General features: G+C 54.2%; 47 protein-coding genes and 2 pseudogenes (2 of these 49 running past the window's edge). 32 read left to right on the top strand and 17 right to left on the bottom strand.

Annotated elements, in window-relative coordinates; genetic code table 11:
- On the top strand, positions 1 to 2,658 hold the 3' portion of the coding sequence (gene putA / locus AB1N33_RS09960; RefSeq protein WP_411271394.1) for a bifunctional proline dehydrogenase/L-glutamate gamma-semialdehyde dehydrogenase PutA. The gene continues 1,149 nt to the left of window position 1, outside the view; 2,658 of the gene's 3,807 nt are visible here — the last part of the coding sequence; its start codon lies off the left edge, out of view; the stop codon is at positions 2,656 to 2,658.
- An 83-nt stretch (positions 2,659 to 2,741) separates the two neighbouring features.
- Here putA and AB1N33_RS09955 read toward each other — a convergent pair whose 3' ends face one another.
- Complete coding sequence (locus tag AB1N33_RS09955) at positions 2,742 to 3,332, bottom strand: TIGR04211 family SH3 domain-containing protein (protein ID WP_411271393.1); 591 nt, start codon at positions 3,330 to 3,332, stop codon at positions 2,742 to 2,744.
- 182 nt (positions 3,333 to 3,514) lie between these two features.
- Between AB1N33_RS09955 and AB1N33_RS09950 the strand changes: the two genes are divergently transcribed.
- Both AB1N33_RS09950 and AB1N33_RS09945 read left to right on the top strand, forming a co-directional pair.
- Entirely contained in the window at positions 3,515 to 5,020 is a 1,506-nt protein-coding gene (locus AB1N33_RS09950) for a CYTH domain-containing protein (protein WP_411271392.1), read from the top strand.
- Positions 5,021 to 5,062: 42 nt separating this feature from the next.
- A complete protein-coding gene (locus AB1N33_RS09945; protein WP_411271391.1) occupies positions 5,063 to 6,139 on the top strand; it encodes a DNA mismatch repair protein in 1,077 nt (358 codons plus the stop codon).
- An 87-nt stretch (positions 6,140 to 6,226) separates the two neighbouring features.
- On the opposite strand, the gene AB1N33_RS09940 is transcribed toward AB1N33_RS09945, so the two are convergent.
- Together AB1N33_RS09940 and mutH are read right to left on the bottom strand one after the other, a co-directional pair.
- A complete protein-coding gene (locus AB1N33_RS09940; protein ID WP_505433568.1) occupies positions 6,227 to 6,544 on the bottom strand; it encodes a YfhL family 4Fe-4S dicluster ferredoxin in 318 nt (105 codons plus the stop codon).
- Positions 6,541 to 7,215, bottom strand: coding sequence for a DNA mismatch repair endonuclease MutH (mutH, locus tag AB1N33_RS09935; protein WP_411271389.1), 675 nt, complete (start codon positions 7,213 to 7,215; stop codon positions 6,541 to 6,543). The genes AB1N33_RS09940 and mutH overlap by 4 nt, the downstream gene beginning before the upstream one ends.
- A 104-nt stretch (positions 7,216 to 7,319) precedes the next feature.
- Here mutH and rppH point away from each other — a divergent pair, with 104 nt between their 5' ends.
- The 9 genes and pseudogenes from rppH (at position 7,320) to AB1N33_RS09890 (ending at position 16,071) form a co-directional block, all read left to right on the top strand.
- A complete protein-coding gene (rppH, locus tag AB1N33_RS09930; RefSeq protein WP_411271422.1) occupies positions 7,320 to 7,850 on the top strand; it encodes an RNA pyrophosphohydrolase in 531 nt (176 codons plus the stop codon).
- Between the two features lie 36 nt (positions 7,851 to 7,886).
- Positions 7,887 to 10,175, top strand: coding sequence for a phosphoenolpyruvate--protein phosphotransferase (ptsP, locus tag AB1N33_RS09925; protein ID WP_411271421.1), 2,289 nt, complete (start codon positions 7,887 to 7,889; stop codon positions 10,173 to 10,175).
- Between the two features lie 109 nt (positions 10,176 to 10,284).
- Positions 10,285 to 11,055: pseudogene (locus AB1N33_RS09920) on the top strand (PAS domain-containing protein); the annotation flags it as partial.
- A gap of 54 nt (positions 11,056 to 11,109) precedes the next feature.
- Entirely contained in the window at positions 11,110 to 11,577 is a 468-nt protein-coding gene (locus AB1N33_RS09915) for a methyl-accepting chemotaxis protein (RefSeq protein ID WP_411271420.1), read from the top strand.
- A gap of 64 nt (positions 11,578 to 11,641) precedes the next feature.
- A complete protein-coding gene (locus AB1N33_RS09910) occupies positions 11,642 to 12,448 on the top strand; it encodes a sulfite exporter TauE/SafE family protein (protein WP_411271388.1) in 807 nt (268 codons plus the stop codon).
- Between the two features lie 3 nt (positions 12,449 to 12,451).
- Complete coding sequence (gene lgt, locus AB1N33_RS09905; protein ID WP_411271387.1) at positions 12,452 to 13,270, top strand: prolipoprotein diacylglyceryl transferase; 819 nt, start codon at positions 12,452 to 12,454, stop codon at positions 13,268 to 13,270.
- Positions 13,267 to 14,100 carry a thymidylate synthase gene (locus AB1N33_RS09900; RefSeq protein WP_411271386.1) on the top strand — a complete coding sequence of 278 codons (834 nt, stop codon included), beginning with the start codon at positions 13,267 to 13,269 and terminating at the stop codon, positions 14,098 to 14,100. Before lgt ends, AB1N33_RS09900 begins: the two co-directional genes overlap by 4 nt.
- A 10-nt stretch (positions 14,101 to 14,110) precedes the next feature.
- Positions 14,111 to 15,130, top strand: coding sequence for a response regulator (locus AB1N33_RS09895; protein ID WP_411271385.1), 1,020 nt, complete (start codon positions 14,111 to 14,113; stop codon positions 15,128 to 15,130).
- A complete protein-coding gene (locus tag AB1N33_RS09890; protein ID WP_411271384.1) occupies positions 15,127 to 16,071 on the top strand; it encodes a sensor domain-containing diguanylate cyclase in 945 nt (314 codons plus the stop codon). The genes AB1N33_RS09895 and AB1N33_RS09890 overlap by 4 nt, the downstream gene beginning before the upstream one ends.
- A gap of 5 nt (positions 16,072 to 16,076) precedes the next feature.
- Here the strand turns inward: AB1N33_RS09890 and AB1N33_RS09885 are convergent, their stop codons facing one another.
- The 6 genes from AB1N33_RS09885 to rapA form a co-directional block, all read right to left on the bottom strand.
- A complete protein-coding gene (locus tag AB1N33_RS09885) occupies positions 16,077 to 18,251 on the bottom strand; it encodes a hybrid sensor histidine kinase/response regulator (RefSeq protein WP_411271383.1) in 2,175 nt (724 codons plus the stop codon).
- Between the two features lie 134 nt (positions 18,252 to 18,385).
- Positions 18,386 to 19,744 (bottom strand): AmpG family muropeptide MFS transporter, encoded by a 1,359-nt coding sequence (locus AB1N33_RS09880; protein ID WP_411271419.1) that lies wholly within the window; start codon positions 19,742 to 19,744, stop codon positions 18,386 to 18,388.
- Between the two features lie 120 nt (positions 19,745 to 19,864).
- Positions 19,865 to 20,188 (bottom strand): hypothetical protein, encoded by a 324-nt coding sequence (locus AB1N33_RS09875; RefSeq protein WP_411271382.1) that lies wholly within the window; start codon positions 20,186 to 20,188, stop codon positions 19,865 to 19,867.
- A 110-nt stretch (positions 20,189 to 20,298) separates the two neighbouring features.
- Positions 20,299 to 21,213: a DUF3530 family protein gene (locus AB1N33_RS09870; RefSeq protein WP_411271381.1), complete on the bottom strand. Its 915-nt coding sequence runs from the start codon at positions 21,211 to 21,213 to the stop codon at positions 20,299 to 20,301.
- 70 nt (positions 21,214 to 21,283) lie between these two features.
- Positions 21,284 to 21,985, bottom strand: coding sequence for a bifunctional tRNA pseudouridine(32) synthase/23S rRNA pseudouridine(746) synthase RluA (gene rluA / locus AB1N33_RS09865; protein WP_411271380.1), 702 nt, complete (start codon positions 21,983 to 21,985; stop codon positions 21,284 to 21,286).
- The gene (gene rapA / locus AB1N33_RS09860) at positions 21,985 to 24,810 is read right to left on the bottom strand and encodes an RNA polymerase-associated protein RapA (protein WP_411271379.1); all 2,826 of its coding nucleotides are present in this window, start codon (positions 24,808 to 24,810) and stop codon (positions 21,985 to 21,987) included. The genes rluA and rapA overlap by 1 nt, the downstream gene beginning before the upstream one ends.
- A gap of 389 nt (positions 24,811 to 25,199) precedes the next feature.
- Between rapA and AB1N33_RS09855 the strand changes: the two genes are divergently transcribed.
- Positions 25,200 to 26,597, top strand: coding sequence for a PhoH family protein (locus AB1N33_RS09855; protein ID WP_411271418.1), 1,398 nt, complete (start codon positions 25,200 to 25,202; stop codon positions 26,595 to 26,597).
- On the opposite strand, the gene AB1N33_RS09850 is transcribed toward AB1N33_RS09855, so the two are convergent.
- Positions 26,598 to 27,395 carry a substrate-binding periplasmic protein gene (locus AB1N33_RS09850; protein ID WP_411271378.1) on the bottom strand — a complete coding sequence of 266 codons (798 nt, stop codon included), beginning with the start codon at positions 27,393 to 27,395 and terminating at the stop codon, positions 26,598 to 26,600. It abuts the gene before it with no gap.
- 241 nt (positions 27,396 to 27,636) lie between these two features.
- Here AB1N33_RS09850 and AB1N33_RS09845 point away from each other — a divergent pair, with 241 nt between their 5' ends.
- Positions 27,637 to 28,425: a hypothetical protein gene (locus AB1N33_RS09845; RefSeq protein WP_411271377.1), complete on the top strand. Its 789-nt coding sequence runs from the start codon at positions 27,637 to 27,639 to the stop codon at positions 28,423 to 28,425.
- An 18-nt stretch (positions 28,426 to 28,443) separates the two neighbouring features.
- On the opposite strand, the gene AB1N33_RS09840 is transcribed toward AB1N33_RS09845, so the two are convergent.
- The 3 genes from AB1N33_RS09840 to AB1N33_RS09830 form a co-directional block, all read right to left on the bottom strand.
- A complete protein-coding gene (locus AB1N33_RS09840; protein ID WP_411271376.1) occupies positions 28,444 to 29,373 on the bottom strand; it encodes a hypothetical protein in 930 nt (309 codons plus the stop codon).
- 89 nt (positions 29,374 to 29,462) lie between these two features.
- On the bottom strand, positions 29,463 to 30,863 hold the full coding sequence (gene cysG / locus AB1N33_RS09835) for a siroheme synthase CysG (protein ID WP_411271375.1): 1,401 nt from the start codon (positions 30,861 to 30,863) through the stop codon (positions 29,463 to 29,465).
- 101 nt (positions 30,864 to 30,964) lie between these two features.
- Positions 30,965 to 32,689 carry a DEAD/DEAH box helicase gene (locus AB1N33_RS09830; RefSeq protein ID WP_411271374.1) on the bottom strand — a complete coding sequence of 575 codons (1,725 nt, stop codon included), beginning with the start codon at positions 32,687 to 32,689 and terminating at the stop codon, positions 30,965 to 30,967.
- 209 nt (positions 32,690 to 32,898) lie between these two features.
- On the opposite strand from AB1N33_RS09830, the gene prsT reads away from it, so the two are divergent.
- Entirely contained in the window at positions 32,899 to 35,673 is a 2,775-nt protein-coding gene (prsT, locus tag AB1N33_RS09825; RefSeq protein WP_411271373.1) for an XrtA/PEP-CTERM system TPR-repeat protein PrsT, read from the top strand.
- On the opposite strand, the gene AB1N33_RS09820 is transcribed toward prsT, so the two are convergent.
- On the bottom strand, positions 35,656 to 35,796 hold the full coding sequence (locus tag AB1N33_RS09820) for a hypothetical protein (RefSeq protein WP_411271372.1): 141 nt from the start codon (positions 35,794 to 35,796) through the stop codon (positions 35,656 to 35,658). The genes prsT and AB1N33_RS09820 overlap by 18 nt on opposite strands.
- Between AB1N33_RS09820 and AB1N33_RS09815 the strand changes: the two genes are divergently transcribed.
- Positions 35,795 to 35,974, top strand: coding sequence for a hypothetical protein (locus AB1N33_RS09815; protein ID WP_411271371.1), 180 nt, complete (start codon positions 35,795 to 35,797; stop codon positions 35,972 to 35,974). The genes AB1N33_RS09820 and AB1N33_RS09815 overlap by 2 nt on opposite strands.
- 66 nt (positions 35,975 to 36,040) lie before the next feature.
- Here the strand turns inward: AB1N33_RS09815 and tolC are convergent, their stop codons facing one another.
- Positions 36,041 to 37,408 carry an outer membrane channel protein TolC gene (gene tolC / locus AB1N33_RS09810; RefSeq protein ID WP_411271370.1) on the bottom strand — a complete coding sequence of 456 codons (1,368 nt, stop codon included), beginning with the start codon at positions 37,406 to 37,408 and terminating at the stop codon, positions 36,041 to 36,043.
- 252 nt (positions 37,409 to 37,660) lie between these two features.
- Here tolC and nudF point away from each other — a divergent pair, with 252 nt between their 5' ends.
- The 10 genes and pseudogenes from nudF to AB1N33_RS09760 all read left to right on the top strand — a co-directional run bounded on the left by nudF (position 37,661) and on the right by AB1N33_RS09760 (position 50,513).
- Positions 37,661 to 38,287 (top strand): ADP-ribose diphosphatase, encoded by a 627-nt coding sequence (gene nudF, locus AB1N33_RS09805; protein WP_411271369.1) that lies wholly within the window; start codon positions 37,661 to 37,663, stop codon positions 38,285 to 38,287.
- Positions 38,288 to 38,325: 38 nt separating this feature from the next.
- Positions 38,326 to 38,721, top strand: coding sequence for a DUF1249 domain-containing protein (locus tag AB1N33_RS09800; RefSeq protein ID WP_411271417.1), 396 nt, complete (start codon positions 38,326 to 38,328; stop codon positions 38,719 to 38,721).
- Positions 38,721 to 39,455 (top strand): metallophosphoesterase family protein, encoded by a 735-nt coding sequence (locus AB1N33_RS09795; protein ID WP_411271368.1) that lies wholly within the window; start codon positions 38,721 to 38,723, stop codon positions 39,453 to 39,455. The genes AB1N33_RS09800 and AB1N33_RS09795 overlap by 1 nt, the downstream gene beginning before the upstream one ends.
- The gene (locus AB1N33_RS09790; RefSeq protein WP_411271367.1) at positions 39,452 to 40,036 is read left to right on the top strand and encodes a YqiA/YcfP family alpha/beta fold hydrolase; all 585 of its coding nucleotides are present in this window, start codon (positions 39,452 to 39,454) and stop codon (positions 40,034 to 40,036) included. The genes AB1N33_RS09795 and AB1N33_RS09790 overlap by 4 nt, the downstream gene beginning before the upstream one ends.
- A gap of 101 nt (positions 40,037 to 40,137) precedes the next feature.
- A complete protein-coding gene (parE, locus tag AB1N33_RS09785; protein ID WP_411271366.1) occupies positions 40,138 to 42,030 on the top strand; it encodes a DNA topoisomerase IV subunit B in 1,893 nt (630 codons plus the stop codon).
- Between the two features lie 60 nt (positions 42,031 to 42,090).
- Positions 42,091 to 42,966: a transporter substrate-binding domain-containing protein gene (locus AB1N33_RS09780; RefSeq protein ID WP_411271365.1), complete on the top strand. Its 876-nt coding sequence runs from the start codon at positions 42,091 to 42,093 to the stop codon at positions 42,964 to 42,966.
- A gap of 133 nt (positions 42,967 to 43,099) precedes the next feature.
- Positions 43,100 to 44,473 (top strand): annotated as a pseudogene (locus AB1N33_RS09775) (chemotaxis protein CheB); the annotation flags it as partial.
- Positions 44,474 to 45,460: 987 nt separating this feature from the next.
- A complete protein-coding gene (locus tag AB1N33_RS09770) occupies positions 45,461 to 47,614 on the top strand; it encodes a diguanylate cyclase domain-containing protein (RefSeq protein WP_411271416.1) in 2,154 nt (717 codons plus the stop codon).
- Between the two features lie 2 nt (positions 47,615 to 47,616).
- Positions 47,617 to 49,143: a GAF domain-containing protein gene (locus AB1N33_RS09765; protein ID WP_411271364.1), complete on the top strand. Its 1,527-nt coding sequence runs from the start codon at positions 47,617 to 47,619 to the stop codon at positions 49,141 to 49,143.
- 89 nt (positions 49,144 to 49,232) lie between these two features.
- Positions 49,233 to 50,513: a hypothetical protein gene (locus AB1N33_RS09760; RefSeq protein ID WP_411271363.1), complete on the top strand. Its 1,281-nt coding sequence runs from the start codon at positions 49,233 to 49,235 to the stop codon at positions 50,511 to 50,513.
- A gap of 22 nt (positions 50,514 to 50,535) precedes the next feature.
- Here AB1N33_RS09760 and AB1N33_RS09755 read toward each other — a convergent pair whose 3' ends face one another.
- Entirely contained in the window at positions 50,536 to 50,850 is a 315-nt protein-coding gene (locus AB1N33_RS09755) for a hypothetical protein (RefSeq protein WP_411271362.1), read from the bottom strand.
- A gap of 120 nt (positions 50,851 to 50,970) precedes the next feature.
- Here AB1N33_RS09755 and AB1N33_RS09750 point away from each other — a divergent pair, with 120 nt between their 5' ends.
- Positions 50,971 to 51,162: a putative motility protein gene (locus AB1N33_RS09750; protein ID WP_411271361.1), complete on the top strand. Its 192-nt coding sequence runs from the start codon at positions 50,971 to 50,973 to the stop codon at positions 51,160 to 51,162.
- A gap of 1 nt (position 51,163) precedes the next feature.
- Here the strand turns inward: AB1N33_RS09750 and epmB are convergent, their stop codons facing one another.
- Positions 51,164 to 52,189 carry an EF-P beta-lysylation protein EpmB gene (epmB, locus tag AB1N33_RS09745; RefSeq protein ID WP_411271360.1) on the bottom strand — a complete coding sequence of 342 codons (1,026 nt, stop codon included), beginning with the start codon at positions 52,187 to 52,189 and terminating at the stop codon, positions 51,164 to 51,166.
- 33 nt (positions 52,190 to 52,222) lie between these two features.
- Here epmB and efp point away from each other — a divergent pair, with 33 nt between their 5' ends.
- The 5 genes from efp to AB1N33_RS09720 form a co-directional block, all read left to right on the top strand.
- The gene (efp, locus tag AB1N33_RS09740) at positions 52,223 to 52,792 is read left to right on the top strand and encodes an elongation factor P (protein ID WP_411271359.1); all 570 of its coding nucleotides are present in this window, start codon (positions 52,223 to 52,225) and stop codon (positions 52,790 to 52,792) included.
- A gap of 68 nt (positions 52,793 to 52,860) precedes the next feature.
- Positions 52,861 to 53,835: an elongation factor P--(R)-beta-lysine ligase gene (gene epmA, locus AB1N33_RS09735; protein WP_411271358.1), complete on the top strand. Its 975-nt coding sequence runs from the start codon at positions 52,861 to 52,863 to the stop codon at positions 53,833 to 53,835.
- Between the two features lie 110 nt (positions 53,836 to 53,945).
- On the top strand, positions 53,946 to 56,420 hold the full coding sequence (locus tag AB1N33_RS09730) for a TonB-dependent receptor (RefSeq protein ID WP_411271357.1): 2,475 nt from the start codon (positions 53,946 to 53,948) through the stop codon (positions 56,418 to 56,420).
- A gap of 157 nt (positions 56,421 to 56,577) precedes the next feature.
- Positions 56,578 to 57,216 (top strand): gamma-glutamylcyclotransferase, encoded by a 639-nt coding sequence (locus AB1N33_RS09725; RefSeq protein ID WP_411271356.1) that lies wholly within the window; start codon positions 56,578 to 56,580, stop codon positions 57,214 to 57,216.
- Positions 57,200 to 57,671: the 5' portion of a GNAT family N-acetyltransferase gene (locus tag AB1N33_RS09720; RefSeq protein ID WP_411271355.1), read on the top strand. Its footprint extends 41 nt past the window's final position; the window shows 472 of its 513 coding nt (coding positions 1–472); it begins with the start codon at positions 57,200 to 57,202; its stop codon lies off the right edge, out of view. The genes AB1N33_RS09725 and AB1N33_RS09720 overlap by 17 nt, the downstream gene beginning before the upstream one ends.

Here is a 57,671-nt window from a genome sequence, read left to right as displayed (position 1 = left end):
GACGTGTCGTATCATGCCTGTGCGAACCGCCTGCTCGAGTACCGTGACACCATCTATCCGCAGTTTGCAACACACAACGCCTATACCGCGTCAGTGATCATCGAACTGGCCGGCGATGATAAAGAAGGTTTTGAGTTCCAGTGTCTGCATGGCATGGGCGACACCCTGTATGATCAGGTGGTGTCTGACGACAAAATTCAGTGCCGGGTGTATGCGCCGGTTGGTGAGCACGAGGACCTGCTGGCCTATCTGGTGCGTCGTCTGCTGGAAAACGGCGCTAACTCGTCATTTGTTAATGCCATTGTGGACGACAGCAAGCCGGTAGAGTCACTGCTTGAAGATCCGGTAGAGAAAACCCAGCGCCTTAAAACCCGCTACAACAAGCTGATTAAAAAGCCGCGTGATTTGTACGCGCCGGAGCGTGACAACTCAAAAGGGCTGGACCTGACTGACGTCAATGCGGTCAATGCGCTGCAGCACGAACTGGCACGCTGGACAGAACACTACAGTGTGAGCGAAGCTGATGTGCCCGAAGGCGCCGTGGCGGTGCGCTGTCCGCAGGATCACAACGACGTGGTCGGCTACCATTTTTACGCCACCAAAGACGACATGCTGCACGCACTGGATGTCACCGAGGCCGGTTTCCAGGCCTGGTCAAAACGCCCGGTTGAAGAGCGTGCCGAAATTCTTGAGCGCACTGCCGATGCGCTGGAACGCCATATGTCTGAGCTGATTGCGCTGTGTGTGCGTGAAGCCGGTAAGGTGGCGCAGGACAGCATTGACGAAGTGCGTGAAGCGGTTGACTTCTGCCGCTACTACGCCGTGCGCGCGCGTGAACTGGATGAGGATCAGCGCTTACTGCCACGCGGCGTGGTGCTGTGTATCAGCCCGTGGAACTTCCCGCTGGCAATTTTTATGGGTCAGCTGGCCGCGGCGCTGGTAACCGGCAACACGGTAATTGCCAAGCCCGCCGAGCAGACCAGCATGATTGCCAAACGTGCGATTGAAATTATGCATTCTGTGGGTCTGCCTGAAGACGCGCTGCAAATGCTGATTTGTCCGGGTAAAGGCGTGGGTGAGACCCTGCTGCCGGATGAGCGCATTAAGGCCGTTATGTTTACCGGCTCAACCCAGACCGGCACCCTGATTTCCCAGACGCTGGCGAACCGCGGTGGCGAGCAGGTGCCGCTGATTGCCGAAACCGGCGGTCAGAACTGTATGATTGTGGATTCCACTGCGCTGCCTGAACAGGTGGTCGATGACGTGATCCATTCAGGCTTCCAGAGTGCCGGTCAGCGCTGTTCTGCGCTGCGTGTGCTGTTTGTACAGGAAGAAATTGCCGACAAGCTGATCACCATGCTGACCGGCGCAATGAAAGAGCTGAATGTGGGCGATCCTGCGTTTCTGAATACCGACATTGGTCCGGTCATTGATAAGAAAGCACTGGACAGCCTGACGCAGCACCAGCAGTACATGGAAGAAAACGACCGTGGCAAACTGCTGTATCGTGCTGATCTGCCGGCTGAAGCCGATAACGGCACCTACTTCCCGCCAACGCTGTATCAGATTGAAAGCATTGATGTGCTTAAACGCGAAGTGTTCGGTCCGGTCGTGCACGTGGTCCGCTTCAAGGGTAAAGAGCTGGATAATGTGATTGAGCAAATCAACAGCACCGGATTCGGCCTGACGATGGGCGTGCACTCACGTATTGATGAACGTGCCAATGAACTGGCAGCCAAAAGCCGCTGCGGTAACGTGTACGTTAACCGTAACATGATTGGTGCGATTGTTGGCGTGCAGCCGTTCGGTGGCCGCGGGTTGTCAGGCACGGGGCCAAAAGCCGGTGGACCTAACTACCTGTCACGTCTGATGATGGAAAGAGCAACGCCGAAGCCATCAACGCTGGACGATGTTGACTCGACAGACCAGGCGCTGGTAGGTGACGAACGCGCGGTTGAACAGGCGACGGCGATGATGGACACCGCCACGTCTGTGGAGGCACAGTGGCGTCATACTCCGCTCAACGATCGCATTTCAGCGGTTCGTCAACTGCTGGCGAAAATCGCCAAGGTCGACATTGTTGAAGAGCTCGCTGATGACCTTAACCGTACGCTCGCAACCGCGCGTCAGCAACTGACCAGCATTGAGCGCAAACTGGCGAAACCAACCGAGCTGCCGGGACCAACCGGTGAGTCGAATAAGCTGTATCTGGAGCCGCGTGGCGTACTGGTCTGTTTTGCCGACAAAGGGGTAACCTTCGAGTACTGGACACTGTCTATTGTGACGGCGCTGGCGACCGGTAACGTGGTGGTCTCGGTGGTGTCGGAAGTGTTCTATGAAGAAGCACTGGAGTTTCAGGCGCAGTTCGAGGCGTCGGGTGCACCGAAAGGGGTATTCCAGGTGGCGCGCCTGTCGCATTTCGACACGCTGCTGATGGATAAAAACCTGGCCGGTGTAGTGGTTGACTCAAATACTGAGCGTACCGCCCGTATCGCTGCCATGCTGTCGTCACGTGAAGGTGCAATCCTGCCGGTGGTAACCGCGGAATATACCGACAAGCTGATCCAGCGTCTGATGACCGAAAAGACCATCAGCATTGATACCACCGCGTCAGGCGGGAATACCTCGCTGATGACGATGGTCGAAGACGACGAGTAATACCCGTCAATAAAAAGACCAGCTCAGGGGAGAGCCCCGGGCCGGTCTTTTTTTGTCTGCAATGCTATGCCAGGTGAGGGGACTTACATCCACTCACCGCCACGGCGGCGCTTGCGCGGTAAAAATGAAAGCAGCAGCCCCAGCACGACACCGCCACCGGCAACCATGCCACCGCGTGTAAACCAGGTAAACAACTCGTCCTTATCTTCCCGCTTTACCTGCTGCTGAAGGGTAGCAATGGTTTGTTGCTGCGTTTCGGCCTGGCTGGTCAGCTCGGCAATCTGCTGACGGGCGTCGTTGAGCTGCTGGCGAAGCTGCGCGTTACTGTTACTGGCCTGCTGCAGTGCAACCTCCCGGTCTGCCAGCTGCTGGTTAATTTCAGGCAGTTGTAACGACACCGGCAGCGTTGTGCTGATAAACCGGGTTTCCACCCAGCCTGTGCGCCCATCCGCAACCACTTTGGTGAAGTCACCATCGCGTTCCTGCACGTTAAGCGGGGTGCCGGCATTTACCGAACCCAGAATACGGTATTCACGCGAGGGCCCCGCGTGCATGAAAATAAATAAATCGTCACGAACAAAGTGAGACGGCTCATCGGCAGGGGCCGCGGTGTCCTGCACGGAGAGTGCCGGTAATGGCAAAAGAAGAATAGCGAGGGCTAACCAGGTGCGCATTATTATGAAACCCAATAGTCTGAAAAAAACACTTCGATGGTAGGGCTTGCGCGGGGTAAAGGCAACCCTCTGATAATGAAATGGAATTAAACGCGGCGATGAATCCTGCATTGTGAGATGATTGCCAAACCAGACCGAAAAATTATAAGGTAGCGGCATGTTTTTCGCCGACCTCTTCCAGCATGGCTGAAATTGAACTGAAATTTGTTGCCCGCCATAGCGTCAGACAGCCCTTTAACGATAACGCGTTGCCCGCGTTGAAAGCCCGTGGCGTGACGGTGTCTGCAGCGCGTGAAATGCAGTTGCGGAACGACTATTACGACACTCCACAGCATGACTTTCAGCAGCATAAAATTGGCTTTCGGGTACGCGGAAATAATGGTGCGTTTGAACAAACGCTGAAAACCAACGGGAAAATCCGTGGCGGCCTGCATAGTCGCGAGGAATATAATGTCAGCCTGTCGGCACCCGAGCCGGATCTCACGCTGTTTGATGCCAGCGTCTGGCCGGAGGGGTTGAGTGCCGACAAGCTGAACGGCCAGCTTGAACAGCAGTTCAGTACGCATTTTACCCGTACCGCGTATGATGCCCGGGTCGGTGATTCGGTGGTTGAGATTGTGCTGGATGAAGGCGTCGCCTCAACCACGAAAGCGTCTTCGCCCATCAATGAAATTGAACTGGAACTTAAAGAGGGTGACGTTGGCGCCCTGTATACTCTCGCGGGGATCCTGTGCAGTACGCTGGAAGTCCGGCTAAGTGATGTTTCTAAGGCCGCGCAGGGATACCAGCTGCTGCACGGATTACATGCGAAAAATACGCCGTTGCCGCCGTTTTTACCGCTGACGCAGGGCTGTACCACCGAAGATGCGTTTGCCCAGGCTGTGGCCGTGGCCATCCGTCACTGGCAGCATCATGAACACTTGTACATGCAGACCGGGTCGGTCAAACCGCTGACAGAGGTGGTCGACGCTATCCGCCTGCTGATGCAGAGCGTGTCGCTTTATTTGCCGGTATTACAGTGCCCGCAGATGCTGCAACTGCATAAACAGCTTATCAGTTATGCCCAGGACTGGCTCTGGCATGATGATTTGCGTAGCCTGCGTTATCTGCTGTCGAAAAAGAGCCTGTTTGCCAAAATGCTGGGTCGTTCTCCGGAGCTGGTCAGCTACCTTCAGGGGCGCGTAGCCGGCCTGTTAAAACAGTATGATCCTGAGAGCCTGTTGTATCGTCAGTCTGCCAGCGATATCAAGCTGAATGCCTCGGCATTACTGCAGGATAAACCCTGGCGTGAGCACGCCAAAGGGTTCGATATGCCGGTGATGGAGCATGCCAAAGGCTGGCTGTCCCAGGGCTGGCAAACGGTGCAGCAAAGTATGCCGGCCAGCCGTCATATGGGCGCCGCCAATTACACCGCGGTGGAAATGCTGTTGCGTCAGTCATTGTGGAACGGCTTTTTGCTGGGGGATTTATTTGTTGAAGAGCGCGGCAACTTTCGTGCGCCGTGGCTTGATTTGCTGACCGGGATTGATGAGCTCAAAGCGCTGCTGACGCTTAAACATGCCCTGAATGATGCCGATCTGTCACACGATGATGAGATGGCGCAATGGACAACAGAGAAAATGGCGCGACTGATCAATGTCATGGAAAGAACGCGTCAGGTAGCCATGCAACGTGATGTATACTGGTAATCTTCTTACTCTGCTTTTGAACGACATTCGGCGACTATTGACATGACCTCAAGCGGTTTAATTTATCAGTATGCCCTGTTTGCCATGTCACTGCTGTATGTAGTGATTGTGTTCCGTTTTATTTCTTCCGCAGGACGCCTGCCTGGTCGTCGCTGGATCACGATGGCACTTGCCATGTGGCCTCTGCTGGTGGTTGATGAGTGGCTCAAGCTGTTTGCACTGGAGGGGGTGTCGCCGGTACTCGGTCTGTTTGATGTCATGCCAGCGCTGCTGCTGACATTCAGTTATAAAGCCACCGGCATGCTGGTGCATCAGGCGCCGTCGTCATCCGCACGACAGTGGCTGCCCGCAGGGGTGTGCCTGCTGGCACAGAGCGCAATGATATTTTTGCCGTCAGACACCAAAATTCAGTGGTTCAGCCAGTCGCCGGTTGGTCAGCCTCTGGCGCTGTGGCCGGCCTATCTGGCCCCTCTGGCGACCGGTTTTGCTGTCTTGCTGTTCGGGATCCTGATTGCTGAGTGCGTTCAGCGTTATCACCATTATCTGCCCGAACAGGTGGCTGACACCGCCACCTTTCGCATCAAAAAACTGGGCGGCGTGGCAGGAATGACGGTGGGACTGGCGTTCGCCAGCATCCTGTTGGTCAGCGCCGCTGCGTTTGGGTTTCTGCAGATTACCTTTTGGCAAAGCCTGTATCATTTGTTGATGGCACTGGTCTGTCTGTTTATGCTGGCGGTGCTGATTATGCCGCAGCGTACCTCACCATGCCCGGTGGATTATCAGCGCCTGGAAGCGTGCGCCGAGTCACAGGCCGAGATGCGTAATGCGCTGGCAAAAGCCGAGCAGGCGGTCATCCATACCAAAGCCTACAAACATAAAGGCCAGACCCTCTGTGCTTTTTGCCGTGACAATGAACTTGATCCCACCCTGCTGGCCATTACGCTTAAGCTCAGCAAGTACAAAAGTTTCCGCGGGTTTATCTATCATTACCGTCTGGAATATGCGAAGAAGGTACTGCTGCGCAGCGATGCAAGTATTGCGCGTGTCGCCAGGCGACTTGGACTGGACTCGGAAAAATTCTTAAGCGGCGTACTGCCAAACTACCTGAGTAAGCTGTAAACCGCCGCGCGGCGAAGCGACATCAATACGCCACGTGCAGGACGGACCGGCGGGACGATTCCCGTCCCACCTTTGTCGCGGGGGTGTTCAGGCGTGAAGGGCGGCGTACTTGTCGGCCAGTTCCGCCAGCGACTCGCGGTGTTTTGGATCCTGCACAATGCAGTCAACCGGACATACTGCCACGCAGCTAGGATTATCGTAATGGCCAACACATTCAGTGCAGCTGGCTGGATTAATCACATAAATATCATCGTGTTGTGAGATAGCCTGATTCGGGCATTCATCCTCGCAAAGCTGACAGTTAATGCATTCTTCGGTAATCATCAGTGCCATGCGTTGTCTCCTTCTGATCAACATGATGACACTGTAGCGGTAAACCCGGTCAGGCGGGTTGACGTGAATCAAGCAAAGGCGTGGTTGAGTAGCGAGGCGGTAAACGTTTTACGCAGATAAAAGCCGCGAGGCCGGGTTTTGATGCGTTCCCCTTCTTCATTAAAGGCGTCAGTCAGCACGCTGCCGTTGGCGGCTTTGGGGCGAATGTGCAGGGCGTTGCCCTGGCGAGCGGTAATGTGTTCAACCCGGCCTAATAAAATCTGCTCGGTAAGTTCTTCCCAGTCGGCGCGTAACACCGCATCCTCTGACTGTGTGGGTGTCCACATAAACGCCGTGGCAACCCGGCGTTCTGCCAGGGGAATACGACGGTCACCTTCCAGTGGCAGCCACAGTACCTGCTGCAATTTATTGCGCACATTGCTGGTTTCCCAGACCACGCCAGGCTGACTGATGAGTGGTGCGTAGCAGACGTAAGTGGTTTCCAGTGGCTGGAAATGCGCATCAATCGGTACGGTTTTCAGTTCAACACCGAGCTCCGGAAAGTCCTGTTGTGGTTTAGAGCCAGCCGATGCGCCCAGCCAGTGTTCAATCAGCATGCCGGGCCAGCCCTTGTGGCGGGTCAGATCTTCAGGCATCGCAACGCCGGCCAGCTGCGCGAGCTCACCCAGAGACAGGCCGGCAATAGACTGACAGCGTGAAAGCAGCTCGTCGGTGGTAGCGGGTGGAGTACCTGGTGGTTGCATAGGTTTCTGCCTGGTTATCCTTATGACGCGATTAATGCTTTGAATGGGCTATGGTTTGTGGAAGAATGAAACCATTGAAAAGTTTATCATGCCCGGGAGTCTATGTGATAGATGCCGATGGATTCCGTGCGAATGTGGGCATAGTGATTTGCAACAAAATGGGTCAGGTATTTTGGGCAAGACGTTATGGTCAACATTCATGGCAGTTTCCACAAGGCGGAATTGATGAAGGGGAAACTGCAGAACAAGCGATGTACAGGGAGTTGCACGAAGAAGTCGGGCTGACACCAAAAGATGTTTCTGTATTAGGTGTTACCCGAAACTGGCACCGGTATAAATTGCCAAAACGGCTGATTCGTCAGGGCAGTAATCCGGTGTGTATCGGTCAGAAGCAAAAATGGTTTCTGCTGCAGCTTGAGTGTGCGGAAAAAGACGTGGATGTCCTGAAAACCGGTCATCCCGAATTTGATGACTGGCGTTGGGTAAGCTACTGGTATCCGATCCGCAATGTAGTGTCGTTTAAACGCGATGTATACCGGCGTGTCATGAAGGAATTCAGCCCTATTGTCATGAACCCGCAACCACGCCAGCCGCAACCACAGCACAAGCGAGGCCGTAAACGCCGACGAGGATAGGAGTAACAGGTGAACCAGTCTGGAAAACGGGGCAATATGCTGACAACGCTCAAGGGCATTGTTCAGGAAATGAACCAGACTCCTGAGCTGGGAAAGGCCTTATTCCGTCTGACGTCGCGGGTAAAGCAAACCGTTGATGTTGACTCCTGCTCGGTGTACCTGGCGGACTACGACAACCAGGTCTTTGTGCTCAAAGCCACTGATGGCCTGCACCCTGACGCGGTCGATCAGGTCAGGATTGGTTTCTCTGAGGGGCTGATTGGCCTGGTTGGCCAGCGCGAAGAGCCGCTCAACATCGAAAACGCGCACCAGCACCCGCGCTTCAAACACTACGACGAAGTCAAAGAAGAAAACTACAACGCGTTTCTCGGCACGCCGATTATTCATCAGCGTAAAGTGCTGGGGGTGATTACCCTGCAGCAGGAGAAAATGCGCCGCTTCAGCGAGGATGAAGAAGCCTTTCTGGTCACCCTGGCGACACAACTGGCGCTGGAAATCACCAATGCCGAGATCCGCGGTGCGCTGAGTCTGACCAGCGTCGATCATATTCCCCATCAGAAAAATGTGGTTGGTATTGCAGGCTCGCCCGGTCTTGCGGTGGGCAAAGGCTTTTCACCCGACAGAACCTTCAGCCTGAAAAAATGGGTGATGCGGCGCACGCACGCGCCGCAGAATGAAATTCAGGCATACCGTCAGGGAGTAGAGGTCACCCGCACCGAGGTTGATCGTCTGTCGTCCAGGCTGGACGAGGGAATACCGGATGATGTGAAATCGATTTTCCAGCTTTATCATCACCTGCTGGACGCCAACAGTCTGGGCCGCGAAGTGGAAGAGAAAATCCGTGAAGGCTGGGATGCCGGCTCATCACTGAAACTCGTGGTAGACAACTATGCCGCCCGCTTTCAGGCGATGGATGATCCCTACATGCAGGAGCGGGCGATTGATATTGTCGACCTCTCAAACCGGATCCTGACCAATATCCTGATTGCCTCGCGCGGCAAAAACGTGGTTGAGAAAGTCCCTGAAGATGACAGCATTCTGGTGGCCGATGAAGTGTCGGCGACCATGCTTGCGGAATTCCCCCGTGACAAGCTGAAAGGCATTATTTCTATTCGTGGCTCAGCCAACTCACATGCAGCCATCCTTGCCCGGGCGATGGGCGTACCTGCAGTCATGGGGTGTCAGAGTGTGTCACCAGGCCTGCTTGAAGATAAAGACATTCTGCTTGACGGTTATTCGGGCGAAGTCATCATCTCGCCCGAGCGCAACATCCGCAATGAATTTATTCAGCTGATTGAAGAAGAAGCTGCAATTTCACAGCGCATTGATGAGGAAGCCGGTAAACCCTGTGAAAGTCAGGATGGCTGTCGGATGTCGCTGTTCATCAATGCAGGGCTGTCGGCCGAAATTGAGACCGGTGCGAATCACGCCGGCGCGGGGATCGGGCTGTTCCGGACAGAAATTCCGTTTATGCTGCGCGAGCGATTCCCGTCAGAGTCAGAGCAGGTGGACATTTACCGCAAGGTGCTGGCCGCTACGCCTGAACTGCCTATCACCATGCGTACCCTCGATGTCGGGGGCGATAAACCCTTACCGTATTTCCCGATCAATGAGGAAAACCCGTTTCTCGGCTGGCGCGGCGTGCGACTGACGCTGGACCATCCGGAAATTTTCCTGGTGCAGGTGCGCGCGATGCTGCGCGCCAGTCTGGGTATGCGTAATCTGCAGATCATGCTGCCGATGATCTCTTCGGTCAGCGAGGTGCAGGAAGCCCGCCGCCTGATTGACCAGGCGTTTTTTGAAATCAGTGACGAAATTCGCGGCACCGGGCACGTGCTTCACCGGCCACTGACCGGCATTATGCTGGAGGTGCCTTCGGTTCTTTATCAGCTGCCGCAGCTGGCAAAACATGTCGACTTTTTCTCGGTCGGCAGTAATGACCTGACCCAGTACCTGCTCGCCGTTGACCGCAATAACACGCGGGTGGCCTCACTGTACAACTCCTATCACCCGGCGGTGCTGGCCGCGCTGTACGATATTGTGGTGCAGGCCAATACGTGTCAGGTGCCGGTAACCGTGTGTGGTGAAATTGCCGGTGAACCGGGTGGGGCACTGCTGCTTATGGGGATGGGCTACCGTCGTCTGAGTATGAACGCCTTTAACCTGCGTAAAATAAACTGGCTTATCCGCAACGTCAGTCTGGCTGAGTGCAAAAAATTACTGGCTCAGGCACTGACCTGTTCAACCCACAGCGACGTATTCACTTATCTGAACGACTATCTCGAAACCAAAGGCCTGGGTGGTTTGATCCGCGCCGGCGCATAACCGTTCTGCTGTCACGCTCTACTTTTGTTGAATAGACGAAACCGTCATCGTCAGCCATCGTTGAATCAGGGCAGACCTGTCTGCGTGTTAAGGACATTGAGGGAATACTATGCTTTTCCGAAAAAAGGTGGTTGAAGATCCGCAGGTGACACCGTTGCCGGCAACCGAGGACAGTGCGGCGTGCGATGCCATTAAGCAGCATGTCGGCATGATATCCTTTAAGCCCGACGGCACAATCCTTGACGCCAACAGCCTGTTTCTTGATGTCGTCGGCTATCGCGCCGACGAGCTGGTGGGCAAACACCACCGTATGCTTTGCCCTGACTCGGTTGCACAGTCGGCCGACTATCGCACTTTCTGGCAGGAACTGGCGCGCGGGGAATATAAGAAAGGCAGTTTTCTGCGTCAGGCCAAAGGTGGCCGCTGTATCTGGGTGGAAGCGACCTATTTCCCGGTTAAAAACGAACAGGGGCAGGTAGTACGCATTCTTAAACTGGCCACCGATGTTACCAAAAAACAGCATGAGCTGATGGATAACCTGGCAAAGCTGGCGGCACTGGACAGATCCACTGCTGTTATCGAGTTTACACCTGACGGTACGATTGTCACTGCAAACAAAAACTTTCTGAATACCATGAAAGTGAGCCTGAGCGATATTCAGGGTAAGCATCATCGCATGTTCTGTGAAGAAGCGTTCTACAAAGAGAATCCGCGTTTCTGGCAAACACTCGCCAACGGTGATTTTGAAGCAGGTCGCTTTAAACGCCTCGACAGCAAGGGCAATACGGTATGGCTGGAAGCCACCTATAACCCGGTATTTGATGAGCTGGGTAAGGTGGTCAAGGTACTGAAGTTTGCGACTGACATTACCGAGCGGGTTGAGGCTGCGCGCGATGCGATTGCGCTGGCCAGTGAAACGTCCGAAACAACTGCCGTGCATACTGACGGCGCGGTGAAATCCCTCGCTGAGGCTGAGTTAATTTCTGAAAAAATTCGCGCGCAGGTCAACAGCGCCACACAAAGCAGTGACAGACTGTCAAAACAATCCAGTGATATCCGCAACATTGTCTCGACCATACGCAGTATTGCCGAGCAGACCAATCTGCTGGCCCTGAATGCGGCCATAGAGGCGGCCAGAGCCGGCGAGGCCGGGCGCGGCTTCGCGGTTGTTGCCGATGAGGTGAGAACGCTGGCCGGCCGGGCTGCTGGTGCCACAGAGGAAATTGAAGAGGTTGTCAGCACCAATGCTGTACTGATCGATGACATCAATGCACAGACCCGACAGATTTATGACAATACCGAAAACAGCGAGCAGGCTATCGCGTCTGTCTCTGAAAATGTCAAACAGGCAAGAGACGGCATGGACCGTCTTGTCACCGCAATTCAGGGACTTATCCGCTGATAAATAGCGCTCAATTCTGCAACAATCTGTGGTAGGCTACGTCCTGTAAATAAAAGGACGTAGCATGGATCCCATAATAATAATTTTCATCTCTTGCGCAGTGCTTGGACTGGTTGTTGGCACCCTTGCCGGCATGCTGGGCATTGGCGGGGGACTGATTATTGTGCCTGTGCTCTCCTATCTGCTGGTTCATGTGCTCGACATGTCTGCCGACGCCGTGATGCCGGTCGCCGTAGCCACCTCGTTATCCACCATTATTTTCACCGGCGCCTCGTCGGCCTATGCCCATTATCGTCTGGGGAACCTGACCCGTCACCTGGTACTTTACACGGGGGCTGGTATTGCGCTGGGCGCGATTGTTGGCGCCCAGATTGCGAGTCACATCGACGGTCACCTGCTGCGCATTATTTTTGCAGTGCTGGTAATTCTGATTGCGTTACAAATGATTTTTGGTAAACCACGAACATCAGAGAATGCCGCGACTCCCCGCCTGCTTTCGGTTATTGGCGGCGGAACCGGTATATTCAGTGCCCTGATGGGCATCGGTGGTGGTGCACTGCTGGTTCCGGCGCTGGTCTGGTTTCAGGTCAATATCCGCCATGCCATTGGTTGTGCGGCCGTAGGCGGTATGGTGATAGCGGTGTTTGGCACGCTCAGTTTTATCGTGGCGGGCTGGAATAAGGCCGATCTGCCGGCAGGCGGGATAGGCTTTGTTTACCTTCCGGCGACCCTGGGCATTGTGGCGACGTCTGTGTTTACGGCGAATTTTGGCGCCAAACTGGGCCAGCGTGTGAATACACGATTATTAAAACAGATCCTTGCTGCTCTGCTGGTGGTGGTGAGTATTCGTATGATTGTAGGACTTGAATAAACTATGGTTGAAAGCAGTTATCTGGTGTTCCCCGATATCGATCCCATTATTTTCAGCATTGGCCCGCTGAGCGTGCGCTGGTACGGCATGATGTATCTCGTCGGGTTCGTGGCAGCGTATCTGCTGGCGCAAAAGCGACTGGAGAACACGTCGTGGAGCCGGGAACAACTGAGTGACTTACTGTTCTGGGGCTTTGTCGGGGTGATCCTAGGCGGGCGCATTGGTTATGTGCTGTTTTACCAATTTGGCATGTTCCTCGATAACCCACTGTACCTCTTCAAAATCTGGGCGGGCGGCATGTCCTTCCATGGTGGTTTGCTTGGCGTACTGGTAGCGCTCTACTGGCAATCGAAAAGAATGAAAACCCGTTTTCTTGCGCTCGGCGACTTTGTCGCACCGCTGGTACCGATTGGTCTTGGGGCCGGAAGAATTGGTAACTTCCTGAACGCTGAGTTGTGGGGACGTCCTGCCGACGTGCCCTGGGCGATTATCTTTCCTGACGCGGGCAATGTGCCACGGCATCCTTCACAGCTTTATGAATTTGCGCTCGAAGGGGTTCTGCTGTTTATTATGCTGTGGCTATATTCGGCACGGCCCAGGCCAGCCGGCGCGGTCAGCGGTTTATTCCTGACCGGCTACGGCAGTTTCCGTTTTATTGTTGAGTATTTCCGCGAGCCTGACGCGCACATTGGTCTGTACCAGATGGGCCTGAGTCAGGGGCAATTACTGTGTATACCTATGGTGGTTCTGGGGCTGTGGCTGATGGTGAGCGCGTATACCAGTAAAAACCAGACAGGTAGTAAGGGTGAGACCACAAAATGAAAGAATATCTGGCTCTGATGCGTCACGTACGTGACAACGGATTTAAGAAAGAAGACCGCACCGGCACCGGCACGCTGAGTGTCTTTGGTTATCAGATGCGCTTTGATCTGGCCGACGGATTCCCACTGGTAACGACCAAAAAATGCCATCTTAAATCGATTATTCATGAACTTCTGTGGTTTCTGAAGGGCGATACCAACATTGGCTACCTGAAGGAAAATGGCGTATCTATCTGGGACGAATGGGCAACCGAGACCGGTGAGCTTGGTCCTGTCTATGGTCATCAGTGGCGCTCATGGGACTGTGGCGATGGTACAACGGTTGACCAGATCAGTGACGTGATTGAACAAATTAAAACCAACCCGGATTCGCGCCGGTTGATTGTCAGCGCGTGGAACCCGTCGGTGTTACCTGATACCCAGTATTCGCCAAAAGAAAACGCCGCGCGGGGCAAGCAGGCATTGCCGCCGTGCCACACCATGTTTCAGTTTTATGTGCAGGATGGTCGCCTGAGCTGTCAGCTTTATCAGCGCAGTGCCGATATCTTCTTAGGGGTACCGTTCAACATTGCCAGCTATGCCTTGCTGACCATGATGGTGGCGCAGGTTTGCGATCTTAAACCGGGTGAGTTTATTCATACCCTGGGTGACGCGCACCTTTACAGTAATCATCTGGAACAGGTTGACCTGCAGTTGTCGCGTACGCCTTATCCGCGTCCGACCATGGAAATTAACCCGGACGTGAAAGACATTTTCGGTTTCACTTATGAGGACTTTACCCTGAAAAACTATCAGGCCCATCCTCACATAAAAGCGCCGGTGGCCATCTGAGGTAACTTCCATGACAACGCCCGTGCTGATATGTGACGACTCTGCCTTTGCCCGCAAGCAAATGGCCCGCAGTATCCCGGATGGCTGGGATGTGTCGGTGTCGTATGCAGAAAACGGGAAGCAAGCGATTGAGCTGATTAAGGCCGGTAAGGGCGATGTCCTGTTCCTCGATTTGAATATGCCTGTGATGGACGGGTATGAAACCATGCAGGCCATTCGTGATAATGATTTGCCGAGCCTGGTGATTGTCGTCTCCGGCGATGTGCAGCCTGCGGCCCGTGAGCGCATGGTGGCAATGGGCGCACTGGACTTTATTCGTAAACCCATTGATAACCAGAAGCTGAGCGAGTTGCTGCGGCAGTACGGTATCTATAATGGCGATATGGCATCAACCGGCTCTGCAGCAAAAGCCACGCCGCCAGCCGCTGCCGGTGCCGATATCAGGCTGGATGCCTATCGTGAACTGGTCAACGTCGCGATGGGGCGGGCTGGTGAAAACCTCGCTAAGCTGCTGGGTGAATTTATCGACCTGCCGATACCCAATGTCAACCTGCTGGAAAGCAATGAACTGCTGATGGCGGTGGCAGAAATTAATCACAGTGAGCGCGTATCTGCTGTTTCCAAAGGCTTCGTGAGTGCGGGTATTCAGGGCGAGGCGCTGGTTATTTTCAGTGACACCAATACAGCAAATATTGTTGATTTACTGAAGTATGAGAAAGGCCTTGATGATCAGCGTCTGGAACTCGAAGCCCTGATGGATGTGTCGAACATTCTGATTGGAGCCTGTTTGAATGCGTTGTCAGAACAGCTTGCGGTTACCTTTAGCCACAGTCATCCTATTCTGCTGGGCAGACACAAAGGACTGGATGTGCTGCTGAAAGATTCCATTCGCGGCATGAAAAAAATTATGGCAGTCGAGATTGGCTATGCCATCAAAAGCAAAGACATCAGTTTTGACTTGTTGCTGCTGTTCCCCGGCGACGCCATGGACAAGATTTACGCGCGGTTTGTCGGGCAGGAGGGCGCATGACAACACCAGCAAACCACGACTGGATGCAGTCACTGTTCAGCGACATTGAGGTGGGTATCGTGGTGCTGGACCGTGCCATGCGCGTTGAAGTCTGGAACCGGTTTATGGAAAACCATTCTTCGCTGTCCAGCGACGCGGTGTGCGGCAAGTCCCTGTTCTCACAGTTTCCTGAAATTGATGAAAAGTGGCTGAGGGCCAAGGCTGAGCCGGTGTTTGACCTCAATACGCCGGTCTTTTTGATCTGGGAACAGCGTCAGTACCTGTTTCGGTTTGACGCCACGCGGCCGGTGACAAGCAGCGCCCGCTACATGTACCAAAATGTGACTATGCTGCCACTGCCGTCCGCCGACGGGCAGGCCGACAGGCTTTGTATGCTGGTGTATGACGTGACTGACCAGGCACTGGGTAAAACACGGGTAGAACAGCTTAATAAAGAGCTGAAAGTAATGAGCCGGGTGGATGGACTGACCGGTTTGTATAACCGCCGTTACTGGCAGGAACGGTTTGATTACGCGTTCAAGCTGGCACGCCGTCAGGGAAAGCCCATTACCGCCATGATGCTGGATATTGATCACTTTAAGAAGGTCAATGACACCTACGGGCACCAGGCGGGAGACAAAGTGATCAAAACCCTGGCGGATGTCATTCGGCAGGGCGTCCGGGAAACCGATTTAGCGGGGCGGTACGGCGGCGAGGAATTCGCCGTGGTGTTGTCTGACACCGATGCAGACAATGCGACCACGGTAGCAGAGCGGATCCGTTCCCTGTCAGAGTCGCAGGTGGTTGAACATGAAGGCGAGGTTATTCGCTTTACGGTGAGTCTCGGACTGGCGCAACTGACGCCGGCGTTGTCGTCACCAATGCAGTGGCTGGAACTGGCCGACCAGGCGCTGTATGACGCCAAACAGAGTGGCAGGAACTGCTACCGTATTCGTGGCTGATCCGGTTATTGGCTCTGCAGTCGCGCCAGCGTCAGTCGCAGCGTATTTTTCAGCTCCTGAAACGTGACCGGTTTCACCAGATGGTAGCGCATGCCAACTGCCAGGGAAGCTTCCCGGTCGGCTTCAAACGCATTCGCGGTCAGTGCGATAACCGGCAGGCCGGGGTATTTCTCCCGCGTAATCGACGCCACCTCAAGCCCGCTGATATCAGGCAGATTAATATCCAGTAAGACCGCATCCACACTGTGTTCGCTGAGCAGCATCAGGGCATCTTCGCCGGTGCGTGCAACCAGACACTGATGACCAATGCAGGCTATCATATGGCAGATGATTTCCGCATTAACCGGCTCATCCTCCACCACCAGGATACAGGCATCGCGCACCTCACTGATGGTTTGTGTTTTATTTCTGGCCAGCTGGTGCAGCGAGTCTGTCAGGCGCAGCCGGTCAACCGGCTTCACAAAGGCCCGCCATACACTCGCATCACTGTTTGCCATAATATTGGCAATGTCCGGCGTGGCGGACATCATAATTACTGGCGGGGTTTTCTTTCCGTGCATAGCCTGAATGGTAGTGATCAGTTCCAGGCCGTTGATACCCGGCATATAAAAATCAGCAATAATTGCCGTATACGATGGAATAGCATCACGGTTAGCCAGAAATGCAGAGGCAGAAGGAAAGGCGTCGGCGATAAAGCCTTCATTACGAATGACGTTGCTCACGTGCAGCCGGCTGATTTCCAGATCATCAACCACGGCAAATCGCATTGCGCTATCGGTGACCGTGGGTGTTTCTCTGCGCACGCTCTTATTTAGCGGAAAGGTAAGCAGAAACTCACTGCCAATATCCTGCTGGCTCGATAGCGTAATAGTGGCGCCAATCTTATCGGCATTGTTTTTGGCAACGGTCAGGCCTATCCCTGGCCCGGTATGATGAAGATGTCCGGGCGTGTCGATACGGTAGAAACACGTGAATATCTTCGACTGTTCCTGTTCACGGATCCCGACCCCGGTATCGGTCACACTCACCGTCAGTGAATAGTGCTTATCCACGACATGACAGCCAATCCGAACCCGAACAAAGCCCTCATTAGTAAATTTAACGGCGTTATCGAGGACGTTTCTTATCACCTTGGTCATTGGGCCGGGATAACCTTCTACAAACTGAGGCAGGGGCGTGTCACAGGACAGGTTGAATTCCAGTTGCTTGTCGCGTGCCGGCGCCGAGTAAGGTGAGATGGCTTCGTCCAGCAGCGATATCAAATCAAAGGATTCCTTTATGATAGTGGCGGACTGGTTATCTGCGCCCAGAATATCCAGCAGATTATTGGTCAGGGTCAGCAAGCGGAAAGAGGCCTGCTCGGCCTGCCTGACCAGTTCATTCTGCCGGCCCGGCATATTCGGGATCAGTTCCAGCGCACCGATAATAGCACTGATGGGGCTGCGAAATTCATGACTCATTGAAATCAGGAACTGTGACTGGGTGGAGTAGGTCGCCACGTCGGCATCACGCTGCTGACGCTCCCGGAAAAGTTGGTCTTCGGTATTATCCAGTGTGTTAAGCATCCTGCTCAGCGTCCGTCTGCCGACCAGCAAAAACCACAGCACAGAGGCAAACAGCAACAGGATCAGACTACCGGTCTGCCAGTAAATCTGGTGCATCTGCTGCGTATGCAGCATGGCATAGTAACGCGCCTGAACCGTATCGAGACGGTCAGTCAGTAACGCACTATCACTACTGTTCAGTGGTGTAAATGCGTCTGAAGAGGCCGATTGCCACTGGGGCAGCAATTGCCGCAGGCGTTTATCCAGCGGAAGTAGTCCGTCAAAGTAAGTTTGATGGAGCGCCGGTGACAAGACGGCCTTCTCGCCATGATAGGGCGTTTTACCGGATAAAATATCGTGCAAATCAGCGAGCGAGCTGGCCTGTGCGTTGAGTCGCGCAATCAGCCTGTCATGCTGATCGGACTCCGTGAGAGCAAGAGAGGCTTCAGTATTTAACGCCTGTTCGGCGATCAGTCGCTGCTGACCAGCCAGCTTCACCAGTTCTGTCAGACGTGAGGTTTGTGTCGCATGCCAGGCGGTGCCAGCGAGCGCAATCACTGTGACAATCAGCATCAGCGCCAGACTGTACCAGGGGTGTCTGAAAAGTTTTCGGTAAACGGCGCCTTGCTTCATCATTACGAATCCCTTCCCGGTAAGCGACGCCAGAGCAGGGAGCCCTGCAGCAGATGGGCACCCGAAGGCTGGCGAACTTTCCATCACTGTTTAACAGTAGGTGTTATCTGTGTTTTTTTCAAATTACCCGAGCGCGCTCAGGGTGCGGTATCGCGGTAGCGGGCTTCTAGCCGGGTAATATGATGTCGCAAATGAAACAGAAAAATCAGGCTGGGGATCACCATCAGGGCAGTGAGAATGAAAAACGCGCTCCAGTTGCCATCCAGGCCGTCAACAATGTAGCCGCTCGATGAGGCCAGCAGCGTTCTGCCTGCCACCGACAGTGACGCCATCAGCGCGTACTGTGTGGCACTGAAAGCACGATTACACAACAGCGAGATAAAGGCGACCATGGCAACGGTGCTCCACGATGCCGTGAAACCGTCGATAATCACCGCCGTGGCCAGCAGTGTGGTATCCGGCCCAACCTGGGCTAGCCAGGCAAACATCAGGTTGGACGACGCCATCGCGATACCGGCAATCATCAGGCCGCGATAGATGCCATATCGAATATTCACCGCGCCCCCAATCAGCGAAAATACGATCGTCACCCACCAGTTCAGCAGCTTTGAGTAACTGCCGATGTCGGCATTGGTAAAGCCGATTTCTTTGTAAAAGACAATGCTCATTCGGCCAAGGAAAGCTTCACCGATTTTAAACAGAAAAATAAACAGTAGTACCGAGAGCGCAAGTCGCACGCCGTTGCGCTGAAAAAATTCGCGAAAAGGTTCGGCAACAGTCACCGACAGCCACGCCGTCACGGTGCTGAAACGCCGGTGGCGACGATCACCAAGCTGCTCATAATAATACTGCATGGCCTTCTGGTGTGCTGACTCTCTGTCAACATCAGGCTCTTTGGCAAACAGGGTGGCCAGCATCAGACACCCCATCACGCCAGCCAGAATAAGGTAGCTTCCTGACCAGCTTAATGCCGTGGCGTCCACAAGAAAAAACGGCATCGCGCCAAGTCCGCCATAACCGGTCCACCAGCCAGCGGTTGCCATGGAAGAACCTGACGACAGCTTGTCACTTTCATGGGCGTGAATGATATCAATCCGGTAGCCATCAATGGCAATGTCCTGGGTAGCCGAAAAAATGGCAATAAACAAGCCACACAGTGCCATCCAGAAAAGGTCGCTGCCTGCATTCAACTGCGACATCAGCAGACAGCAGATCGCAATGCCACATTGCATCATCAGGATCCAGCCACGCCGTTGGCCAAGCAACAGGGGGCGAAGCCGGTCAAGGAGCGGGGACCACAGAAAGTTAATGGAGTAGACCGTGAAAATCGCCCCGAACAGGCCAATGGCTTTACGCGATAGCCCTTCGTCAGCCAGCCAGGCAGATAATGCCGAGCCAATCATCACCCACGGAAAGCCGCTGGAAATACCGAACAGAAAAATACTGATGAGTCGTCTGTCTAAAAATGCTGAGAATGAACGTCCCAAAGCGACCAGTTTCCATTAAAGAAAACGGTATTGAGCCACGGATAATCAGCAGTTGCAAGACAGGAATGAGGCGCAGCGAGACCGGCTAATTCATAGAGTAAAGGTCAGCAGGCTCTGGTGTCGGGCGTATCAGGGGCGGATCCCGATGCAGTCGAACGGACAGATGCCACGTCCTTCAAGGTAATGAATGCAGTTGGCCAGTTCCTCTATCAGGTAATTGTCGTACATCAGTTTGTCTTCATGCCAGAAATGCATCTGATGCAGGAGATGCCAGAACACCCGCTCTTTGGCAGAATACGGATGATCCAGGCGGTATTTCACCTGCCCCCATTCTTCCAGCGTATCCCAGAAAAAAAGTTCCAGCTCAGAAAACGGTAAGTCACCCTGCCAGAAAGCGCGCAGGTAGAAACACAGCTGTTTCGCTTTTTGATTAATGAAGGCGTCGACTCTCACGATCCCGTACTGCTGTTAAGTGCGATACACCTAGTATAGCGTGGGGTAGATGTTTTGCTTATGTCAGGAAGCGGTTTACGACAAGCCCATTGAAAAGTGAGATAAAAAAGTTACCAGCCCAGATACGTGATCCAGCCGTAAATGCGTCCTGCAAGGCGGACCGCAAATGGGGATGCGCCAGCAAAGCCGGCGTTCTGTGCGGTGACATCGGTGCGCATGCCCGCGCCTGACAGGCTGGCTGTGCCCGCGTTGATGACGCTGCTGCCCAGGCTGCTCAGCGGGCGCTGGCGGTAATGCAGTTTGAGCGCCGTGGTGGCTGCCCGTTCACGTAAAAAACGGGTGGCAAGCGCCCAGTTATTAAAGTCGTTGAGGGCAATGTCGAGTACCGGAAATGAGGTGCGCGCAATCATTTCCGGGACGGTGAGGTTACGTTCCCGTTCAGGCCAGAACGGCGACAGAACCACCATGGTATCGGGCGGAGTACTGCTTTCGTTGTCAGCACTGTCAAGCAGCAGCGTTGCCGTCATCCCCTGGGCAATCAGCATACGATAGCCGTCAGCGTTGCGTAAGAACCGGTTGAGCGCCGCCAGCTGAAGCATCGTGGTGTTGCGTGAAGCAACATAGTCAATGGCCACCTGCATGCTGTCAGTACGCGGATGAACCGGGCTGTCTGCAGGGAGCGTGGTGGTATCGGTCGCTGTCGTCAGGGGCGTCAGCATGGAGGGCACCAGCACGGTTTGCCAGCCGGCACCGTTCAGCCTGCCGGTGAGCTGACTGGCAATATCCAGGGTCAGACCGGTGTTGCCTGCGGTGATCCCCGATTCATAAAACACTACCGCGGTACCGCGGGTGAGGGGCGTGTAAGGCGGAGAAACAAGCACCGGCATGCTGTCGTCACCGACCATCAGGCTGGTGACTTCGTCGGGGTAAAGCTGACGTGCAATGTCTTCTGCGTCAGCGGCACGGGTGTGTGCGCCCGGAAGCAGGATCAGCAGCAGCGTCAGCAGAGTACGAAAAGTGTTCAAACCGGTCAGCCTGTTGAATAACATACGTTTTTGTTTCTATCGTTTGTTATCGGCAGGTTCACCCGGAACTTCACTCCTGAGGGACTGGCATTGACTTCGGCTGATAGTCACCAAATGGCAGGGCACAGTGAAAATGCATCCATCGCTGATCGCGCGGGTGGCGAACAATCAGTGTTTCGGCATGCAATTGTAGTCGCGGAGCGCGGGCTTTGGCCTCAGGTGTTGCGTACAGACGGTCACCCAGAATCGGGTGCCCCAGCCATTGCATATGCAGGCGAAGCTGATGGGAGCGCCCGGTGATGGGATACAGCGCCACCAGCGATTCATCGTTACCACGCGCGACTACCTCAAAACGGGTGAGGGCAGACTTACCGTTTTCCCAGTCAACTTTCTGCATCGGCCGGTTCGGCCAGTCAACAATCAGCGGCACGTCGATATCACCTGCGTCGGATGCAACATCGCCGGACACCCGGGCAAAGTAGCGTTTTTGGGGTATGCGTTCACGAAACTGCCGGGACAGTTCGCTGTTGGCCGCCTTATGCATGGCAAAAATCAGCAGACCGGAGGTTGCCATATCAAGTCTGTGTACCACGGTCGCGGTGGGAAACACCGTCTGGGCCCGCGAAATCATCGAGTCTTTATGGGCCTCAATGCGTCCCGGCACACTCAGCAGGCCGCTCGGTTTATTCACGACCATAATGTCGTCATCCTGATAGATCAGCGTCAGGCGCGGCGACAATGGCGGATTGTAGACGAAATCCGGGTTAACCATCAGGGGTTATTCACCACAATGCGCAGGCTGTCCAGCTGCACGTCGGCTTTTTGGATCGCACTGTCGAGCTGCTGAAGCTGACGTTCGACAAACGCAATTTCACTGTCGCGGATGGCCGGATTACGCTGCTGCAGGTCTCGTAAACGCTGAACTTCCTGTCCCAGTACCCGGTGCGCCTCGCCCAGTGCATCATGCAGCAGCTGGTTCGCCTGCTGATGCGCCAGGGTTCGGGCTTTCTCAATATGGGCGGTTAATGGTTGTTGCAGCGCACCCAGCAACTGCTTGGCAATATTGCGGCCAATCGGACGACGTACATCGAACTCCTGGGCAACAGGTTTGCCATGGGCATCCAGACATATCCGCAGCGGCGTGGCCGGCAGAAAACGGTGGAGCTGCAGCGCGCGTGGCGCATTCGCATCCAGTACAAACAACGCTTCCAGCCAGTATGCCCCTTTCGGTAAATCAGGATCGGCAGTAAAGCCCATGCTGCTCTTCCCGAGCACGTCAGTCATGACCATATCCATGGCATGGTGCACCAGCGGATGATCCCAGCTAAGGAAATGCACATGCTCAAGAGCAATTGCAACACGGCGCTTGTAGGTGACTGTCATGCCATCAGCAGGCAGGCCCGGTAACTGGCTGACCATCGATTCGCCCGGGCGCAGAATAAAGCAGTCGTTACCTTTTTCTTCCTGGTTTACCCCGATAGCATCAAGCAGGCGACCCATGAAGCGGGAGAGATCCAGGTCGGAGTCCTGTTCAATGATTTTTTCCAGCAGACTGTCGACGCGGCCCTCGCCGGACGCGTTCAGTTCAAGCAGACGATCGCGTCCGGCTTCAAGCTGGGCGCTCAGCTCACCGTTGAGGTGCTGGCTGCGGTCAATCAGTTCAGCCAGGGCAACAGGATCATCAGGATGCAGGCACGCGCCAAGCAACAGGGCTTTTACGTCATCAAACACGCGCTGACCGGTCGGGCAGGTCTGGCAGAATGCGTTGAGTCCCTGATGGTACCAGTCCAGCAGGACATGCTGCGCAGAGTGTTCGAGGTAAGGCACATGTATATGAATGTCGCTGTTCTGGCCAATACGGTCAAGGCGTCCGATACGCTGTTCAAGCAAATCTGGCGTCAGCGGCAGGTCAAACAGCACCAGATGGTGAGCAAACTGGAAGTTTCTTCCCTCACTGCCAATTTCACTGCACAGCAGAATCTGGGCCCCGTCCTCATCATCGGCAAAGTAGTGCGCTGCTTTATCACGCTCGACAATGGTCATCCCTTCATGAAACACACTGTGACGAATGCCGGTTTGCTGGCGAATGGTCTCACCCAACTGCTGGGCAGTGACGGCACTGGCACAGATCAGCAGCACTTTTTCAGGTTTCACATCCGCCAGGAAGTCGAGCAGCCAGGACACGCGCGGGTCCAGCGATGGCCAGCTGGCAACCAGACTGGCCTGACGCTCAGGGTACAGCGCGTCGGTCAGGTCGGTGCTTCGCATGGCCGCCTGATAGGCCTCGGGTAGTGGCAGCGGGTAGGCATGCAGTTCGCGTTTTGGGAAGCCGTCAATACTGGCCCGGCGATTTCTGAATAGCAGCCGGCCGGTCCCATGACAGTCGATAAGCTGATGTAGGCAGGCATTGCGCTGTGCCGGAGTGTCCAGATCCCCAATGTGTGCCATGACATCCGGTGCAAGGTGTGTCAGACGGGCGCGCTGCGTGTCGCTGACGGGCGCATCTGACAGCAGCGGAGCAACGGCGTCAGCGAGGTCGCTGTAGCGTGACTCTTCCTCGAGAAAGACGTCATAATTGTGAAAACGCGCCGGATCAAGCAGACGCAGCCGTGCGAAGTGGCTTTCATGACCCAGCTGGTCAGGCGTAGCGGTCAGCAACAGCACCCCCGGTGTCTGATTAGCCAGCGCTTCTACACACAGGTATTCAGCCGATGGCGCGGCCTCAGACCACTTAAGATGATGTGCTTCATCGACAATCAGCAGGTCCCAGCCCGCCTCCAGGGCCTGTTGCTGCCGCTTTGGGTTGTGCGTCAGAAAGTCCAGACTACACAGCACCAGCTGGTCATTTTCGAACGGGTTCTCACCACTGTCATCAGCAGCCTCACAACGGCTTTCATCGTAGATAGAAAACGCCAGATTGACCCGGCGCAACATTTCTACCAGCCACTGATGAACCAGCGAATCCGGCAGTAAAATCAGCACGCGTGCAGCACGCCCGGTCATGATCTGACGATGAATAATCAGTGCGGCTTCAATGGTCTTACCCAGCCCCACTTCGTCGGCCAGCAGTACCCGGGGGGCATGACGGCTGCCCACTTCAGAGGCAATATGCAACTGGTGAGGGACCAGCGAAATGCGGGCTCCGGCCAGTCCGATGGTGTCCGACTTATAATAATCAAACTGATGTTCCAGCGAGGCCTGGCGCAGATCGAACCACTTGGGATGATCCAGCTGGTGGCTGAACAGCCGTTTTTCAGGCTGATTAAGACGAATGTGATGGTCAAGCTGGGGCTCCGGCAGTCTGACGAGGGCTTTGGTATCCTCGCGTATGCCGGTGTAAATCAGTGCGCCGGCAGATTCCTCGATGTCACTGACCGTTAACGTCCAGCCGTCCTGGCTGGTTATTGTGTCACCTACCTCAAAGGTAAGGCGGGTCAGAGGCGCATCGTTTTTGGTGTAAATACGGCTTTCGCCGCTGGCAGGAAACAGCACTTCCACCGATCGAAAATCGACGTGGATGACGGCGCCCAGGCCGAGTTCTGATTCGGTATTACTTAACCAGCGCTGACCAACAGCAAAAGGGGTATCTGCACTCATAGCATATCCAGCAAAAAATTAGGGGCGGTATTGTACGCACTGCCACCGGCAGAGAAAAGCAGCGCTTTTGGAAAAAGCGTCAGAAGCTGTCCGCCACCCCTCCTGCCAGGCGCGTTTAAGCCCGGTTTAGCCTTTGAGTGTAGCACACAGAATTCAACGAAAACGGCGTATTCGCCGCCCTTATTAAGCGGCAAAAAAAGTCTGAGAAAAACAGTGCGAAGAGAACAAAACTGCTTTAAGGTGGAATGGCAGGGGTGAAAAATATCGCCGCTGCCATGTCGATGCGATACCGTGAAGTGGTCGGTTCGGCTGACACTCACACCTTCGCAGAACGGCACGGTGCACGTCATTCTTACGACGTGCCAAGGTTACTGCTACTGGAGCGAAGGATGCCAAGAAAACGCGCTGTCGATACCAAAATATACGTTCTGGATACCAATATCCTGCTGCACGAACCTCACGCCTTTCTCTCATTCAAAGAACATGATGTGGTTGTCCCGATGACCGTGCTCGAAGAGCTCGATTACATCAAAGACAGCAAGAAAGATGTGGCACGTGATGCGCGGGTCTCAATTCGGGCAATGGAAGATCTGCTGCATAATGCCACGCCGGAAGATATGCTTGCCGGTGTGTCGATGGCGGGCATGGGGGCTGGTGAGAATGCCCCGACCGGTTCACTGTCGATTTTTTCTGACCTGACCATGATGGACGCCCAGCAGGTGTTCACCAGCGATGAAAACGATAACCGCATCATTAATGTTGCCCTGCATCTGCAAAAAACCTTCGCGCCACAACAGGTGGTGCTGGTCACCAAAGACCTCAATATGCGTCTTAAAGCAAAAGGGGCAGGACTGGCACATGTGGAAGATTACCGCACTGACCAGCTTATCAGCGATATCAAGTACCTGTCCAAGGGCTATCACAAGTTCGAAGGTAACTTCTGGGAGCAGGTTAAAAAGGTCGACAGTCGCTCTGAAGGCCGCGACACCATTCATACGGTACCACGCAGTATGCTGCCCGGGGCGTACGTTAATGAATTTCTGATTGATGATACCCGACAGTTTGCCGGTATGGTGGAGTCGGCGGATGATGAGTCGCTGGAAATTCTTGATCTTGGCTATGAGCGACTCATGGGGCGCCACGCGTGGGGGATCACGCCAAAAAATATCGGTCAGGCCATGGCCTTGCATGCGCTGCTCGACCCACATATTGATATGGTCATTCTGACCGGCCCTGCGGGCAGCGGTAAGACGCTGCTGGCGCTTGCGGCGGCACTGGAAATGGTGGTGGAGCGCAACATGTACGACAAGATTATTGTTACGCGCAGCACCCCCGAGATTGCCGAGTCGATTGGTTTTCTGCCTGGTACCGAAGAAGAGAAAATGCTGCCCTGGCTGGCTGCCATTACAGACTCACTGGAAGTACTGCATAAAAACGACGAAAACGTGAAAGGCTCAATGAGCTACATCATGGAAAAAGCCAATATTCAGTACAAGTCGGTGAACTTTATGCGCGGACGCAGCATTCAGAATGCGATTGTGATCCTCGATGAATCGCAAAACCTCACGGCGTCCCAGCTAAAAACCATCATTACCCGTTGTGGTGAAGGTACCAAGCTGATTGTCGGCGGCAACCTGGCACAAATTGACAGTAACTACCTGTCGGCCGTGACATCAGGTCTGACGTATCTGGTTGAGAAGTTTAAAGACTTTTCAGGCAGTGCCACGATGAACCTGGATGGTGTTGTACGTTCGCGCCTTGCCGAGTTTGCAGAGCGCCATTTGTAGTCAGAGGTGCGTCTGACAGTGCGCAGGCAACGGCGGGGACAGATACGGCTGCATGGTCGTGATGTCTTCTCCCTGCGCGCGTAAGCGTGATACCGCGTCCTGCAGACGGGCATGTACGTCCGGTGCAATGGCTTTGTTCAGCGCCAGGTAGTTGCCCTTTCCTTCCATGGGCATTTCGGCGACAACACGAATATCGTCCATGGTATAGCAGTGCTGCGCCAGGCGGTATGGCATAGATAATGGTGAGCCGGCCAGTAAATCCAGCTTGCCGCTGAAAAACAGTTTCAGATCGTCGCTCCGCATGCGCAGCGGGTAAAGGTTCTTCTGATACTTAAAGCCATATTCCATCAACGTATTGGCGACGATGTCGCTGTTGATTACGCCGATGGTCAGGTGGTTAAGCCCGGCCAGTGACGTTGCCTGAATGTCGTTGCGGCTTTTAAGCGCATACACATACCTAACCTTGCTGTTAATTAACGGGCCCACCCACAAAAATTTTTCTTCACGATCATCGCCGCGGAAGGTCGAAAATACACCACTTTGCGGCTCGCTAAGCGCCTGACTGTAAGCCCGTTTCCAGGCCATGACTTTAATAGCACAGTCAATGCCCGCCAGGGCGCAGGCGCGCTGTAAAAAGTCGGTGTTTATGCCACGTACTTCATCGTTGCTGAGTAACTGGTAAGGGGGAAAGATTTCGGTATAAAGGGTAATCGTGGACGCCGGCGCAGACACAGTAAAGCCCGCCAGAAGCAAACTGCCGCCCATCGCGACGCAAAGACGTAAAAAGCGAAAACCCATGTTAATACGGCCCCAGAAAAATCAGCGCGTCCATAGCGCGAACGTGTGATGCTGTTAAGCAAAGCCTAGTCAGTGCAGCGTTGTTCTGCAACCGTCGGTTGACCATGCCGGTAGTGTATTTTACCTTAGGAGTGGCTCTCGCGTGCGGCTGTGCATATCCTCTTAATTTAGCCGGTGTGGCAGTCACCACGCGACCAGCACGAACAACAGAATTAGTCATCATCGGGCGATTTAGATCAGTATGTACCGAAAGATTTTGTTATTGCTTGTCAGTTTTTTAGCGTTGCCGCTGGCCGCACAGCCGGAGACGCCGCTGGTCTGGATTGAGCGTCCTGAGACTGAGCAGTCAGTACGGATCAACATGACCACGTTCAGTGTCCTCAGGGCGCATCTGCAGCGACCGGTCACCGTGATCGAAGCCAATACGGCGCGCGCCCTGCAGTTTCTGAATGAACAGCCGCTGGCGTGTCGTGGTGACCTGCGTAAAACTGAGGCACGGGAAGCGCAGTTCGCAATTACCCGCTTACCGCAGGTGGTGTATCCGTCGCTACGCGTTTTTAGTCACCAGCCACTCGCACAATCGCCGGTATCTCTGGATTACCTGAAGTCACTACGCCAGGTGCTGCCGCTGCAAATTCACCGCGACTACGGCTTTGACACGCGCTTGCTTGAGGGCGATAAACTCATGGTGATGGAAATGCAGACCCGGGTCGGACCGCAAAATGCCATTCGCCTGTTTAACCACAAACGTGCGGACCTGCTGATTGAATACCCGTCTGTCTACGATGTTTACAGCGAGCAGGACGAGAACACGGCCCTTTATGTGTATCCGCTTGCCGGTCAGGACGAGGCCGCCTTAGGCTACATCATGTGCTCAGATACCCCTGAAGGCCGGCAGATGGTCGAGCGCTTCGACGCTATTTTAGATGATGTGCGGCATCAGCAGGCCTACCTTGAGGCGCACAAAGTCTGGTTTCCGCATTTCGATATTACCGGGCTGTATAACCAGGTTTATCAGACTGCGTTATAGCAGGCTCTGACGCCGGAGTTACTGAATGACTTCGGTGGTATACAGCCCGGTCGCGAGTTCGCGGCGGGTATCCTCACTGACCTGACCGAACGGCATAAGTGCAGGGCCGGTTGGGTCAAACAGTACGTACTCTGTGCCTTTCACATTCAGTGTGCTTTCATGACTTCGTGGTGACAGTGCAATACCCAGTAGCGCATGTTCACGCAATAACACCAGAATCATTCCGACATTGGGCAAAAACGCCCGTGCAGCCGCAGCGGTGAGTACCGCTTTACTGTCGCAGTCTCCCTTATTGTACATCAGCAACGTCAGTGGCGGCGCAAACCCAGCGCCGTTGCTGTCACTGCGATCTTCAAGTGGGTCGTACGGAATACTCTGGGCCCAGTTCAGCAGCACGTTAAAATAGGCACGGGCGTCAGACCGCTGGTCAATTTTTTCATAAAATGCCTGGGACAGCGGGATCAGTGCCATAACCGATTCACGGATATAGCGCAGGTGATCGGGTTTGACGGCGTTTTCGCGCAGGGGCGTGGTAAAGGCGGTGTAGTAATGCTCGGTCAGGTAAGTATCGAACGCGTCTTTTTGTGCCCGGACTAACTGGTCGCGCACAGATTTCTCAAGCCGGTCACTGGGGCTTTTAATGGCAATTTGTATGTTATCGCCGCGCTCATGAATGTCGATGCGGGCATCGCGTGGACTGACCCGTCTGGCGGCTTTCAGCATCTCCACGACCACATACCGGCGGGCAATGTCCTGCTTGTATTCTGGTTGTGTCTGGGGAAGTGACGCAAACCCCTCGGCCGGCAGCGTAAAGGAAATGGTCTGAATGTTGCCGGCGTCGTCCCGCCAGCGGTAGTCGAACTGGTAGCCGGTATCGAGTTTACGATAGCGAAAGTCAAGCTGCTGTGCGCCAGCGCCCAGGCAAAAAACACACAATAACAGCAACAACAGCGCGCGAATAAGGCGTTGCTCCTTCGCAATAAACCCTGCTTACATTATGTGCGATTTTGTCGTGATAGCAACTGCGTCCTCAGCGCCTAATCAAACCAGCGCAATTGCTGGCGTAATGATACGACAGTGCCAACGATGATCAGTACCGGCGGGGTTAGCGAGGCGACCTCCGGATTGGTGGTGATATCCGCCAGCGTACCGGTAACTACCTGTTGCTTGCTGGTTGTGGCTGACTGTACCAGCGCAATCGGGGTGTCCTCTGGCAGGCCGTGCCCTATCAGTCCGTCACAGATCTGTGCCAGTCCCGACAGGCCCATATAAAACACCAGCGTCTGGCCAGGCTGTGCCAGAGACTGCCAGTTGAGATCAACGGTATTGTCTTTCAGGTGGCCTGTGGTAAACACAACCGACTGGGCGTGATCGCGATGGGTAAGGGGAATGCCCGCATAACTGCCGGCGCCACTGGCAGCAGTGATGCCCGGTACAACCTGAAACCCAATGTTGTGGGCGATCAGGCTCTGTATTTCTTCCCCGCCGCGTCCGAAAATAAAGGGATCACCGCCTTTTAATCTGACGACCCGATTACCTTTTTTAGCCTCGCTGACCAGCAGCGCATTGATGTCGTCCTGTGGCAGGGTATGGTTACTTTTGGCTTTGCCGACATAAATCTTTTCAGCATCGCGGCGCACCAGCTCGAGTATTTCCGGTGACACCAGCCGGTCGTAGACCACCACGTCGGCCTTTTGCATCAGCCGTAATGCTCGGAACGTCAGCAGATCTGGATCGCCTGGGCCAGCACCAACCAGGTAAACCTGACCCGTGGCTGTGCTGTCGTTGTTGGTGGCCGCGTCATCCAGAGCTGCATGGAAGGCCGTTTCAGCACGTGCGTCCTGACCTTTTTCAATCAGTTCTGCAATGTCACCGTCGAGTACATCTTCCCAGAAATAGCGCCGCGCGGTGACGCTCTTCAGACGCGCTTTCACGGTATCGCGAAAACGCTCTGAAAATGCACCAAGCCGGCTGAGGTTTGCCGGTAATAAAGATTCCAGTTTCTGGCGCAGGTATCGCAGCAGTACCGGCGCAACGCCACCACTGCTCATCGCAATCAGTATTGGCGAACGGTCGACGATAGACGGCGTGATGAACTGGCACAGTGGGGTATTGTCGACCACGTTAACCAGTACCTTGCGTGCTCTCGCTTCATCGTGAACATGCTGATTGACTGACGGGTCATCGGTCGCGACGAACACCAGGTCTTTGTGCAGCAGGTCGTCATCACTGAACCGCCGTTCAATCAGGGTGATCCGCGACTGATAGGCTGGCTGTTGAGTCAGCTGCCGGACCGTGTCACACACCCAGGGGGCAACCACGGTTACCTCGGCATGGGTTTTTAACAGCAGCTCCAGCTTACGTGCCGCCACTTCACCCGCGCCAACGATCAGACAGCGCAGGTTATCACTGTCAATAAACAGCGGAAAATACTTCATGGCGTGACACTCCGGGTGGCTCAAAACAAGAATGGCGCTATTTTGCGCCATTCTTTATAGTAAACAAAAACCAAATTGTGGTTAGTTATACCGGAAAGTTATTAACTACCGCGGCGCTTTTTTCCTTCCCGACGTTTTGGCGGCGTATCAGACCATTCACGGATCCCCAGTCGCTGACCGGCTACGCGGGTGTTGGTTAACACCTGACGGGTCTCGGCCGGCATGCCTTCAGGCAGGTCGACGGTACTGAAATTGTCATAAATTTCGATGGCGCCGATATGCTTGGAGTTGATGTTTGCTTCATTGGCAATAGCACCCACAATGTTGCCTGGTTTGGCACCGTGAACATGACCGACTTCAATACGATAACGCTGCATACCCGCTTCAGGTTTACGCTGGCCTTTTGCAGGTTTTGCACCGCGACGTTCAGGCTTATTGCCTGCCCGTTTATCGCGCGGTTCACGCGACTCGCGCTGCGGCTTACTGTGAAGATCCGGACGGTCACTTTCCTTAAGCATCAGCGGTTCATCACCCTGCGCCAGCTTAATCAGCGCGGCCATCAGCATTTCCGGTGATGCTTCCGTTTCTGTTTTAAGCATCTCAACCACCGGCACCAGTGACTCAAGGCCATCCTGATCAAGCGCTTCTCCAACCGACTGCTTAAAGCGCGACAATCGGGTTTCGTTGAGTTCGGTGATAGACGGGATCGGCATTGCCTCAATCGGCTGTCTGGTCGTTTTCTCGATAGAATAGAGCAACCGCTTTTCACGGTGAGAGATCAGCAAAATCGCTTCACCGCTACGACCGGCACGTCCGGTACGACCAATACGGTGAACGTAGGACTCACTGTCATACGGAATGTCATAGTTAATAACATGACTGACGCGCTCAACATCCAGACCACGGGCAACCACGTCTGTCGCGACCAGAATATCAATTTTACCCTGTTTGAGTTTTTCTACCGTGCGTTCCCGTCCCTGTTGCGGGATATCCCCGTTCAATGGCTCGACATCGTAGCCGCGCGCTGCCAGTTTGTCCGACAGCTCAACTGTGGCGGTTTTGGTACGCACAAAAATAATCATGCCGTCAAAGGGCTCAACTTCCATAATGCGGGTGAGCGCTTCCAGTTTATGATGCGGTGCAACCTGGCAGTAGCGCTGGCGAATGGTGCTGGCGGTACTGACTTTTGAGGCAATTTTCACCTGCTTGGGTGACTTCAGATAACGCTCTGAGATCTTTTTGATCGGGCCAGGCATGGTTGCCGAGAACAACGCTGTCTGACGCTCCTCAGGTGCGTGGCTGAGAATAAGCTCAACATCGTCAATGAAGCCCATACGCAGCATTTCATCTGCTTCGTCCAGCACGAGAAACTTCAGCTGGCTTAAGTCCAGGGTTTTACGCTTGATGTGATCGATAATACGCCCCGGTGTGCCGACCACGACTTGGACGCCACGTTTGAGCTGGCGGATCTGGTTGTCATACGCCTGGCCGCCATAAATAGGCAGCACCTTGATATTGTCGCTGAAACTGGCGTATACCTGGAAAGCTTCTGCAACCTGAATGGCGAGTTCGCGCGTTGGCGCGAGTACCAAAAGTTGCGGATGACGTGCGCTGGTGTCTATATTTGCCAGCATAGGCAGTGCGAATGCGGCGGTTTTACCGGTACCGGTCTGTGCCTGTCCAAGCAGATCATGTCCCGCCATTAAGAGCGGGATACTTTCTGCCTGAATAGGAGACGGTTTCTCATAGCCAACCTTCTCAAGCGCCTGTAGTATGGGTTTTGGAAGATTGAGATCATTAAATGTCAAGTCGACAGTTGTGGTCATTCAGGGTCCTGGTGAAAACGGAGGGCGCGACATACATCGGGATGAACACTTACGCCATTCCGATAACGAGGCGTCTGGTTCACAATTCACAAAATGTCGGCTGGATTGGAAAAAACCGCATTATAGGTGATTTCACACTGTGTTGCCATGTAAATTACGCACACGGCGGGTAGCGCAATGGACGAAAAACAAGCGAGGCAGAATAAAAAATGGACAAGAACAAACGTCATACCTTCAAGCAGGTTGCGGTCGCCGTAGCCATTTCCGGCGCCCTTTTGACAGGTGGCTGTAGTAAAAAGTCAGTGGATGATTATATTGCCGAGGCGCAGACACTGGTGTCGCAGGGCGACGCAGATGCCGCGATCATCGCCTATAAAAACGCCATTCAGCAGAATCCTAAAGCCCCACAGCCCCGTTTTGAGCTGGGCAGGCTGTATCTTGAGCAACAAAATTATGACAGCGCCGAAAAAGAGCTGACAAAAGCCAAAGAACTGGGTTATTCCGCCGCTGATGTGCTGCCCTTGCTGGCGCTTGCCTATCAGCAGACCGGTGCGGAAAATGCGCTTGCTGACGTCGATCATACTGTACAGGGAATGACATCAGTACAGCGTGCTGAAGTGGGCTTTTATAAGGTGCAGGCGCTGCTTGAACTGGATAAAAAAGACCAGGCTCTGGCACTGATTGAAGAGCTGCTGACACTGGATACGGACTCCGTTTATCTGGGGCTGCTCGAGGTTTATCGCGATATCCTCAATGAAGACGTAGACGGCGCGCTGATTAAGGCGGAAGCGCTCAGAGACCGTGCACCGCTGAATAAAGATGTGCTGATGCAACTGGCCCGCCTGTACCTGACCACCGGTAACCGCGATGGTGCCATTGATGTCTATAAAGACTACGTCAGTTCCTATCCGAAAGATGTGGCCAGTCAGTTCGCACTGATTTCGATGCTGGTGGAAAATCGCCGGCTCGACGAGGCCAGACCCTACGTTGACCGTCTGCTGGAGCGCAGTGACGATCACCCGCTGTTAAACCAGTTCAGGGGCATTATTGCTGCCGCAGATAAAGACTATCAGCTGGCGCTGCAGCGTCTGGAAAAAGCCATTCAGAACGGCAATAACGATCCTGCGGTGCGTCTGGTAGCTGGTTACAGCGCTTACCAGCTGCAGGATTTTGCGTCGGCGCGCAAACATTTATCCATGGTGGCGTCCCGCTTGCCTGACAATCACCCCGGCCTGCGCATGCTGGCCGACAGTTTGTTGCAGGAAGGCAAAAGTGATGACGCCTTTTCTGTGCTGAATCGTCTTGAAGGCGATCTCGACAGTGATGCCGACCTGTTTACCCAGGCCGGTCTGCAACTGCTGCGCAAAGGTAATATTGTCGATGCGCAGACGATGGTCGAGAAAACCGAGCCGCTGAGCGAAACGCCGGAACAACTCGCCAGACTCGGTGTACTGCAGCTTTCACTGAATGATATTGACGGGCTGGTAAATCTGGAAGCGGCGGCAAAGAAAGCGCCGGAGTCGGTGGCGACACAAAGTACGCTGATCAGGGCATACCTCGCAGCCGGCGAGATTGAGAAAGCCAAAGAGGTCGCGACAGACTGGCGTAACGCGCAGCCTGAGGCGCTGGAACCTGTACTCTCACTGGCCAATATTGCGATTACGACCGGCGATTATGACACCGCTGAACAATTAATTGATGACGCGGCTGCCCTTGATGCCGACGCCGGTACCGTGCGTTATGCCCGCATAAGACTGGCCAGCGCCACCGGTGATAATGACAAGGCCTTGTCGTTGGTAAAGGCGCAGCTCACGCAGTCGCCCGCCGATATCACCGCCATTGTAATGTGGTACTCGCTGGCCGCTCAGCAGCAGGGCGCGACAGAGGTACTTAACCATGCCATGGCCGAGGTGCAAAAAGCGCCTGACAACCTGCCGCTGAGGCTACTTGCAGCCCGCCTGCATTTTGCTGAGCAGCAAACTGAGAAAGGTCTGTCACTGCTTGAACCGGTTGAGCCAGATGAAACGACGCCCGTGGCGTACTGGTCGATGCGCGGACAGGCGCTGATCAATACCAACAACGCGAAGGCAGCGGATGAACACTATCAGCGATGGACCGCCCTGTATCCGCAGAATGTGGATGCAGTGAAAGGCATGCTGCTGATCATGGATGCACAGGGACGCTATCAGGACGGCCTGGATCTGGTCACTCAAACCCTGTCCAAGCGGCCGGATGGACAATTGCTGGTGCTGCAGGCGTATTTTAACGCCCGCGCAGGCAATGTGCGCGCCGCCCGGGATATCCTTGCACCGCTACCTGAGTCAATCCTGTCACTGCCCTTCGTTCAGGGTATTGAGGCCAGGTTGCTGCTACAGGAACAAAAGCCGGACCAGGCGATAGCGCATGCGCTGGCTGCCTATGAAGGCCGCAGTAATTCACAAAATGCCATTCTGGTGCTGGCCGCTTATGAAATGGCAGGCAAAGCACAGCAGGGTTTTGACTTTATCAGCCAGCATGTTGAGCAGCATCCAGATGATACACGGTCAGCCATGCTGTTGGCAGAACGCGTGATTGGTCGCGATCAGGGGCAGGCCATCAGTATGTATGAGGCCATTATCAAGCGCACCCCCGACAGTTTTGTGGCGCTGAATAATCTGGCGTACCTGTATACTGAAGCGGGCAATCTGGATCGTGCAGCGACACTGGCTGCCCGTGCCGTTGAGATGCAGCCAAAAAATGCGGATGCAGTTGATACCCTGGCACAAATTCGAATCAGACAGGGACGTAAAGACGACGCTATGGAACTGTATACCGCGGTGGCGAATCAGGAGATCCCGAATGAAGAGGTGTACCTGAACCACGTAGCGCTGTTGCTCGATATGGGGGAAACCACCCTGGCCAAACGTCGCTTACGGGAGCGGGAGTTTACCCGTCCGGCATCACTTGAGCGCGTACAGGCTCTGAAATCACAGTACGGGCTGTAAGTTATCCGGGGTTACCGGCACATGACGCGTGCCGGTAACCTGACTGAGTGATCCGGGGAAGGTTGTCGCGGGTAAATAAACCGGCGTACAATAGCATTTGTTAACAATGACGAGGTGAGACATGGACGGAAACCTGACCCGATTGCGGGGAAAGCTCAGCCGGGTGGCAGAAGGGATTGCCCGCTATATTTCCTCTCCGGAGACGTCGACAGACAGCGCACGGGAACTGGGGACAGACATGCGGGATCTGCTTCGCGAACTGGAGTCACTTCAGTCCAAACCGGACGATCCTTCCCGTTAACAGTCATTCAGACATAAAAAAAGCGTGAAGCCTTACAGCATTCACGCTTTTTTTGTATGACGTTTTTTAGCTGTTTTCTTCAGACACCGGTTTCAGGCCTCGGTTGACCATCTCAACGTCGTCTTTGGTCAGTGTGCCGGCAGCCTGCTTCAGGGTAATGACAGCCTGAATGAAGTCGTAGCGTGCACCGGCCAGGTTACGGCGGGCATCAAACAGATTACGCGTGCTGTCCAGTACATCAACAATGGTACGTGTACCTACATCAAATCCGGCTTCCGTGGCTTTCAGGGCACTCTGCGCCGATACCACTGCCTGCTCCAGCGCGCGAATGCTGGAAATAGACGCTTTGACGTTATTGTATGAGCTGCGAACCGACTGTACGGTCTGACGGTAGGTCTGCTCAGCTACCTGACTGGCTGCAATATACTGGTATTTCGCCTGATCCGTTTGCGAAGAAACTCGCAGCCCCTGGAAGATAGGTACGTTCAGACGCACACCAATTGACTGGTCGTCAAGGAACGGGGTTTTGTTTTCAAACAGCGGAGAGGTTGTTTCGCTCTTACTGCGGTTCTTCGAAGCACTCAGCGTCAGGGTCGGATAATGACCAGAACGGGCCGCCTCAATATCTTCTTTGGCAATGTCCATCGCCAGGCGGTCGACCAGTAATGACAGGTTCTTGTCTTCGGCCATGGTCAGCCAGTCATCGACGTTGACCGGGGTTGGCTGGGTGGCAGAGAAGCTCTCTGTGTCCAGGCCATACAGTTTATCATGGTACTTACCGGTAATTACACGCAGGGCTTCGAGGGCAGATTCAAGCTGGTTCTCAGCCTGAATTTCCTGGGCTACGGTATTGTCGAAGTTAGCCTGCGCCTCATGGACGTCGGTGATGGCGGTGAGGCCGACCTCAAAACGCTGGCGGGTCTGCTCAAGCTGGCGTTCGATGGCGCGTTTCTCAGCACGAACAAATTCTACGCTGTCGCGGGCGCGCAGTACGTCAAAATACGCGGTGACCGTACGCACAATCAAATCCTGCATACTGGCCGCATATTGCGCGTCACTTTGCTCGGCAACTTTTTCAGCACGATCCAGACCAATCCAGTTGGCATAGTCGAACAGTGACATATCCAGTGAAATACCGTAGTCAATCGAGGTGTTGTCGGCTTCAAACTGAATAATATCAATCTGCTGCGAGTTACCTAACGTTTGCTGTCTTTCAAAGGTCGACTCTGAATAGCCCACGGTGGCAGAAATCTGCGGCAACAGGTTCGCCCGGCTGACACTGATACCTTCATAGGCAGCGTCACGCTGTGCCTTCGCCTGATTTACCAGGGGATCGTTGGCCAGCGCCTGCTGATACACCTGCGAGAGGTCATCCGCGATAACGCTGGAAGATACGCCAATTCCAATGATCAGCGACAGTAGTGTTCGTTTCATGCTTGCGCTTCCTACTTAGTTACTAGGTGTAGTCCTGAGACTGCTGTGAGTGTAAGTGTATGAAAAACCGACCCCGAACCGGAAGTGCGCTGTGGTAACAGTCCGTGTTTAACTGTAACAGAATATGTTACATAACACGGAAAATGCGTCTGCACACGTTTGCTGCAATGAACGAGATGACTTTTCCTTGTATCAGCCGCAGGTCAACAGATAGCATGATAATACGCGACATTTCCTGAAAAGTGACTGTTAATGAGCAAACAAATTCCTGCATTTACCTCAAAAGACGTAGAGATCGAGCGCGTTGAGCCCGTTTTCGAAGGGTTTTTCAAAATGCACCGCTACTTTTTCCGGCACAAACTCTTCGACGGTGGCTGGAGCGACACGGTGACCCGCGAAATTTTCGAGCGCGGTCATGCCGTTGCGGTTTTACCTTATGATCCGGTCACTGAGGAGTTCGTTCTGATCGAGCAGGTAAGAATTGGGGCGCTGCCAACATCTTCAAGTCCCTGGCTGATAGAAATTATTGCCGGTGTCATTGATGAAGGGGAAACGGAGACCTCGGTCTGCCATCGTGAGGCCATGGAGGAGGCAGGGATAACGCTGACCCACCTGACCAAGGCGCTGAGTTATTTGTCGAGCCCTGGCGGTACCACCGAGAGACTGCATATCTTTGTTGCTAAAACAGACACGACGCAGGCTGGCGGTGTGCATGGCCTTGAGCATGAATCAGAGGATATTCTGGTACATCGCGTCGGCGAAAAACAGGCTCTTGAATGGCTTGAAAATGGCCATATTGACAACGCAGCAGCAATTATTGCGCTACAATGGTTCTTTATGCACAAACAACAGTTACTGGAGCGCTGGCAGTCATCGTGACGTATTCCTCAAGAAAATATGTGCCGGATCTGGCCAAGATGCAGGCCCTGTGTGAACTTAATTACACACAGTTTTTGCGCGTGCTGCCAGACTGTGACAGTGAAGATCTGTGCTATCGTTTTGCATTAAAGCGCGGCCTGCATTATGTCATCAGCATTCTTGAAACTGCGCCTTATACGACTACCGTCACTATTGAGCAGTGTGCGCCCGGCACGCCGGCGTATCTGAAGCCATCGATGACGGTGCGTCTGTATCACGATGCCAGAATGGCGGAAGTCCTGAGCAGTCAGAACACCAGTGCAATTGAAGCCTCTTATTCCTACCCTAACCAGCGTATGCGCCAGCGCAATGAAAAGTATCTGGTGAATCTTTTTTTGGCTGAGTGGCTCGCGTTCTGCCTGAAGCAGCAACCACGGGCTATGACACAGGCCTGATGCGACTGATACAGCTAAGTGACTGTCATCTTTTCTCTGCTCCGGACAAGGCAGGCTATAACGGCATAAGGCCGTATCACAGCCTTGACCGAGTACTGGCGCAACTGGCCGGGGAAGCGCCGGATGCGGTGCTGGTCACAGGGGATATCAGCGGTGATGATTCGGCCGCGAGCTACGCGCATTTCCTGGCGCTGATGAAGCGCCATTTGTCCTGCTGCGACTGGCGGGTCCTGCCTGGCAATCATGATCACAACCCGCATGCCACACAACTTGCGGCGTATGAACTACGCGCCGGCCAGCCATGGCAGCTCGACAAGTGGCTGATACACGGGCTGGACACCCGAACGCCTGCGACAGCCGGATGGGTTAACCAGACAGAACTGACCGCCACATCCGACGCCATCGCAAGCTATCCTGAACATGCCCACCTGCTGGCGCTGCATCATCATATTTTACCTGCCGACAGCTGGATGGATTCCCATCCCCTGAGTAACGCTGCGGACGTTCTGGCCTGGCTGGATGCGCATCCATGCGTAAAAACCGTGATTCACGGTCATGTGCATTATCCGCTTATCCGGACACAGGGCGATTGCCAGATCCTCGGTGTTCCATCCACCTGCTGGCAATTCGCAATGACGCCGTCATTTGAGGTTGATTCAGCGCCCCCGGGATACCGTATACTGACGCTTCACAATGACGGTCACATCGAATCAGAGATAAGGAGGGTCGATTGACGCACCTACTGTATTTGCACGGTTTTCTGAGCTCAGAAAAGTCGGTGAAAGCCCTGCAGACCAAAGCATTTTTTCGTGAGCATTATCCCGACGTGACGCTGCATATCCCACGGCTGAGTAATTACCCGGGCGAGGTGCGCACCCAGCTTGAGACGCTGCTGGCAGAAAACCCGGGGCTGCTGAGCCATGGGCTGCGGTTAATCGGCAGCTCGATGGGCGGCTATCTGTCGACCTGGCTGGCCGAAACCTACGGCGGTAAAGCGGTACTGGTTAACCCGGCAGTGCGGCCTTATGCGCTGCTAGAAGGGTATCTGGGGGAGCATGTTAATCCTTATACGAATGAGCGCTTCACACTGGTTGAGGACGATATTCATGCACTGCAGGCACTGGATACGCCGGTGATTACGCTGCCAGCGCGTTACCGGGTGCTGTTACAGACCGGAGACGAAACGCTGGATTACCGGCAGGCGGAGGAAAAGTATCAGGGAGCCGACCTCGTTATCGAAGACGGGGGCGATCACAGTTTCGTGAATTATGAGGCGCATTTGCCCGCGATTGCCCGCTTTTTACTGGGCGATTGAGCAAGCCATTGCCGGGGCATACAACCCCTGATAACATCAAATGATTCCGGGCAGATTGCAATGCAGTCTGATGTAGCAGGCAAGTAAGAATAATCATAACTATGTCCAGTCAATATAACTCCGATGCCATTGAAGTCTTAAACGGTCTTGAACCGGTCAAACGCCGCCCTGGCATGTATACCGACACGACCCGTCCTAATCACCTGGGGCAGGAGGTCATCGATAACAGTGTGGATGAAGCGCTGGCCGGGCATGCCTCGAATATCAAGGTCATTCTGCACTCGGATCAGTCGCTGGAGGTGATTGACGATGGTCGGGGGATGCCGGTTGATATCCACCCGGAAGAGAAAATGTCCGGTGTTGAACTTATCATGAGTAAGCTGCACGCCGGCGGTAAGTTCTCGAATAAAAACTATGCCTTTTCCGGTGGTTTGCACGGCGTAGGGATCTCGGTGGTTAACGCCTTGTCCACCCGCGTTGAAGTGACAATTCGCCGTGACAGCAATGTCTATCAGATTGATTTTGCCAACGGTGACAAGGTAGAGGAGTTACGTATTGTCGATACCTGTGGCAAGCGTAATACCGGCACCCGGGTTCACTTCTGGCCAGACCCGCAATACTTTGATTCTGCAAAATTCTCCGTCAGTCGTCTGGTGCATAATCTGCGCGCCAAGGCGGTCCTGTGTCCGGGACTGCAGATCCGTTTCGACAATAAGATTTCCGGTGAGACAACCGAGTGGTACTACGAGGACGGCCTGCGAGATTACCTCTACCAGGCGGTTAAAGACTTTGAAACCCTGCCACAGGATACGCCGTTTGTCGGCACTTTCAGTGGTAACCACGAAGCCGCGGACTGGGCGGTTATGTGGTTGCCGGAAGGCGGTGAACTGACTACCGAAAGCTACGTCAACCTGATCCCTACCGCACAGGGCGGAACCCACGTCAACGGTTTACGACAGGGCTTGCTGGAGTCGATGCGTGAATTCTGTGAGTTCCGTAATCTGCTGCCTCGTGGTGTTAAGCTGACGCCGGATGATATCTGGGATCGCTGCGCCTATATTCTGTCAACCAAGATGCAGGATCCGCAGTTCGCCGGCCAGACCAAAGAACGGCTGTCGTCGCGTCAGGCGTCCGCGTTTGTTTCTGGCGTCGTCAAAGATGCCTTTAGCTTGTGGCTGAACCAGCATACAGATATCGCTGAGGCCCTGGCTGAAATGTGTATCAGCAATGCCCAGCGCCGTCTGCGTCAGAATAAAAAAGTGGCGCGTAAGAAAGTGACTCAGGGGCCGGCACTGCCGGGCAAGCTCACTGACTGTGCGTCGCAGGATATTTCTATGTCTGAGTTATTCCTGGTGGAAGGGGACTCGGCGGGCGGCTCTGCCAAGCAGGCGCGGGACCGTGAATTTCAGGCGATCATGCCGCTGCGCGGAAAGATTCTTAATAGCTGGGAAGTTGACTCTTCACAGGTGCTGGCGTCGCAGGAAATTCACGATATCTCTGTGGCGCTGGGTATTGACCCGGACTCTGACGATCTGTCCGGCTTACGTTATGGCAAAATCTGTATTCTGGCGGATGCCGACTCAGACGGACTGCACATTGCAACGCTGCTGTGTGCGCTGTTTGTGAAACACTTCCGCAGTCTTGTTGAACGCGGGCATGTGTACGTTGCCATGCCGCCGCTGTTCAGAATCGATGTTGGCAAGGAAGTGTTTTATGCCCTTGATGAGGGGGAAAAACAGGGGATCCTGGATCGCATCGAAGCCGAGAAAAAGCGCGGTAAAATCAATGTTCAGCGTTTCAAAGGGCTGGGGGAAATGAACCCGATTCAGTTGCGCGAAACCACCATGGATCCGAATACCCGCCGGCTGGTGCAGTTAACCATTGATGATGCAGAATCGATGCTGGAGATGCTCGATATGCTGCTGGCGAAAAAACGTGCGGGTGATCGCAAAACCTGGCTGGAGAGCAAGGGGAATATGGCGGAGGTCGTCTGAACACGACCTCATTTCCATGTGCCATAAGGATTATCTGAGCACCTGGGCTACACTTAAGTAATGAACGCATTGGAAGGTGACACGGTAATGCAGCGGGCGTGGTCATGCATTTTTCACCATTTTACCGGTACAGGGCACCTGGTGCGCGTATCCGCCAGCTTGCTGATTGCCGCACTGCTTCTCACCAGCATGCCGTCACATTCGCAGGAGCTGTTGTTTCCGAGGGCCGAAACGCGGCGCGATCAACACAGCGGTTTTCCGGTTCTGCTGTTAAAGGAAGCACTGAAGAAAGCCGGCAAAAGCACGTATACCCTTCATCCCACTGAATTTGCGGTTGGACAGGCTCACGCTTTCGAGCTGCTGCGTCATGGTCGTATCCAGATCATGTGGAGCGGCTACTCGGATGACATGAAGAATACATTCCGGATGATCAGCACCCCCATCTTGCTTGGCTATATGGGCTGGCGGGTGATGCTGGTGCCCGGCGCAAATGAGCAGGCGCTGCGTGACGTCACCTCTTTGGAACAGCTTAAGCGTTTTCCTCTGCTAAGCGGCAAGGGCTGGCCGGAAGCGACGCTTTATGAGCGGGCCGGTTTTCAGGTTGTGCAGGAGCGGGATTATGACACGCTGTTTGAACGCCTCCACGATACCCCGGGAGTCCTGTTTCCCCGTGCCGTGTTACAGGTCAGACAGGAATGGGCCAATCGCGCGCATCAGGACGTGGCGATTGAGCCCTATGTGTTGCTGAAGTTTCCTTATACGCTTCACTACTACCTTCCCCGCAGTGAAGAGGCACTGGCGCAGATTATCGAGAAGGGCCTGGCCCGGCTGACCGAGACCAAAGAACATGATGCGCTGCTGACTACCTATTATGGAAATGAGTTGAAGACACTGAACCTTAACGCCCGCCGCGTGATTACAATGCCGCTGCAGTGACCCATCCGGTCATCGACATTACTGCAACCACCTGTTAGCGTTAGACTTTTGGTCTCCTGATACTACGTGATTCAGGCGCGTGTGTAGTATAGTTAGGTGACAATAACCCGCGACGGTAAGGAGACGGGGAACCATGGATAATGAACGCAGCAGTGACACTTCCCCGCGAAATGCCCCTTTTATTGTCGGCGTTGGCTCCTCGGCGGGCGGTATAGAAGCGCTTATCCACCTCGTTGCTGCACTGCCGGATGACCTCAACGCCGCCATTGTGGTTGCCCAGCATCTGTCTCCCACCCACAAAAGTCAGATGGCCGATATTCTCTCGCGCGAGACCGATTATCCTGTCGAGGAAGTGAAAAACCGGCTGCGGGTTCAGAAAAACACCGTTTACGTTGGCCCGCCTGGCTACCACATTGTTTACAAGGCGGGTTTGTTGCTGCTGGAAAAACAGCCGGAAGCCGTGGCCCCGAAACCATCGGTAAATATTTTATTTGAGTCGCTGGCCGATGAGGTGGGGGATCACGCCATTGGTGTGGTGTTGTCCGGCACCGGCAATGACGGTTCAAGAGGACTCAAAGCCATCAAGAGTGTAGGGGGCTTTGCGCTGGTGCAGGATCCCGGCTCCTGCAAGTATGACGGCATGCCATTGTCGGCACTGGAAACGGTCGATGTGGATCGTATTTTATTGCCTGAAGACGTCGGACAGGAAGTCGCGAATATTACCCAGCAAATTTCACGCAGCCTGTTTCCGCCGAGTGATGAGGCCCGCGCAGAGTTGATGCGAACCCTCTACAGCAAGATCCGCGAAGCCACCAAGATTGATTTTAGTTTCTATAAGCAGTCGACCTTACTGCGGCGGGTTAACCGGCGACTCATCGCCACACAAAAAAGCAGTCTTAGCGAATACCTTGCCCACCTTGAAAAACAGCCTGATGAGATAACAGCGCTGGCCAAGGAACTGCTTATCTCTGTCACTGACTTTTTCCGCGATAAGCATGCGTTCAAAGCGATTCGCATGCAGGTGGCAGACATTATTGCACGCAAGGCGCCGGGTGACACCGTGCGGCTATGGGTAGCAGGCTGTGCGACCGGCGAGGAGGCCTATTCACTGGCGATTGTGTTTCTTGAGGAAATTGCGCAGCAGGAAAGAGAACTGTCGCTTCAGGTATTTGCCACCGACATTGATGAACAGGCACTGGCGGTTGCCCGAAAAGGCGCGTATAGCCCGCATGCGGTGAACTCCATGGATCAGACGCTGGTCGAAAAATATTTCCAGTTTACCAATGACAGCTATCTGCCGAAAAAGCGTCTGCGCGATGCGATTACGTTTTCGCGCCAGGATGTCACACGTGATCCGCCATTTTTACATCTCGACATGGTGTCATTCCGTAATGTTCTGATTTATTTTAATGCCGACCTGCAGCAACGGGTATTGTCACTGTTTCGTTATTCTCTGGTCAGTGAGGGGATCCTGTTTCTGGGTAAGTCGGAATCTATCGGCGTGAAAGAGGAGCTGTTTGTGCCGGTTGACCGCCGCTGCCGAATTTTTAAAGTCAGCGAGCATTCCAAGCGCCCGGCAATTCCAAAGATGTTGCGCAGCACACTCACCCCCGCGCGTAACCGCGACAGTGTCAGCAACAGTTACGAGCGTGTTTTTACCCGTGCTGTGCTGGATGCCTACGGTCCGACGGTACTGATCAACACGCGTTTTACGATCCTGCATTCCCACGGCACGCTGCACCGGTTCATCAATTTTCCGTCCGGGGTACCAGACTTTAACCTGTCAAAGCTGATCACGCCGGCATTCTCTGCTGAGCTGGTGTCTACTATCAACAAAGCCAAACGCAGCGCCGAGCCGTTACTGAGTCGTCCTCGCCGTCTCGACAGCGACCCTCAGCAAAGCTGGCAAATGGTGATCATACCTATTGAAGACAGCGAGCCCGAGCATTTCCTGGTGAACTTCCGCCCCGCCTCTGAGGTTGCTGCGCCTATCACCGAAGTGACGTATGACACCAGTGAAGACGATATTGCCGAACTTATCGCGGCCCGGGAGCAATTACAGACACTGACCGAAGAAATGGCCGCGTCAGCCGAAGAAATGCAGGCGCTTAATGAGGAGGTGCAGGCCGCTAACGAGGAACTGCAGGCTAACAACGAGGAGCTCGAAGCGACCAACGAAGAGCTACAGGCCACGAACGAAGAGTTGATCAGCGTAAACGAAGAAAGCATGCGCAAATCAGCCGAACTGTCTGCAATTAACAACGAGCTCGAAAGCGTCTACAACACACTGGATTTTCCCATTCTTGTGTTTGATACCGACCGGCGACTTAATCGCACCAATGAGGCGGCAAACCGCCGTTATCATCTTAATACCGGCTCTTTCGGTTTGCCCATGAATGCGCTGAATCTGCCCGACTATTTTGAAGACATTGAGCAGCGTCTCAGCGGTACGCTGCGTACCGGTAACAAAGCCAATATCATTATCAAACCGTCAATGCGGGAAACCTATAATGTCTTCGTAACGGCGATTTTTAACAACCGGGATCGCATTACCGGCGCCATTCTGGTCATTATTGATAACTCTGAACTGGTGCTGGCGCATGAACGCATAGAGAAAAGCCAGGAGCAGTTGTTATCTATTATGAATAACTCGCTGGCGATTATTGCCCTGAAAGACAATGCCGGGCGGTATGAATTTGTAAACGCGCGGTTTGAAGAGCGCTTCGGTGTGACAGCGAGAGATATTATTGGCCGCACCGACCTGCAGGTTTTCTCGCGCGATATCGCGACGCTGTTCCGCGAGCGCGATCTGGATACCATGCGCTCGCTGGCACCGATGAAAAGTACTGATGAGCTCGATATTGACGGTAATCCGGTGACGCTGGAAAGTGTCCGTTTTCCCATTTTTGATGCCGAAGGCACCATCAAGTCGGTGTGTACGCAAGCGACGGATATCACGCGTCCGCGTCATGAAAATGAACAGTTGCGACTGGCAGGCAAAATCGTTGAACAGGCCAGTGAAGGGCTGATTATCACTGACAGTGACTTTATGATCCGGCGGGTGAATGGCCGCGTGCATGACATGCTACAGCTGCCAGCCGATACACTGACCGGGCAGCCGATTTCAGAGTTGGGCCTGCATCCCGCTACCACTGACACGTTAGATAGCCTCAGGGACCTGCTTAAGCGCGATGGTGCATGGCAGGGAGAAATGATCGTCAATGTCGGTCAGAATGCGTCTTCCCTGCGGCTGTGGGCGACAATAGATTCCGTTCACAGCGACCAGCAGTCCGGTCAGGAATTTGTGTTTGCCTTAAACGATGTAACCGACATTGAACACGTGCAGCAGCGTATTGCCTTTCTCGCCTCCCATGATGGCCTGACCCGACTGCCTAACAGGACCGAACTGCTTAACCGGCTGGCGCTGATGACCGGGTATGCCAGACATGCGGGCTCCGTATGCGCCGTACTGCACCTGGATATCGACCAGTTTAAAACGCTGAATGATGCCTATGGCACAACGGTGGGCGATGTGCTGCTAAAACAATTTGCCGTGCGTCTGGAAGGCGCACTGCATGAGACAGAATTGCTGGCGCGGGTTGACGACGATGCCTTTGTCGCACTGCTTGCCGTGCCTGAGTTGTCCGCACTGGATAACAGAATACGTGCAGTGCTGGAGACGCTCCACGCCCCCTTCAGTGTCAGTGGGCAAAACCTCACCCTGTCAGTCAGTGGCGGTGTCAGCGTATATCCGTTTGATGGGGACACCAGCAGTGAACTGCTCAAACACGCCGAAGCCGCATTACTGATGGGCAAAGAGCACGCCCCGGGGCAGATACAGTACTACACTGAAGATATGCGTAAGGACAATGCGAGCAAACAACAGGCTGCCGATACGTTGTCGCGAGCGCTTAGCGATGAGGCGTTTGATATTCGCTTTCTGCCAGTGATGGACCTGGCCAGCGGCGGCATCATTAGTGCGTCAGCGTCGCTTAGCTATCACGATAAAGCCATTGAGACTGAGCTCGTTCGCCAGCTTGCCGATGCTGCCGAAAACAGTACGCTCATTGCCTCACTGGATCTGCTCAAGCTGGAGCTGGTGCTCAATGCCCTGCGTGGCTGGCAGCAACAGGGGCTGAGTGTGCCACGGATCATGCTGACAATGTCAGACCGGCAGTGGCGCAAGGTCGACTTTGTGCACAAAGTCAGTGAACTGCTGAAGCAATACGGGATCCGCGGTGAAAAGCTGATGTTCGGGATCAGCGATACCTGCCTCGGTGAGCTGGATGTTGCGACCAGCGAAGTGATGTCGTCAATTCATAAACTGGGGATCCGGCTCAGTGTCAGCGAATTCGGTAAAACCGCACTGGCCTTACCCGGGTTGTTGAATCCTGCCATTGGCGAGCTTCGTCTGTCAGCTGACATGGCGACCTCGTCAGACCATAAAGATGCGGCGTCAGTGCGCTATATCACGGCGTTACTGAGCTTTGGGCGCGCAATGGGACTCCCGGTGGTGATACAGCAGGTGGATACCGCCGCGCAACTCGATATGGTAAAGCAATGTGGTGGCGAACTGGTGCAGGGTGAGCAGATTACCGTGTTACTGGATACCGCGGAGTTTGCCGCCGCGATGAAACAGCAGGCATGAGCATGGACAACAACGTGTCAGACGACAGCCTGGAAGCGCTGATCCAAAACTGCGAAAACGAAGCGTTGCATCTGACCGGGCACATCCAGCCCATTGGCTACATGCTGGTGGCCGAAGCAGAAACCCTGACCATTGTTGCGGTCAGTCAGAATATTGCCTCGCTGCTGGATATGAGTGTGGACAGTTTGCTGGGATCCAGCCTGTCGATGCTGCCGGGCCTGCCCGACCGTGTACTGTTTACTGTTGGCGTTGCGCCGGGTTCCCGGCAGCATGAGTGGTATCGCACGATGCATGGTCAACAGGTACACATAAGAAGCATCCGCTCTGCCAGTCACCTGGTCATTGAAATTGAACCTGTGCGCAGCGAGCAGCCAGCGGTGGTCGATTTAGCATCCCAGATTGTACTGCAGCCTGAAGAAGGCGAGCCCTGGCAGGATGATGACTACTGGCAGCGTTTGCTGAATGGATTGCTTGATACGCTGCCTTTCGAACGGGCGGTGCTTTACCGCTTTGCTGAAGATTTCAGTGGCGAAGTGGTAGCGGAGGCGGCACTGGACGGCTCGCAGAAATACTTTGGACTGAAATTTCCGGCGTCTGATATTCCTGAAATAGCCCGCAAAATGTATTTCGAAAATCCCTCAAGGCTGATTGCCGATGTCAATGGATCACCGGTGCCACTGGTCAGCCATGAGGATGAGCCTGCCGATCTCAGCTGGTCTGATTTACGCAGCGTGTCACCGGTTCACATTCGTTATCTGAATAACATGGGCGTAGTCACGTCCTACTCGATACCGCTGATCATCGCCGGCCGCTTATGGGGGCTGGTGTCATTCCATCACAGCGAGGCACTGCTGCCCGATGCCAGGGACCGTTACGATGCAGAACAACTGGTGAAGCGCTTTTGCGGTATTTATGCCACGTTTTTGTCCAAGCGGAAGCTATCCATGCTGCGGTTGTTTGATGACAGAATGGCAGGGATCCTGTCCCAGATGACCCTGTTCGATGACGCTGCGGCGGCGAACCGCTTTTTTCTGAACGAACTGATGATGTGGTTCGACGCGAGTGCAACCGCGCTGGTCGTTAACGACACCTGGTATCTCAGTGAACATGCGGGGCCGATGCTTAACGACATTCAGAAAATCGACAGCGTATATCGTCGCGATGTATCAGATTTTTTGCTGACAACCCAGAACATCGCAGGCTTGCCAGAGCTTACCACCGTGACTAAACCAGCCTGCCGCGGGATGCTGACTATCCGCGTCAATTACGAACGTCATTCGCCACGACTTTATGTCTTCAGACCCCCCGAGTCACAGGTTACCCACTGGGCAGGTAAGCCTGAGAAAGTGATTGATACAGAGCGTGGCGCACTCTCCCCCCGCAATTCGTTTGCGAAATGGGAGCAGGTGAAAGGCAATGAAAGCCTGCCCTGGCTGTCGTCAGACACGCTGTTTGCGAAAAAAATACGGGTGGGTATGGTGCAACTGGTAAACAATGCTTTTGAAGGCTGGGGCGTAAGCCGCGAGTGATAACACGCCCGGTGCGGTAAATCGTCAGTTAACCGCCGTGATGACATGTTATACTGCGTCGCCGACAGACCGGGGCCGGTAAAGGAGAAGTGGGTAAAGTGTTCGTGTTGCGTATATTGGGTGTTGTACTGGCATTGCTGCTGGTCCTCGCTTTCAGCGTGCTTGAAACCTCGCCCCGGGTCTCGGTTGCCGCCGCTGCGCAGGTTAATCATGCCGATTCTGTGAAACCGCTGATGAAGCAGGTTGAAATGGCTATGACAGATCGCCGCAGCAGTCACCGGATCCACGTATCTGAGCACCAGTTTGACAGTATCGTCGGCATGGTGCAGCGGGGTATCCCTTCATTCAACGGCACAATGGATGTTGCTGATGGCAAAGCCGGGATGACGTTTACCCAGGCGCTCGCCGGTGACGCAGTGTTCCTGAATATCTCATTAACCGTATTGCCGGCCGACCGGCTTCAGATTGAACACGTCAGTATTGGCGATCTGGTCATTCCCGGCGACTGGTTTCTGGCACTGGCAGAATATGCCGTAAATTACTGGACTAAGAGTGATGTTGCGACCCAGGCACAGAGTCGCGTACAGCGGGTTACCCTGGATAATCAGGGGGTGAGCGTCTATCTGGCGCCACTCGATCAGCTACTCAGCCAGCTTAATACGCTCAGCTTCAGTTTGTCCGGCGAGCAAAATACAGAGCTGCAGTCACTAACGGCGTACTATCTGCGGTATATATCTGGCCGTGAGCTGGCATTATACGCCGAGCCTCAGCCGCTACGGCTGTACATGCGGGAAGGCTTTTTACGCGCCCGCGAACGCAGTCAGGAGAGTGATCCGGTGTTACACAATAAAGCGACAATACTGGCGTTGGCGGTGTTTGTCGGACACCATCGCCTGGCCAACCTGATTGGTGACATTCAGCCTGATCCCAAGCGGGCATTAAAGCCTCGTCAGCCCGCCTTGCTGCGTGGACGTGAAGATCTTGCCCGTCACTTTATTATCTCTGCTGCACTGAAGTTGTTGTCAGAAGAAGGCGTGTCACTGGCCATCGGTGAATTTAAGGAACTGATGGACAGAGCAAAAGGCGGCAGCGGATACAGCTTTGTTGATCTGGCAGCAGATATGGCGGGGGTGGCCTTTGCTGATGTTGCTACCTCGCCTGAGCGTGCACTGGCTCTGCAACACGCCGTGATCCGGGCGGGTGATGAGGGGGTGTTTATGCCTGATATTAGCGGACTGCCGGAAGGGCTGAGTAAGCAGGCGTTTGAACAGGCTTACGGTGGTGTGGACAGTCCGGCGTATCTGGAACAGGTGGCGATTATTCGTGAGCGACTTGCAGCGATACCCCTGTACCAGACAGCAACGCCGTAATTTTTGTGGTGCGGCGATGTCGTTAGCCGTTTTTCAGTGTCGCCTGAAATTGTGCCAGGGTTGTGAGCGCCAGCTCAATTTTTTTCACCAGAGCTGGTAATGCGGCGCGTGCGGCGTCCTCATCAAGCGCTTTTAATGCCTGCCAGTCGCGCGCAATTTCCTCAACATACGGGCCAAAGCGTTTGGACTGGGTCTCAAAGCCACTGTCGCTGGCAAAGACGGCGCTGAACTTCCCTTGCTGTGCCTGTTGAAGTCGGTCGAGTGCAGCATCCGCATCCAGTGATTTGCGGTGAAGGGTTTGTAGCGTGTCCTGCAACTGGCGATGAATTTCTTGCATGGGCCCTCAAAAAAAAGTGAAAAAAAGATTAAAGAAAGACTTCAGATGGTCGATAGCCTGTGAGAAGGGGGTAATTCTGCCCGCTTTTTATCTTAGCTACAAGCAACTAAGGAAACTGGTATGGATCTACAAGGTGCAAACACCTCTGGAACGTCCGGTGCGTCGCTTGAGTTGGCCTCTCTTAAAATGGCTAAAAACCAGCAACAACAAGAGGGACAAGCAACGCTTCAGCTGCTGGAATCAGCCGCTGACGTACCAAAAACATCATCTGCAAATCCTGCGTTAGGCGCCAACATTGATACCTTCGCATGATTCAGGGATGAAGTCGTAAATCGACCGGCGTTTTGCCAGGCTGGCCACCAATCTCTCTTACGAGTTTGGGAACCAGGTACCCTGGCAGGCGCTTTATTACCCCCGCCATTATCTGTCTTGCCGCGTCATCACTGACCGCAAAATGCGACGCTCCCTGAACTTTGTCCAATACATGCAGGTAGTACGGCATAACACCCGCATCAAAAAGCGCATCACTGAGTGCCACCTGTGCATCTGCACTGGCATTAATACCATTGAGCAATACCGCCTGATTTAACAGCGTCACCCCGGCAGAGCGCAGCACGCTGAGGCGCGCCTTCAGTGACGGGCTGACCTCGTTAGCATGATTGATATGCAGCACCATTACCGGTGACAGGCGGCTGCCGGTAAACCAGTCGGTAAAGGCATTATCCAGCCGTTCAGGCAGTACCACAGGCAGACGGGTATGAATGCGCAGACGACGGATATGGGGGATGGCCGCGACCTCGCTTACCAGCCAGGCAAGAAAATCATCTTTGGCCATCAGCGGGTCGCCGCCGGACAAAATGACTTCATCTACCTCTGGCGTGGCGCTCAGGTAAGCAACAATGTCCTCAAACTGTCGACGGTTCATGCTGTTGTCGGCATACGGGAAATGGCGCCGGAAACAGTACCGGCAGTTGACTGCGCAACCGCCACGGACAATCACCAGCACGCGGCTCTGGTACTTGTGCAGTAAGCCGGGCAGACGGGTGTCGTGTTCATCAAGCGGATCAGTGCTGTAACCCGGTGCCGCATGAAACTCCTGCTTGCGGGGCAATACCTGCTGCAGCAATGGATCGTCAGGATTGCCTTTTTCCATCAGTGCTGCAAAGTGACGCGGCACCCGCATGGGAAACAGCGTACGTGCATGGGCGTCTTCCACAAAGCCTGCCGGATCAATCTGCAGGTACTCCAGCAGCGCGATGGGATCGGTAAAGCTCATCGCTAATTCTTTTTGCCAGTTATGCTCTACAGAAATCGCTTTTTTAGGTATCATTTGCCCCACAAACTATCAACCTTATGTGTTACCAGAGGAAATATGGCGAATTACAGCACTAACGAGTTCAAAGGCGGCCTGAAAATCATGCTCGATGGCGAGCCTTGCTCAATCCTTGAAAATGAATACGTTAAGCCAGGTAAAGGCCAGGCATTTAACCGTGTAAAAATCCGTAAACTGATTTCAGGCAAGGTATTAGAAAAAACCTTCCGCTCTGGTGAAACCGTTGAAAGTGCGGATGTCATGGACACAGAACTTGCCTATCTGTATACCGACGGCGAATTCTACCACTTTATGAATAATGAAACATTCGAACAAATCGCGGCTGACGAAAAAGCGGTAGGTGAGAATAAAAAGTGGCTGGTAGAAAACGACGTGTGCACCATCACGCTGTGGAACGGATCACCGATTTCTGTGACACCGCCTAACTTCGTTGAGCTGGAAATCACTGAAACCGATCCAGGCCTGAAAGGCGATACCGCTGGCACCGGTGGTAAACCGGCGACACTGAGTACTGGTGCGGTAGTGCGTGTGCCACTGTTTGTACAAACCGGTGAAGTCATTAAAGTAGACACGCGTTCGGGTGAGTACGTATCACGCGCGCAAAAATAAGCGTCTCACACGCCGTCCTACCGGGCGGCGTGTTGTCTGCGTTTTCCTTCCCTGCATGAAATGACGCTGTGAATACATCACGCTGGTCCCCGACTACCACTCATGATGCCCGGGTTGCACGTGCAGCGCTGCTGCGTGACATTCGTGCCTTTTTCGATGCGCGTGGGGTGCTGGAGGTCGATACGCCGCTGCTAAGTGGGGCGACCGTGACCGATGTTTACCTTGATCCGTTCGAGACCGTGTTCCGGTTTGATGAAAGCGGAAAACCGAAGCCATTTTATCTGCAAACGTCCCCAGAATATGCCATGAAACGCCTGTTATGCGCCGGCAGTGGCCCTATTTATCAGCTTTGCAAGGCGTTTCGGCACGAAGGCTACGGGCGCTGGCATAACCCTGAATTTACCATGCTGGAGTGGTATCGCCCGGGCTTTGACCATCGCGACCTGATGAACGAAATTGATGCATTGCTGCAGGCGGTCATCGATGCGCCAGCGGCACGCTATCAAAGTTACCAGCAGGCGTTTAGCGAGCACGTCGGCATCGATCCGCTTAGCGCTGATCGTGAGCAAAAGGTGCAGGCTCTCATCACCCACAACATCAATATTGATAACGTCTCGTCACTGACAGACGATGACATCCTGCAATTGCTGTTCAGTCTGGTTGTTGAACCGGCGATTGGCCAGCACGCTCCGTGTTTTATCTATGGTTTTCCTGCGTCGCAGGCGGCACTGGCGCGGCTGAATCAGGACGATCCGCGCACCGCCGACCGGTTTGAGCTTTACTACCGCGGCGCAGAGCTGGCCAACGGCTTTTATGAGCTCAGTGACGCGCAGGAGCAACGCCGTCGTTTTGAACAGGATAACGCCGCGCGACGCGATGCAGGATTACCCGAACGTGCGCCAGATGAGCATCTGCTGGCGGCGCTGACGCAGGGGATGCCGGACTGTGCCGGTGTTGCGATGGGGGTCGATCGCCTGCTGATGATTAAAACTGGTGCCCGTCATATTCGTGATGTGATTAACTTCCCGGTTAACCGCGCCTGATCCGCCGTTTCTGGCAGATAAGCAAAAAAATACGTCAAATCACCGTTGACTCCGTCTGCGTAATGTAGAAAATGTTATAACATCACATTAAAGCAAACGAGAGACACACAATGAACAAGCAATCTGTGCTCGCTGCCTGTATTGCCACCGCACTGTCAGGTACGGCAATGGCAACAACCATCAGTGGGAAGGTGACCAATCAGGCCGGTCAGCCCGTAGCCGGTGCCCAGGTAAAAATTGAAGGGGCACAAAAGTCGGTATTCACCGATGAAAAGGGGATGTACCGCTTTGAGAATGTGACGAAGAAACACGTGCACCTGCATGTGTACAGTGATCGCTATATTCATGGTGACAACGATCTGGGAGTGGTTGTGGACGACCAACAGGTCGATTTTGTGCTCGCCCCTGCCTCGGTTGAGAATATCATTGTCACCGCAACCGCAATGGAATCGTCGGTGCTTGAGTCAGTGACGCCGGTCTCGGTGTTAAATAAAGAAGCACTGCGTCGGGTGGAAGCGCCGACGCTGGGTGAAACACTGAAAACCACGCCGGGTGTACACAGCACTTACTTTGGTCCGGTTTCGAGCAGTCCGGTGATCCGGGGCAATGACGGTCCGCGGGTGATGATTGTCCAGAACAGTCTGGATGTGTCTGACGTATCGCGTATCGGCCCAGACCACAACGTGACGGGAAATACCTCAAGTGCTACACAGGTTGAGGTATTGCGCGGACCCGCGACACTGCAGTATGGCAGCGGCGCGATTGGTGGCGTGGTTAATATTGTAGACAACCGTATCCCGTCTCAGCTTAGCGATGGACTGGAGGGTGAGGCCGATATCAATTACTCCACGGTCAACAACGGTAAATATGCCCGTGGCGAGCTGAATGGTTCTTCAGGCAATATTGCATGGCACCTGGATGGCTTCTCCCGTAATACCGACAATGCTGACATTCCGGGCTTCGCGTCTGTTGAGCCGGATGACGATGAGCCAAGTGGCGTACTTGAAAACAGTCAGATGGCAACGTCCAGTATTGTAGGCGGACTGTCCTATATTGGTGACAGCGGCTTTGTGGGGCTGTCGGTAGAGCAGCTGGATAACCGCTACGGCGTACCTGGCCACGCTCATGCTCACGGTGAAGAAGAGCACGACGAGCATGACGACCATGATGATCACGCCGATGAGGCCATGGGCGAGGACGGCGTTGCGCTGGATGTAGAAATGACCCGCTATCAGCTTGCTGGTGAGTGGCTGTCGCCGTTTGACGGCATTTCCCGTGTGAAGTTTGGAGCGGCTTACACGGATTACCAGCACGTTGAGATTGAGGACGGGCAGCGTGGTACGCAGTTTAAAAACAAATCGACAAACGTCAGAGTGACGGCCTATCACGAAGACATCAATGACTGGCATGGCGTGATTGGTTTTCAGGCCGACAGCAGTGACTATGAGGCGATTGGTGATGAAGCCTACACGCCGCCTACGGAAACCAACCGCTATGCCCTGTTTTTGATTGAGCAGAAGAAAGTCGGTGATCTGCTGTTTGAACTTGGCGGGCGTATTGAACATACCCGCTATGAAACCGCCGATAATGCCTTTGAGTTAACGGTCGCGCATGATGAAGAACACGACGAGCATGACGAATATGAAGCGCATGACGACGCGGATGTGCATGATGAGCACCTGTTCAGTTTCGATGATTACACCTTCACCACGGCCTCATTTTCTGCCGGTATGAACTGGGAATATGGTGACGGTCAGTCAGTTGCTCTTACGCTGTCGCGCAGCGAGCGTGCCCCGAGCCAGCAGGAGCTGTTTGCGGCGGGTCAGCATCTTGCCACCCGCACCTTTGAAGTTGGACTGGTCTATGACCTGAATGACGAAGGTGAAGTCGGCGACGTGCTTCGTCGGGCGGAAAAGGAAGTCAGCAACAATATCGACCTGACATTCCGCAAATTTAAAGGCGACTGGGGTTACACCGTGTCACTTTTCTACAACCAGGCCGATGATTACATCTACCATGTTGCAACCGGACTCACCTCCGTGTCAGAACATGAAGAGCACGACGAGCATGAAGAGCCCGTGGAAGCGGTGCATGATGAACATGAACTGGATGCGCATGATGATCACAGCGAAGAAGGTTTGCCCGTGTTCGCATTCCGTCAGAATGACGCCGATATCTGGGGTATGGAAGCCGAGGCGTACTATGACCTTAGTGTTAACTGGCGTCTGACCCTGTTTGGCGATGTGATCAAGGCTGAGCTGGATGACCAGGATTTACCGCGTATTCCGCCTCTGCGCCTGGGCTCTACGCTCAGTTACCAGAGTGACAGCTGGTCGGGTGATGTCGGTATCACCTGGTATGATGACCAGACCGATGCGGCGCCGTTTGAAACAGCGACAGACGGGTATACTTTGCTGGATGCCAGCCTGCAGTATGAGCTGACCCGCGGTAATGTTGACTGGATTGTTTATGCCCGCGGTAACAACCTGACCGATGAGGAGGCGCGGGTTCACACGTCATTCCTCAAAGATCAGGCACCGTTGCCGGGACGCAACCTGACCATTGGCGTACGCGCCCTGTTTTAAGTGTGCCCTGCCAGTATGGTGCGCCCTGTTTGCGTGTCATACTGGCTTTTTTCTTTGTATCACCGACCGTCCTCAGCCTTTCGGGGGCTTGGCTTCCCGCGCCGTCAGCGATAGACTGCTACGCATCTTGTTTGTTATTGTCCGGTATGGGGAGCGCATGCATTCTGACGTTCTGAATCACTGGTTTGAGCAGGTCACCACGCCTGATCTTGTGCTCGGTTACGGTAGCCTGATGAGTGCCGACAGCCGTCAGCGCTACTCAGCCATCCATGTGCCCGGTTTGCCCGTGCATGTCAGTGGTTTTTACCGGGCCTGGGTTACCCGCAGTGTCAGTGAGCGTCAGACCTATGTCGGCGCATTGCCAGAGGTCTCTGCCCGCCTCAATGCACAGCTTATTCCTACCGTTATCGATCCGTCACTGCAGGACAGAGAGAAAGATTACCGCTTTGTGCAGGTATCGCCTGACAAACTGACCAGTTCGCTCACCCGCGAACAGCACGATACCCTGGTTAACTGGCTGGATGAGAAAACAGTATGGATTTGTCAAACGCTGGATGACCAGCCTGCCGATGACACACACCCGGTCAGTCAGACTTATATCGATACGTGTTTGTCCGGTTGTCTTGAGCATGGTGGCATTAATGAAGCGCGTCAGTTTATTGAAACCACGCGTGGCTGGTCTCACCCACGGATTAACGACCGGGTGACGCCGAGGTATCCGAGAGCCGCAAGGGTTTGTCCGTCCCTGTACGAACGGATAGATGCCCTGTTGGAGGCACATGAAAAAGCCGATTGACACCACCAGACTGCGACTGAGGCCACTGACTGACGACGATGCAGAATGGATTTATACCTTGAATCACGATCCGCTCTGGCTGCGCTTTATTGGCAGTCGGGGGGTGGCCACCCGTGACGACGCTCTGACCTACATCGGGCGTATACAGGCGCAGCTTGACGAGTGGGGATATGGATTACTGGCCGTTACCGATAAACACAGCGGACAACCCTACGGCATGTGTGGCCTGATAAAACGGCCGACCATGGAGCCGCCGGATTTGGGGTTCGCCCTGTTAGCGGAGGCGCGAGGAGCAGGGATCGCTAAAGAAGCGGCGGGTGCGGTGCTGGCCTGGGCAACCGAAACTGGTCGATTCGACCGGGTCACAGCATCAGCGCATGCTGAAAACCATCGCTCTATCGCTTTGCTGAAGATGCTGGGTTTTGAGCTGATTGGAAAGATGTTCAGCCGGGATG

Source organism: Alteromonas nitratireducens (genome assembly GCF_040812025.1).
In the GTDB taxonomy this organism is placed as follows: Bacteria; Pseudomonadota; Gammaproteobacteria; order Enterobacterales; family Alteromonadaceae; genus Alteromonas; species Alteromonas nitratireducens.
The sequence above is the reverse complement of the archived record's forward strand: the minus strand, read 5'-3'. Positions and strand labels throughout refer to the sequence as shown.

What these genes read in the sequence shown, in the direction of transcription:
- AB1N33_RS09955 (WP_411271393.1), bottom strand. Translation starts at nt 3,332, where the DNA reads ATGCGCACCTGGTTAGCCCTCGCTATTCTTCTTTTGCCATTACCGGCA.
- AB1N33_RS09950 (WP_411271392.1), top strand. Translation starts at nt 3,515, where the DNA reads ATGGCTGAAATTGAACTGAAATTTGTTGCCCGCCATAGCGTCAGACAG.
- AB1N33_RS09945 (WP_411271391.1), top strand. Translation starts at nt 5,063, where the DNA reads ATGACCTCAAGCGGTTTAATTTATCAGTATGCCCTGTTTGCCATGTCA.
- mutH (WP_411271389.1), bottom strand. Translation starts at nt 7,215, where the DNA reads ATGCAACCACCAGGTACTCCACCCGCTACCACCGACGAGCTGCTTTCA.
- ptsP (WP_411271421.1), top strand. Translation starts at nt 7,887, where the DNA reads ATGCTGACAACGCTCAAGGGCATTGTTCAGGAAATGAACCAGACTCCT.
- AB1N33_RS09910 (WP_411271388.1), top strand. Translation starts at nt 11,642, where the DNA reads ATGGATCCCATAATAATAATTTTCATCTCTTGCGCAGTGCTTGGACTG.
- lgt (WP_411271387.1), top strand. Translation starts at nt 12,452, where the DNA reads ATGGTTGAAAGCAGTTATCTGGTGTTCCCCGATATCGATCCCATTATT.
- AB1N33_RS09900 (WP_411271386.1), top strand. Translation starts at nt 13,267, where the DNA reads ATGAAAGAATATCTGGCTCTGATGCGTCACGTACGTGACAACGGATTT.
- AB1N33_RS09895 (WP_411271385.1), top strand. Translation starts at nt 14,111, where the DNA reads ATGACAACGCCCGTGCTGATATGTGACGACTCTGCCTTTGCCCGCAAG.
- AB1N33_RS09890 (WP_411271384.1), top strand. Translation starts at nt 15,127, where the DNA reads ATGACAACACCAGCAAACCACGACTGGATGCAGTCACTGTTCAGCGAC.
- AB1N33_RS09885 (WP_411271383.1), bottom strand. Translation starts at nt 18,251, where the DNA reads ATGATGAAGCAAGGCGCCGTTTACCGAAAACTTTTCAGACACCCCTGG.
- rluA (WP_411271380.1), bottom strand. Translation starts at nt 21,985, where the DNA reads ATGGTTAACCCGGATTTCGTCTACAATCCGCCATTGTCGCCGCGCCTG.
- rapA (WP_411271379.1), bottom strand. Translation starts at nt 24,810, where the DNA reads ATGAGTGCAGATACCCCTTTTGCTGTTGGTCAGCGCTGGTTAAGTAAT.
- AB1N33_RS09855 (WP_411271418.1), top strand. Translation starts at nt 25,200, where the DNA reads ATGCCAAGAAAACGCGCTGTCGATACCAAAATATACGTTCTGGATACC.
- AB1N33_RS09850 (WP_411271378.1), bottom strand. Translation starts at nt 27,395, where the DNA reads ATGGGTTTTCGCTTTTTACGTCTTTGCGTCGCGATGGGCGGCAGTTTG.
- AB1N33_RS09845 (WP_411271377.1), top strand. Translation starts at nt 27,637, where the DNA reads ATGTACCGAAAGATTTTGTTATTGCTTGTCAGTTTTTTAGCGTTGCCG.
- cysG (WP_411271375.1), bottom strand. Translation starts at nt 30,863, where the DNA reads ATGAAGTATTTTCCGCTGTTTATTGACAGTGATAACCTGCGCTGTCTG.
- AB1N33_RS09830 (WP_411271374.1), bottom strand. Translation starts at nt 32,689, where the DNA reads ATGACCACAACTGTCGACTTGACATTTAATGATCTCAATCTTCCAAAA.
- prsT (WP_411271373.1), top strand. Translation starts at nt 32,899, where the DNA reads ATGGACAAGAACAAACGTCATACCTTCAAGCAGGTTGCGGTCGCCGTA.
- AB1N33_RS09815 (WP_411271371.1), top strand. Translation starts at nt 35,795, where the DNA reads ATGGACGGAAACCTGACCCGATTGCGGGGAAAGCTCAGCCGGGTGGCA.
- AB1N33_RS09820 (WP_411271372.1), bottom strand. Translation starts at nt 35,796, where the DNA reads ATGTCTCACCTCGTCATTGTTAACAAATGCTATTGTACGCCGGTTTAT.
- tolC (WP_411271370.1), bottom strand. Translation starts at nt 37,408, where the DNA reads ATGAAACGAACACTACTGTCGCTGATCATTGGAATTGGCGTATCTTCC.
- nudF (WP_411271369.1), top strand. Translation starts at nt 37,661, where the DNA reads ATGAGCAAACAAATTCCTGCATTTACCTCAAAAGACGTAGAGATCGAG.
- AB1N33_RS09800 (WP_411271417.1), top strand. Translation starts at nt 38,326, where the DNA reads ATGCAGGCCCTGTGTGAACTTAATTACACACAGTTTTTGCGCGTGCTG.
- AB1N33_RS09795 (WP_411271368.1), top strand. Translation starts at nt 38,721, where the DNA reads ATGCGACTGATACAGCTAAGTGACTGTCATCTTTTCTCTGCTCCGGAC.
- parE (WP_411271366.1), top strand. Translation starts at nt 40,138, where the DNA reads ATGTCCAGTCAATATAACTCCGATGCCATTGAAGTCTTAAACGGTCTT.
- AB1N33_RS09780 (WP_411271365.1), top strand. Translation starts at nt 42,091, where the DNA reads ATGAACGCATTGGAAGGTGACACGGTAATGCAGCGGGCGTGGTCATGC.
- AB1N33_RS09770 (WP_411271416.1), top strand. Translation starts at nt 45,461, where the DNA reads ATGCGGGAAACCTATAATGTCTTCGTAACGGCGATTTTTAACAACCGG.
- AB1N33_RS09765 (WP_411271364.1), top strand. Translation starts at nt 47,617, where the DNA reads ATGGACAACAACGTGTCAGACGACAGCCTGGAAGCGCTGATCCAAAAC.
- AB1N33_RS09755 (WP_411271362.1), bottom strand. Translation starts at nt 50,850, where the DNA reads ATGCAAGAAATTCATCGCCAGTTGCAGGACACGCTACAAACCCTTCAC.
- AB1N33_RS09750 (WP_411271361.1), top strand. Translation starts at nt 50,971, where the DNA reads ATGGATCTACAAGGTGCAAACACCTCTGGAACGTCCGGTGCGTCGCTT.
- efp (WP_411271359.1), top strand. Translation starts at nt 52,223, where the DNA reads ATGGCGAATTACAGCACTAACGAGTTCAAAGGCGGCCTGAAAATCATG.
- AB1N33_RS09730 (WP_411271357.1), top strand. Translation starts at nt 53,946, where the DNA reads ATGAACAAGCAATCTGTGCTCGCTGCCTGTATTGCCACCGCACTGTCA.
- AB1N33_RS09725 (WP_411271356.1), top strand. Translation starts at nt 56,578, where the DNA reads ATGCATTCTGACGTTCTGAATCACTGGTTTGAGCAGGTCACCACGCCT.